This window comes from Chroococcidiopsis sp. CCNUC1, from assembly GCF_023546805.1.
Taxonomy (GTDB): domain Bacteria; phylum Cyanobacteriota; class Cyanobacteriia; order Cyanobacteriales; family Chroococcidiopsidaceae; genus Chroococcidiopsis; species Chroococcidiopsis thermalis.
Genome location: NZ_CP097480.1, coordinates 115,343 through 173,013, shown reverse-complemented (window position 1 = coordinate 173,013; position 57,671 = coordinate 115,343). Strand labels below are relative to the sequence as shown.

At 44.3% G+C, this 57,671-nt stretch carries 52 protein-coding genes and 1 pseudogene (2 of these 53 running past the window's edge); 26 read left to right on the top strand and 27 right to left on the bottom strand.

What is annotated here, in order from left to right:
- Together M5J74_RS00780 and M5J74_RS00775 are read left to right on the top strand one after the other, a co-directional pair.
- On the top strand, positions 1-216 hold the 3' portion of the coding sequence (locus M5J74_RS00780) for a hypothetical protein (RefSeq protein WP_250014969.1). The gene continues 39 nt to the left of window position 1, outside the view; only the last 216 of its 255 coding nucleotides appear in the window; its start codon lies off the left edge, out of view; its stop codon occupies positions 214-216.
- Positions 217-309: 93 nt separating this feature from the next.
- Positions 310-1,206 carry a tetratricopeptide repeat protein gene (locus M5J74_RS00775; protein WP_250014968.1) on the top strand — a complete coding sequence of 299 codons (897 nt, stop codon included), beginning with the start codon at positions 310-312 and terminating at the stop codon, positions 1,204-1,206.
- Positions 1,207-1,253: 47 nt separating this feature from the next.
- Here the strand turns inward: M5J74_RS00775 and M5J74_RS00770 are convergent, their stop codons facing one another.
- From M5J74_RS00770 to M5J74_RS00755, 4 genes are all read right to left on the bottom strand, one after another.
- A complete protein-coding gene (locus tag M5J74_RS00770) occupies positions 1,254-1,922 on the bottom strand; it encodes a glycine zipper domain-containing protein (protein ID WP_015152246.1) in 669 nt (222 codons plus the stop codon).
- Positions 1,923-2,083: 161 nt separating this feature from the next.
- Positions 2,084-2,470 (bottom strand): hypothetical protein, encoded by a 387-nt coding sequence (locus M5J74_RS00765; RefSeq protein WP_015152245.1) that lies wholly within the window; start codon positions 2,468-2,470, stop codon positions 2,084-2,086.
- Positions 2,467-3,357 (bottom strand): TIGR02587 family membrane protein, encoded by an 891-nt coding sequence (locus tag M5J74_RS00760; RefSeq protein ID WP_015152244.1) that lies wholly within the window; start codon positions 3,355-3,357, stop codon positions 2,467-2,469. The genes M5J74_RS00765 and M5J74_RS00760 overlap by 4 nt, the downstream gene beginning before the upstream one ends.
- Positions 3,358-3,529: 172 nt before the next feature.
- The gene (locus tag M5J74_RS00755; RefSeq protein ID WP_250014966.1) at positions 3,530-5,815 is read right to left on the bottom strand and encodes a transglycosylase domain-containing protein; all 2,286 of its coding nucleotides are present in this window, start codon (positions 5,813-5,815) and stop codon (positions 3,530-3,532) included.
- 458 nt (positions 5,816-6,273) lie between these two features.
- Here M5J74_RS00755 and M5J74_RS00750 point away from each other — a divergent pair, with 458 nt between their 5' ends.
- A complete protein-coding gene (locus tag M5J74_RS00750; RefSeq protein ID WP_250014957.1) occupies positions 6,274-6,810 on the top strand; it encodes a hypothetical protein in 537 nt (178 codons plus the stop codon).
- Positions 6,811-6,904: 94 nt separating this feature from the next.
- Here M5J74_RS00750 and lspA read toward each other — a convergent pair whose 3' ends face one another.
- Together lspA and M5J74_RS00740 are read right to left on the bottom strand one after the other, a co-directional pair.
- Entirely contained in the window at positions 6,905-7,390 is a 486-nt protein-coding gene (gene lspA, locus M5J74_RS00745; protein ID WP_015152241.1) for a signal peptidase II, read from the bottom strand.
- Positions 7,391-7,448: 58 nt separating this feature from the next.
- On the bottom strand, positions 7,449-8,036 hold the full coding sequence (locus M5J74_RS00740; protein WP_015152240.1) for a biotin transporter BioY: 588 nt from the start codon (positions 8,034-8,036) through the stop codon (positions 7,449-7,451).
- Positions 8,037-8,449: 413 nt separating this feature from the next.
- On the opposite strand from M5J74_RS00740, the gene M5J74_RS00735 reads away from it, so the two are divergent.
- Positions 8,450-9,532 carry a PstS family phosphate ABC transporter substrate-binding protein gene (locus M5J74_RS00735; RefSeq protein ID WP_015152239.1) on the top strand — a complete coding sequence of 361 codons (1,083 nt, stop codon included), beginning with the start codon at positions 8,450-8,452 and terminating at the stop codon, positions 9,530-9,532.
- Here the strand turns inward: M5J74_RS00735 and M5J74_RS32435 are convergent.
- Positions 9,516-9,644 (bottom strand): hypothetical protein, encoded by a 129-nt coding sequence (locus tag M5J74_RS32435; protein WP_256498649.1) that lies wholly within the window; start codon positions 9,642-9,644, stop codon positions 9,516-9,518. The two genes, M5J74_RS00735 and M5J74_RS32435, sit on opposite strands and share 17 nt — an antisense overlap.
- Positions 9,645-9,686: 42 nt before the next feature.
- Between M5J74_RS32435 and pstC the strand changes: the two genes are divergently transcribed.
- The 6 genes from pstC (at position 9,687) to tilS (ending at position 16,869) form a co-directional block, all read left to right on the top strand.
- A complete protein-coding gene (gene pstC, locus M5J74_RS00730; RefSeq protein WP_015152238.1) occupies positions 9,687-10,619 on the top strand; it encodes a phosphate ABC transporter permease subunit PstC in 933 nt (310 codons plus the stop codon).
- A complete protein-coding gene (gene pstA, locus M5J74_RS00725) occupies positions 10,616-11,551 on the top strand; it encodes a phosphate ABC transporter permease PstA (protein ID WP_015152237.1) in 936 nt (311 codons plus the stop codon). The genes pstC and pstA overlap by 4 nt, the downstream gene beginning before the upstream one ends.
- A 62-nt stretch (positions 11,552-11,613) precedes the next feature.
- Positions 11,614-12,417: a phosphate ABC transporter ATP-binding protein PstB gene (gene pstB, locus M5J74_RS00720; RefSeq protein WP_015152236.1), complete on the top strand. Its 804-nt coding sequence runs from the start codon at positions 11,614-11,616 to the stop codon at positions 12,415-12,417.
- Between the two features lie 328 nt (positions 12,418-12,745).
- Complete coding sequence (locus M5J74_RS00715; RefSeq protein WP_015152235.1) at positions 12,746-14,428, top strand: DUF3352 domain-containing protein; 1,683 nt, start codon at positions 12,746-12,748, stop codon at positions 14,426-14,428.
- A 125-nt stretch (positions 14,429-14,553) separates the two neighbouring features.
- Positions 14,554-15,672 carry a c-type cytochrome biogenesis protein CcsB gene (gene ccsB, locus M5J74_RS00710; protein WP_015152234.1) on the top strand — a complete coding sequence of 373 codons (1,119 nt, stop codon included), beginning with the start codon at positions 14,554-14,556 and terminating at the stop codon, positions 15,670-15,672.
- A 24-nt stretch (positions 15,673-15,696) separates the two neighbouring features.
- Entirely contained in the window at positions 15,697-16,869 is a 1,173-nt protein-coding gene (gene tilS, locus M5J74_RS00705) for a tRNA lysidine(34) synthetase TilS (RefSeq protein WP_371934101.1), read from the top strand.
- 91 nt (positions 16,870-16,960) lie between these two features.
- Here the strand turns inward: tilS and hmpF are convergent, their stop codons facing one another.
- Positions 16,961-18,547 (bottom strand): pilus motility taxis protein HmpF, encoded by a 1,587-nt coding sequence (hmpF, locus tag M5J74_RS00700; RefSeq protein WP_250014947.1) that lies wholly within the window; start codon positions 18,545-18,547, stop codon positions 16,961-16,963.
- 366 nt (positions 18,548-18,913) lie between these two features.
- On the opposite strand from hmpF, the gene M5J74_RS00695 reads away from it, so the two are divergent.
- From M5J74_RS00695 to M5J74_RS00675, 5 genes are all read left to right on the top strand, one after another.
- The gene (locus M5J74_RS00695) at positions 18,914-20,125 is read left to right on the top strand and encodes a response regulator (RefSeq protein WP_106169205.1); all 1,212 of its coding nucleotides are present in this window, start codon (positions 18,914-18,916) and stop codon (positions 20,123-20,125) included.
- Between the two features lie 620 nt (positions 20,126-20,745).
- Entirely contained in the window at positions 20,746-21,120 is a 375-nt protein-coding gene (locus M5J74_RS00690) for a response regulator transcription factor (protein WP_041462305.1), read from the top strand.
- 5 nt (positions 21,121-21,125) lie between these two features.
- On the top strand, positions 21,126-21,656 hold the full coding sequence (locus M5J74_RS00685) for a chemotaxis protein CheW (protein WP_015152229.1): 531 nt from the start codon (positions 21,126-21,128) through the stop codon (positions 21,654-21,656).
- A 24-nt stretch (positions 21,657-21,680) separates the two neighbouring features.
- A complete protein-coding gene (locus M5J74_RS00680) occupies positions 21,681-24,017 on the top strand; it encodes a methyl-accepting chemotaxis protein (protein WP_250014945.1) in 2,337 nt (778 codons plus the stop codon).
- A 360-nt stretch (positions 24,018-24,377) separates the two neighbouring features.
- Positions 24,378-30,305, top strand: a complete 5,928-nt coding sequence (locus tag M5J74_RS00675) for a response regulator (protein ID WP_250014943.1) — start codon at positions 24,378-24,380, stop codon at positions 30,303-30,305.
- Between the two features lie 157 nt (positions 30,306-30,462).
- Here the strand turns inward: M5J74_RS00675 and M5J74_RS00670 are convergent, their stop codons facing one another.
- The 5 genes from M5J74_RS00670 to M5J74_RS32425 form a co-directional block, all read right to left on the bottom strand.
- Positions 30,463-31,821, bottom strand: coding sequence for an FAD-dependent oxidoreductase (locus M5J74_RS00670; protein WP_250014941.1), 1,359 nt, complete (start codon positions 31,819-31,821; stop codon positions 30,463-30,465).
- Positions 31,822-31,928: 107 nt separating this feature from the next.
- Positions 31,929-32,291 carry an FAD-dependent oxidoreductase gene (locus tag M5J74_RS00665; protein WP_051033145.1) on the bottom strand — a complete coding sequence of 121 codons (363 nt, stop codon included), beginning with the start codon at positions 32,289-32,291 and terminating at the stop codon, positions 31,929-31,931.
- A 17-nt stretch (positions 32,292-32,308) separates the two neighbouring features.
- Positions 32,309-32,479, bottom strand: a complete 171-nt coding sequence (locus M5J74_RS00660) for a hypothetical protein (RefSeq protein WP_158631761.1) — start codon at positions 32,477-32,479, stop codon at positions 32,309-32,311.
- 39 nt (positions 32,480-32,518) lie between these two features.
- Positions 32,519-32,641: a hypothetical protein gene (locus M5J74_RS32430; protein ID WP_256498648.1), complete on the bottom strand. Its 123-nt coding sequence runs from the start codon at positions 32,639-32,641 to the stop codon at positions 32,519-32,521.
- A 6-nt stretch (positions 32,642-32,647) separates the two neighbouring features.
- On the bottom strand, positions 32,648-32,779 hold the full coding sequence (locus M5J74_RS32425) for a hypothetical protein (RefSeq protein ID WP_256498647.1): 132 nt from the start codon (positions 32,777-32,779) through the stop codon (positions 32,648-32,650).
- A gap of 253 nt (positions 32,780-33,032) precedes the next feature.
- On the opposite strand from M5J74_RS32425, the gene M5J74_RS00655 reads away from it, so the two are divergent.
- The 4 genes from M5J74_RS00655 (at position 33,033) to M5J74_RS00640 (ending at position 37,011) form a co-directional block, all read left to right on the top strand.
- A complete protein-coding gene (locus tag M5J74_RS00655; protein WP_250014939.1) occupies positions 33,033-34,817 on the top strand; it encodes an ABC transporter ATP-binding protein in 1,785 nt (594 codons plus the stop codon).
- Positions 34,818-34,886: 69 nt separating this feature from the next.
- The gene (locus M5J74_RS00650; protein ID WP_250014938.1) at positions 34,887-35,447 is read left to right on the top strand and encodes a GNAT family N-acetyltransferase; all 561 of its coding nucleotides are present in this window, start codon (positions 34,887-34,889) and stop codon (positions 35,445-35,447) included.
- 165 nt (positions 35,448-35,612) lie between these two features.
- Entirely contained in the window at positions 35,613-36,686 is a 1,074-nt protein-coding gene (locus M5J74_RS00645; RefSeq protein WP_015152223.1) for a fatty acid desaturase, read from the top strand.
- A 187-nt stretch (positions 36,687-36,873) separates the two neighbouring features.
- Complete coding sequence (locus M5J74_RS00640) at positions 36,874-37,011, top strand: photosystem II reaction center protein K (protein ID WP_039714828.1); 138 nt, start codon at positions 36,874-36,876, stop codon at positions 37,009-37,011.
- Positions 37,012-37,138: 127 nt separating this feature from the next.
- On the opposite strand, the gene M5J74_RS00635 is transcribed toward M5J74_RS00640, so the two are convergent.
- Together M5J74_RS00635 and M5J74_RS00630 are read right to left on the bottom strand one after the other, a co-directional pair.
- Complete coding sequence (locus tag M5J74_RS00635; protein WP_250014936.1) at positions 37,139-37,702, bottom strand: glutathione S-transferase family protein; 564 nt, start codon at positions 37,700-37,702, stop codon at positions 37,139-37,141.
- A gap of 37 nt (positions 37,703-37,739) precedes the next feature.
- On the bottom strand, positions 37,740-38,204 hold the full coding sequence (locus M5J74_RS00630; protein ID WP_250014934.1) for a hypothetical protein: 465 nt from the start codon (positions 38,202-38,204) through the stop codon (positions 37,740-37,742).
- Positions 38,205-38,242: 38 nt separating this feature from the next.
- Here M5J74_RS00630 and M5J74_RS00625 point away from each other — a divergent pair, with 38 nt between their 5' ends.
- Together M5J74_RS00625 and M5J74_RS00620 are read left to right on the top strand one after the other, a co-directional pair.
- A complete protein-coding gene (locus tag M5J74_RS00625) occupies positions 38,243-38,470 on the top strand; it encodes a hypothetical protein (RefSeq protein WP_250014933.1) in 228 nt (75 codons plus the stop codon).
- Between the two features lie 239 nt (positions 38,471-38,709).
- Positions 38,710-39,438: a tetratricopeptide repeat protein gene (locus M5J74_RS00620; protein WP_015152219.1), complete on the top strand. Its 729-nt coding sequence runs from the start codon at positions 38,710-38,712 to the stop codon at positions 39,436-39,438.
- Positions 39,439-39,474: 36 nt separating this feature from the next.
- On the opposite strand, the gene M5J74_RS00615 is transcribed toward M5J74_RS00620, so the two are convergent.
- On the bottom strand, positions 39,475-39,861 hold the full coding sequence (locus tag M5J74_RS00615; RefSeq protein ID WP_250014931.1) for a hypothetical protein: 387 nt from the start codon (positions 39,859-39,861) through the stop codon (positions 39,475-39,477).
- A 462-nt stretch (positions 39,862-40,323) separates the two neighbouring features.
- A complete protein-coding gene (psaM, locus tag M5J74_RS00610) occupies positions 40,324-40,419 on the bottom strand; it encodes a photosystem I reaction center subunit XII (protein ID WP_015152217.1) in 96 nt (31 codons plus the stop codon).
- A gap of 167 nt (positions 40,420-40,586) precedes the next feature.
- On the opposite strand from psaM, the gene M5J74_RS00605 reads away from it, so the two are divergent.
- Both M5J74_RS00605 and M5J74_RS00600 read left to right on the top strand, forming a co-directional pair.
- Positions 40,587-41,927, top strand: a complete 1,341-nt coding sequence (locus M5J74_RS00605) for an FGGY-family carbohydrate kinase (protein WP_250014929.1) — start codon at positions 40,587-40,589, stop codon at positions 41,925-41,927.
- A 69-nt stretch (positions 41,928-41,996) separates the two neighbouring features.
- Positions 41,997-42,653, top strand: a complete 657-nt coding sequence (locus M5J74_RS00600) for a DUF938 domain-containing protein (RefSeq protein WP_250014920.1) — start codon at positions 41,997-41,999, stop codon at positions 42,651-42,653.
- 114 nt (positions 42,654-42,767) lie between these two features.
- Here M5J74_RS00600 and M5J74_RS00595 read toward each other — a convergent pair whose 3' ends face one another.
- From M5J74_RS00595 to M5J74_RS33190, 10 genes and pseudogenes are all read right to left on the bottom strand, one after another.
- On the bottom strand, positions 42,768-43,802 hold the full coding sequence (locus tag M5J74_RS00595; protein WP_106168672.1) for a glycosyltransferase family 2 protein: 1,035 nt from the start codon (positions 43,800-43,802) through the stop codon (positions 42,768-42,770).
- A gap of 19 nt (positions 43,803-43,821) precedes the next feature.
- Positions 43,822-45,114 carry a glycosyltransferase gene (locus tag M5J74_RS00590; RefSeq protein WP_106218839.1) on the bottom strand — a complete coding sequence of 431 codons (1,293 nt, stop codon included), beginning with the start codon at positions 45,112-45,114 and terminating at the stop codon, positions 43,822-43,824.
- Between the two features lie 34 nt (positions 45,115-45,148).
- Positions 45,149-46,441, bottom strand: a complete 1,293-nt coding sequence (locus M5J74_RS00585) for a glycosyltransferase (protein WP_106218838.1) — start codon at positions 46,439-46,441, stop codon at positions 45,149-45,151.
- A gap of 64 nt (positions 46,442-46,505) precedes the next feature.
- Positions 46,506-47,561 (bottom strand): histidine phosphatase family protein, encoded by a 1,056-nt coding sequence (locus tag M5J74_RS00580; protein WP_250014910.1) that lies wholly within the window; start codon positions 47,559-47,561, stop codon positions 46,506-46,508.
- The gene (locus M5J74_RS00575) at positions 47,450-47,938 is read right to left on the bottom strand and encodes a histidine phosphatase family protein (protein ID WP_250014908.1); all 489 of its coding nucleotides are present in this window, start codon (positions 47,936-47,938) and stop codon (positions 47,450-47,452) included. The genes M5J74_RS00580 and M5J74_RS00575 overlap by 112 nt, the downstream gene beginning before the upstream one ends.
- Entirely contained in the window at positions 47,922-49,775 is a 1,854-nt protein-coding gene (locus M5J74_RS00570) for an ABC transporter ATP-binding protein (protein ID WP_250014906.1), read from the bottom strand. The genes M5J74_RS00575 and M5J74_RS00570 overlap by 17 nt, the downstream gene beginning before the upstream one ends.
- A gap of 87 nt (positions 49,776-49,862) precedes the next feature.
- Positions 49,863-51,059, bottom strand: a complete 1,197-nt coding sequence (locus M5J74_RS00565) for a glycosyltransferase family protein (RefSeq protein WP_250014905.1) — start codon at positions 51,057-51,059, stop codon at positions 49,863-49,865.
- A 32-nt stretch (positions 51,060-51,091) separates the two neighbouring features.
- Entirely contained in the window at positions 51,092-52,351 is a 1,260-nt protein-coding gene (locus M5J74_RS00560; RefSeq protein ID WP_015152208.1) for a glycosyltransferase family protein, read from the bottom strand.
- A gap of 467 nt (positions 52,352-52,818) precedes the next feature.
- Positions 52,819-53,202, bottom strand: coding sequence for a response regulator transcription factor (locus tag M5J74_RS00555; protein WP_015152207.1), 384 nt, complete (start codon positions 53,200-53,202; stop codon positions 52,819-52,821).
- A gap of 420 nt (positions 53,203-53,622) precedes the next feature.
- Positions 53,623-55,196: pseudogene (locus M5J74_RS33190) on the bottom strand (ATP-binding protein).
- Between the two features lie 249 nt (positions 55,197-55,445).
- On the opposite strand from M5J74_RS33190, the gene M5J74_RS32420 reads away from it, so the two are divergent.
- From M5J74_RS32420 to M5J74_RS33070, 3 genes are all read left to right on the top strand, one after another.
- A complete protein-coding gene (locus M5J74_RS32420) occupies positions 55,446-55,577 on the top strand; it encodes a hypothetical protein (protein ID WP_256498646.1) in 132 nt (43 codons plus the stop codon).
- A gap of 53 nt (positions 55,578-55,630) precedes the next feature.
- The gene (locus M5J74_RS00540; protein WP_106218561.1) at positions 55,631-56,680 is read left to right on the top strand and encodes an NAD-dependent epimerase; all 1,050 of its coding nucleotides are present in this window, start codon (positions 55,631-55,633) and stop codon (positions 56,678-56,680) included.
- A gap of 842 nt (positions 56,681-57,522) precedes the next feature.
- On the top strand, positions 57,523-57,671 hold the start of the coding sequence (locus M5J74_RS33070; RefSeq protein WP_199755474.1) for a GAF domain-containing protein. The gene runs 1,018 nt beyond the window's last position; only the first 149 of its 1,167 coding nucleotides appear in the window; its start codon is at positions 57,523-57,525; its stop codon lies off the right edge, out of view.

Genomic DNA, 57,671 nt, shown 5'->3' with positions numbered 1-57,671 from the left:
GAGGCTGAGGAGGCTGAGGAGGCTGAGGGAGAGAAGAGAGAGTCGCGGAGCGCAAGGTTGCGCTCGGGAGCTGAGGGAGTGAAAAGAGCTGAGGAGCAGAGGGGCAAGAACTGTCAACCGTTAACCATCGACTGTCAACTGTTCACCAATTACCAACTACCAACTACCCATTACCAACTACCCTACACCTCACACCCTTTCTTTACTGACAACTGATAACTGACAACTGATAACTGACAACTGGTCACTGTCACTACTATGGTTTAAGCTAGCTGAAAGTTATGTTGCAAGATAATTGAGGCGTGTACCGTGCCAAGTCGTAAATCCTGGCTGTCTTTACTGGTGATTTTGGGTTTAGGGAGTGTAGCTCCCCCTGCACTGGGGCAGGCACTCGTTCCACATACGCTACAACTCGATTCAGCTCAGTTGGAGCGACAGGGATTGAGTTTGGCGCAGGAGGCTGCTCAGTTAGCGCAGTTTCAACAGTTTGACATGGCTGTACCGAGGGCGCGACTGGCGACTCAGTTAGCTCCTAAAAACTATATGGCTTGGTTTCTCTTAGGGGGTTTGTACTTACAGACAAACAAATATAACGAGTCGATCGCAGCCCTGAATAAAGCGCAGGCGTTAGCCCCCCAAAACCCTTCCGTGTTGTTTGCAATGGGTTCGGCACACTTTCAAAAAGGCAATTACAAAGCAGCGATCGATAGTTTGCAAGCTGGTTTGAAACTCAAACCAAACGATAAAGAAGCATTATTTGATTTAGGTAATTCTTATTACAAAGTCGGGCAATTACCAGATGCGATCGCTCAATATGACAAAGCGATCGCCTTAGATAAAAAGTTTTGGCCCGCCATCAATAATATTGGACTAATTCAATACGAACAAGGCAATATAGACGAGGCAATGGAGCAATGGCAAGCAGCTTTAGCTGTTGACAAGCAAGCCGCAGAACCCCAACTGGCAATGGCAGTTGCTTTATATAGTCAAGGCGAACAAACAAGAGGATTGCAATTAGGAACAGCAGCCCTCAAAATTGACAGTCGTTATGGTGACTTAGAATTTCTCAGACAGAATTTGTGGGGCGATCGCTTGTTAGCTGATACGAAAAAACTGTTAGCTAATCCTAAAATTCAAGCCACAATTGAGGAACGCCAAGAGCAACAGCAGCAAGAAACTTCTCCGATTCAGATTTCTCCGCAGTAATTGCTGTTGTAGAGACGTTTCACGAAACGTCTCTACAATTCTTCTGTTTAATAGCGATCGACCGTCAAACTAGAATCCAAAATCAGATCTAAGTCGGTGTCAGGGTTAATGACAACTACATCAGCTTTTTTACGTCCTAGCACTGCTCCACCCGCAGCACCGACTCCCGTACCGATTAATACCTCTCCGGTAGAAATACGGCGATTGCCTGTCAGTCCACCTAAAGCTGCGCCAGCGGCAGCTCCCACGACTGCACCTTTGAGAATCGATCCCGTACTTACTCCCCTACGCAATTGGGTAGTTTCAATCACATCGGAGGAAGCATCAATTGATTGCCGTCTGCCATCATCAATAATTAGATTTCTGGCAATAAATTGAGAACCACCATCAGCAGGAACGAGTTCGCCTTCAATTAGACTTCCGGCAGGAACTAATACTGTGCCGTTGCGGTTAGTAATGTTGGCAGCTACCGTAAGAGTTAAGCGCATCCTCTCTTTCGGACTGATAACGATCTTTTCGGCTTCATCATAGCGCACGGGAATTCTTGCCCCAGCCCGAATAGTCGTGCGATCGCTAATCCTACTACTTCCTGGCGACGATGGGAACACCTGAGCCGTTGCTGGAGCTGTCATTACCATTGGTAGGGTAGCACTAGTACCAATAGTTAAAGCCATAAGAAAAGCTGTCCCTGTCTGCCAGGGTTTAAAAGTAAGCATATACTTATTCCTCTCCGCTATATATTGCTAAACCTGTTAAATCACAAGACTTGCGGAAGAATCATAAGGTTCCAAAGTCAGTTATCAATTATCAGTTATCAGTTATCAGTTATCGGTTATCCGTAACTTTTGACTTTTAACTTTTGACTTTTGACTTTTACTTATGGTTTTTCAAATCCCAGTACCCGTGCTTCAATTTGTTCTACGGTGCGAGGATCGGTTTGAAATGTTACCCAGCCTCGACGAGTTGAATGACGAGGAAGGAAAGCAATTTCAAATTCGGCAGTTTCTTCTTCTCTACCATCACTGTTGAGCGTCACTTCAATTTGTACGGTTTCTGCTGTTTCATCGCCGCGATTTGTAGCAGTGACGGGAACGATAAAGCGATCGCTTTGCGGTTGAGGTTGACCGAGTTGTAGTTCGATATTTGGTGGAGTTTCACCTAGAGTTGCACCGTCATAAACTATGTAACCCAGCGTAAATAATACGAGAATGAGACTAATACCAAAAACAATCCACTCTAACCAATTTTTTTCTAGTTTTTTCATTGCAATAATAGCCTCCCAGCAGAAGCCCCCAAAGTAGAAGCGACTCCTAAAACAACGGTTTGAGCTAGACAAATGAAGAGAGTCGTATCGTCAAAGCGTCCGAAAAACCAGAGGATAGCCGCAGCTGCAAATAGAGCGATCGCGTAAGTGATAACCGCACCAAATAAAATATTTTTAATTCCCCTGATCTGGCTGAAGCGCTGGGAACCAGTAAAGTCACTATAAAATAGAATTAGCACGGCAAATAAGATTGAGAGTAAGGCAAGTCCTAGCAGTCGTGCTGTAGAAACCTCAATTGCAATAACAATAATTTCTTCTGTAGGAGCGAGATTGGCAGCAAATAATACTGCTCCACATAAGGCGATCGCAATTTGTCCGCCAAAGTCGCCTTCACCATCTGCCAAGAAGGGTACGGGACTAGAACTAGGTTGGGAATCTTCTCCTTTCATTCCCGTATCGCTTTCTTGCTTGCCTCCTCCTCCTAATTGGGCTGTACCGATAGATACACCAATAGCAACAGTCATAGCTTCTACAACGATTTTCCCACCAATCTCTGTCAGATTCATATCGGTATTAATTTGTCCTAACAGCCACAGCATGACGGCAGCAACAACCAATCCTATACCCATTTCCTCCACGGAATCGATCGCGACTTCTAACGCACCAGCAGATCTGCGCAAACCTGCATAGCGGTTGTATGCCAAGAGCAGCGTAAAAGTAGCCAGCACGTAAATTAACAAGCGTACGGGATGGACGATAAAGCCAGCCCACCAAACTTCCATCGTGTACAACAGGGGCAAACTAAACAACAGTCCCCCAGTAATGCCTCTGAGGTATTCTTGTAGCGACTTAGCAAGCGATCGCTCTAGTTTTAGCCGACGATTCATACTTATCGGGCTAATCAGCCTTTTTGGTGTTCTACAGCACAATTCTCTCAGTTATTTAGATACTTCATGAGAGCTGAAAGTTAGATTTTTGGCCGAGAATTATATTTGTAGGAGCGCACAGCCGTGCGCCTCTATTGCTGTCCGCCCCAGATGTGCGCCCTCAAGAACGTTATTACTGCACCACTTCTCGCATATAACTGCCCCACAAACGCGCCGCCTGCACGCCATAACCAGACACAGGCGCATTATTATCGTTACCCAGCCATACCCCCGTAACGAGTTTTTCTCTGGTCAGAAACCCAATAAACCAAAGGTCAAAGTTTTGATTTCTGGCTGCTAAACCACTCGTACCTGTTTTCCCAGCCTCCTCTCCTATTCCGATATTTGCTGCCGTACCAGTGCCGCGTTCTACGACTCCGCGTAGCATGGAAGTTACCGTCTGGGCTACTCCTGGGCTAAGTATCCGCCGATTTGTGGTTTGGGTGCGATTGTAAGCGTAAATCTCGCGACAGGTTTTCAAGTCTTGGCGATCGCCACAGTCGCTACTATCTAATATCCTCATAATCAGATGGGGACGGTTCCACACGCCATCATTCGCGATCGCCCCATATGCTCCAGTCATTTCTAGCAAATTAGTTTCGCTTTGCCCTAAGACTAAGCCTGGGACTGGTTGCAAGGGTGACTGAATTCCCAATCTTTGCGCCATGCGCATGATGCTATCTAGTCCGACATCTTGAGCAACTCGCAGGGCAATCGGGTTTTCCGATAGGGCTAACCCCGTCGCTACATCTAGCTCGTCACTACCGCGAACGCAGCCGCGAAATCGCTGTCCTTGCCAAGATACAGGCGCACAAGAATAATTTTTCTCTGGGGAAATCCCTTTTTCGATCGCCGCAGCATAGGTAAACAGTTTAAAAGCCGAACCGGGTTGGCGCTGAGCTTGAGTCACTCGGTTGAACTGACTGGTTTTGTAATCAGTGCCTCCTACCATCGCTAGCACCGCACCAGTACTAGCATCGAGGGTGACCACTGCCCCTTGGGAATAGCCGATATTTGCTCCAGCTTGCCGTACCGAGTTGCGTAAAGCTTCTTCTGCTTTGGCTTGCATATCTGGATCGAGCTGGGTTTCGACGATATAATTGCCTTCTGCTGCTAACTCTTTGCCCAAAATTGCTTGCAGTTCTTGAAAGATGGCATTGTAAAAGTATGGCGCAATTGTATTGGCTTGGGCTTCACAGACGCGAGAACTCACTTCAATTTGCGATCGCCGCGCCCGATTTGCTTCTTCTGTCGTCACCATTCCTTGCGCCAACATCCGACTAATAACGCGGTTGCGGTATTCAATTGCTTTTTGGTTGCTGCGCACGTCACCGCAAAAATTAAATCCGTTGGGAGAGGGTAAAATTCCCACTAAAGTCGCAGCTTCCGAAAGATTGAGTTCCTTGGCTGATTTATCGAAATAGAATCGCGCTGCATCTTCAAAGCCGTATGTATCCGCTCCCAGAAAGACGCGGTTGAGATACATGAGTAGAATAAAATCTTTGCTATAAAACGTTTCCAGCTTCAGTGCCACCACTGCCTCGCGCAACTTCCGTCCTAACGAGTCCTCTGCACCTACGTAACTGCGAAATATACTCCGCGATACCTGTTGGGTGACAGTACTTGCCCCTTGCTCGAATTCTCGACTACCGACGTTGACGACCGTAGCGCGTAAAATTCCAATAGGGTCAACGCCAAAATGCCAGTAATAGCGGCTGTCTTCTGAAGCGATGATCGCTTTGGGCAGATAAGTCGAAAAGTCCTGCAAGCTTTTCAAATCTGTATGTGCCGTACTGCGAGGTTGACGCAGCATCGTTTCTCCATCGCGGGCAAAAACGATCGTTGGACCCCCAGTTGCAGCAGGTAAAGGAGTGACAGAAAACTTCGTCCACTCGTACCCTACAATGAGCGCCAGCAATGCTGTCACGCCACCAATCCCACCTGCCACCCATTGCAGCGTGCGGACGTACTGAGGTGGAGGATTATGAAATTTCATCCGCACGGCAGCGGCAAGTTCTGGAGGACCGAGAGTGAAAACGTCACCGTGATGAAGTTCGATCGCGGCAACGCGGCGCTTACCCCAGTAAATGCCATTCGTAGAATTTTCATCTCGCAGGACGAAGGGCGATCGCCTCTTGCTAGTATCTCTAGCTAAGGACAGATGAATCTGGCTGACAACAGGGTTGCGAACGACAATATCGCAAGATTTAGCACTGCGTCCGATCAAATAGCGATCGCCTAGTAGAGGATAAGTCTCTGCTTTGTCTGTCCCCGCATCCTGTATCCACAATTCGGCAACTCTGGCGTTTGGCTTTAGGGCAAGCCCTGGAATCTGCACTTTAGCTTGAAGCGTTTTGACTACCTGAGTTGCTCGACTGAGCAATGTTTGCGGTTTTCGCGGTGGCTGGGGAGGGGTCATGTTCTACTCAGGCAGCAGGAATTAATTTTTTTAGCGTTGGCAGAAATTCTATCTATTATGCCAAATCTAGCGATTGTCATCGATCGTCGAGCGCGAGCAAGTCTCTGGTGAATTGTAGCTGGTAGTTCAATTGCGAGCGGCGATCGCTAGTGACTGCTCGTTACTTGCTGTCTTCGATCTTTCTCAATAACACAACGACTGCTACGGATTACGATCGCGATCGCTTCTGCTACCATTCTACTTAGCAAGTAAAAAATCTCTGACTTTCTACGCAGACTTACTCTAGCGCATTTATAGTGCTTCTAAATATGTATATCTGCTTGGCAAACAAGTTTTGATTGAGTCGGTTTCCTTTGAAAATTTATTATATATCTTGACTTTTCATAGAAAATATGGTAGCATTTAACGAAATTTGTTTTTGACTTAATCAGAAATATTTAATCTGAGGTGTGAGTGGGATGAAGATCAAGTTTTTATCACTATTAGGTGCGGCATTTGCACTAACTCTATCGAGCCACGCCGCATTTGCTCAAGAAGCCGCTAAAGAACCCCCAGAGATTAAGCTTTCGGAAGAAGGGAAGAAAATCCTCTGCGAAAAGTTTCCGTTGAATTCTCGTTGTCCTGGTGGTCAGCCTTTAACTGGTGGTGCGCCTACTGGTACTGAAGCAGCTCCCGATGCTACTACTCCCGAGGCTGCGCCAGCTCCCGACGCTACTACTCCCGAGACTGCCCCAGCTCCCGACGCTACTACTCCCGAGACTGCCCCAGCTCCCGACGGCACTATGCCTACCGATCCTGGTACTGCCCCAGCTCCCGATGGCACCATGCCTACCACTCCCGAGACTGCCCCAGCTCCCGATGGCACTATGCCCACCGATCCTGGTACTGCCCCAGCTCCCGATGGCACTATGCCCACCGATCCTGGTACTGCCCCAGCTCCCGATGGTTCTTCACCTACTACACCTGGAACTGAGCCAGCTCCTACAACTCCCTAGTTTGAGTTGGTAAAAGCAGGCATTTGTTAGCAATCTTAATGCTTTGATATTTAGTATGTAGAGACGTTACATGTAATGTCTCTACATTTTTTGTTTATCGCAATCTCTTAAGAGTAGAGACTTTCGGCAAACTTGCAATTAGGATGCAGACAATACCCAAATTGATCGACACATCTGCCAGGTTAAAAACAGGAAATCCAATTAGCCGAAAATCTAAGAAATCTACCACATAACCCGCAAAAAAGCGATCGATCCCGTTGCCTAACGCTCCTCCCAAAATGAAACCATAGCCCCATTGTTCCAGAGGTTTCATTGGTGGACCAAAATAAGCCCATACTATTAGCAGCACACTCACTATCAACGATAGCCAACGCAACCAACCCACTTCACCAGCAAACAAACTGAAGGCAGCACCAGTGTTTGTCACATAGGTGAAATGAAACACATTAGACCAAATTGGGTAAGTTTCGCCCAAGTCAAAACTTTGTACCACCCAGAACTTAGTTAACTGGTCTAAGATAAAACTGGCGATCGCTGCCATCCAGAAACGGCGATTTTTCATAATTTGGTCATTGGTCATTGGTCATCGATCATTAGTTATCAGTCACGGCAAATGACAAATGACGAATAACAAATGACTAATAAAACATTATCAGTCTCCAGCCATAAGCGATAATAGAGACAGCACAAACTACAGCTAGTTGTCCTGGGAGAGGATACCAAGAATACTGAAGTATAGGTTGAATTATAGATTGAGCTTGCGTGCTTGCCCAGTGGAAAATTTGGCTAGGCAACAAATATGCTAAACCGCAGAGGTGAATTATCAGCAAGCCACCTAGACAGCTACCAGCAAGACTCTCTAGTTTCATCGCATCTTGCCGAAACGCCAGTAAGCCACAAAACCAAGCTCCAGGAATAAAACCCAATACGTATCCAAAATTCAGTTCTCGCCAGTAGCCAAAACCGCCACCTTGAGCAAATATTGGCAACCAAACCAAGCCGAGCAATAAATAAGCAATTTGGGATAATGCTGCCGCACTTTTGCCACCCAAACAACCTACGAGTAGGACAGCACCAATTTGACAGGTGACACCTAGAGAGATTGTCTGTATCCCGCGCTCGTGCCAACTTACCGGCGCACTAGTTATATATGCTTCTACAAAAGTGCCACCAATAGTAAGAAGCAAACCAATCAAGGACCAAAGAAATTGGTTAGGAACAGCCACTAGCGATAAAAGCCAATAATAGAGATTTAGTTGACGCTTTTGTCTGAATGCAGCGCGATCGCAATTTCTGGCGTTGCACTGGCTATATTATCACGTTCATCTAGGCGATTGGTGGAACTCAAAGTTCTATTAAGCTGTCATCTAAATTATCTTTTCCCTTGTGTTGCAGCGCTCCGCAGTTTCAAGGTGCGATCGATGCTATGATAATGGCAATATTTGATACAAATCTGGAAGTGACAAACTCGGATACAAACCTGGCATTTCAGCACTAGCAAAAGGTGATAATCTACCTAAAGGAATATTTATAGTTACCATTAACCTTCACTTAACTGCCGAGTAATAACATATCTATAGTAAAAGCTCTATACTCCTCTAGGAGTATCCGTGCAAAGATTCCAGAAACAACAAATAGTATGCTTTCTCGCAATATTCGTGTAGCATCCCTTGCTTCGGCTGTGGTTTTAGTCTTGGGAGTAACTGCTTGTGGCAGTGGTAACCAGACTGCAAGTAACGCACCTGCCTCTCCTCAAGGAGAAGGTGCAAGTCCAGCAGCAAATACTACTACTGGCTCTAATTTATCTGGGACAGTCAAGGTAGACGGCTCCAGCACCGTGTTTCCCATTTCCGAAGCAATGGCAGAGGAATTTCAAAAAGCAAATCCTGGCGTTCAAGTCACGGTAGCTCAGTCTGGTACTGGTGGCGGATTCAAGAAATTCTGCAACAACGAAACAGATATTTCCAATGCTTCCCGTCCGATTAAAGCAGAAGAAGTAGAACTGTGTAAAAAAGGTAACGTTGAATATATTGAGTTACCAGTAGCCTACGATGGTATATCGGTCGTAGTAAACCCGCAAAACAAGTTTGCCCAATGCTTGACGATCGCTGAACTCAAAAAAATGTGGGAACCAGCAGCTCAAGGTAAAGTCACAACTTGGAATCAAATTCGCCCTGAGTTCCCTAACCAAAAACTAGGGCTTTATGGTCCTGGAACTGATTCTGGTACTTACGATTTCTTTACTAACGCTGTTGTGGGCAAAGAAGGTGAAAGCCGAGGAGACTACACTGCATCTGAGGATGACAATACCTTAGTACAGGGTGTGAGCGCCGATCCTGGTGGGCTTGGCTTCTTTGGTTACGCTTACTACGAGAATAATAAAGATAAGTTGGCATTGGCGAGCATTGACAATGGCAAAGGTTGTATTCAGCCAAGCGCAGAAACAATAGGTAACGGCACTTATCAGCCGCTATCTCGCCCAGAATTCATTTACGTGAAAAAATCTGCGGCAACCCGTCCTGAAGTCCAAGCATTTGTTAATTTCCACTTCGCACCAGAAAATCAAGAACTGGTGTCAGAAGTCGGATACGTACCGCTACCAAACGATTTAGTTGGTGAAGTACAAGCACGCTTTAAAGAAGGTAAGGTAGGCTCGATTTTTGAGGGCAAAGGGTCGCAGACAGGTGTTACCCTTGCAGATTTACTCAAACAACAGAAATAATAACCGCGATCGCAATTTGCCAATAAATCGAGACATGGGTGATAGGGAAAATTCGCAATTCACAATCGATCGCATCCTGTCTCCTGTCTCCTTCTCCTTGATAACTGGTCACTGGTCACTGGTCACTGATAACTGATAATGAGGTATTTCCTGTATGTCTGCCACGTCAACGCCTGACGGGTCGAGCCTATGGCGACCAAAGCGGGCAGCAAGTAAACGAGTAGAAGCATTAGTGAAAGGCATATTTGCCACGTTTGCTTTTGTCTCAGTCGCCACCACAATCGGTATTGTCTTAACGCTAATTTTTGAAACTGTATCGTTTTTCAGCGAAGTACCGATTTGGCAATTTTTAACCGATCGCGCTTGGACACCATTGTTTGCCAACAAGCAATTTGGCATTATGGTACTGATTAGCGCTACTTTACTAACTTCTGCGATCGCGATCGCCGTTGCCTTACCGATAGGCTTATTAGCTGCTATCTGCTTGAGCGAATATGCTCCCGCGAGAATGCGCCGCTGGCTCAAACCAGCATTGGAAATTTTGGCGGGGGTTCCCACTGTCGTGTTCGGTTACTTTGCCCTGCTGACAGTCACGCCATTTCTACAAAAACTCATCCCTGGCTTACAGGGATTCAACGCCTTGAGTGCTGGATTAGTACTTGGTGTTTCAATTATTCCCCTAGTAGCTTCTTTAAGTGAAGATGCCATCTATGCCGTGCCTCGAAGTTTACGCGATGGCGCTTATGCTTTGGGAGCCACCAAACGGGAAACCATTGTTTCTGTAGTTCTCCCAGCTGCCCTTTCTGGAATTGTCGCTTCTTTCATCTTGGCAATTTCTCGCGCGATCGGCGAAACCATGATTGTCACCATCGCCGCCGGACAAAACCCCAGCCTTGGCATTAACCCCCTAGTACCAATCCAGACGATGACAGCCTACATCGTTCAAGTGAGTAAAGGCGATACCCCAGCAGGATCTCTAGCATATAAAACTATTTTTGCTGTGGGCATGACTCTGTTCCTCATCACCCTGGCTTTAAATATCTTTAGTTACTGGTTCGTTCGCCGCTTTCGGGAGAAATACGAATGACTACACCTGCACCCCAACCCATCGACAAAAGCGGCTTTGGCACGACGGGCAAATTCAATGTTTCGTTGTCCAAACGCTATAACTTTGACAAAATCTTTTCTACAGCCGCTTGGGTTGCCACCCTATTTGGCTTGGTCGTTCTTGCCGTTTTACTTGTAGACATCCTGATTGACGGACTCGGACGGATCGATTGGGCTTTTCTCACGAGTTTCTCCTCGCGTCGCGCTGCTGCTGCGGGAATATTAGCTCCCCTTGTCGGTAGTATTTGGCTATTAGTCGTCACGGCTTTAGTTTCCTTTCCCTTGGGAGTAGGAGCGGGCATTTACTTAGAAGAATATGCCAAAGATAATTGGTTCACGCGGTTAATTGAGATCAATATCGCTAACCTAGCCGCAGTTCCATCCATTATTTATGGCTTATTGGGATTGCAAATTTTTGTCCGGTGGCTGCAACCAATTACTAACGGACGCAGCGTTCTTGCGGGTGCTTTAACTCTCAGTTTGTTAATCTTACCCATCATCATCATTACCACGCGAGAAGCACTACGGGCAGTTCCAGATAGCTTGCGCCAAGCAGGTTTTGCTTTAGGTGCAACGAGATGGCAAGTGATCCGCGAACACATTTTTCCGATCGCTTTACCAGGTATCCTAACCGGAACAATCTTGGCACTATCTCGCGCTATTGGCGAAACTGCACCTCTGATCGTCATTGGAGCTGTCAGTTATATTGCCTTCTTGCCAGAGTTATCTCCCAAAGGATTGCAAAGTTCTTTTACAGCACTACCAATTCAAATTTTTGATTGGGTTTCTCGCCCTCAAACGCAATTTCACACTAATGCTGCTGCTGGCATCATCATATTGATGGTCGTGCTGTTAATTATGAATGCTTCAGCAATTTATTTACGCAACAAATTCCAACGAAATCGTCCCTAAGTCTCAAGTTAGAATTGGCTTAGACGAGGCGATCGCCATATCAACTGTCACTAGCTCTCTATATGCTATTCAACACCACAGTCACGGCAACCGATACAGTTTTACAAACTGATAATCTATCTGTTTTTTACGGTAATTTCAAAGCAGTGCGAGATGTCAATCTCAATATCTATAAAAACAAAATTACCGCTTTTATCGGACCTTCTGGGTGTGGTAAAAGTACAGTATTGAGGTGCTTCAATCGCTTGAACGATCTGATTCCAGGGGCGCATATTGAAGGTAGAATCACATTTCAAGAAACAGATATTTACGATCGCCGCGTCGATCCAGTAGAACTGCGCCGTCGCATTGGGATGGTATTCCAAAGACCAAACCCCTTCCCCAAGTCAATTTATGAAAACATTGCCTTTGGAGCCAGAATTAACGGTTATCAAGGCGATATGGATGAATTAGTCGAGCGAGCAATCCGTCAAGCTGCTTTGTGGGATGAAGTCAAAGATAAACTCAAACAAAGCGGTCTTTCTCTCTCTGGCGGACAGCAGCAAAGGTTGTGTATTGCCCGTGCTTTGGCGATTGAACCAGAAGTTATCTTAATGGACGAACCCTGTTCTGCTCTCGACCCAATTTCGACATTACGGGTAGAAGAATTGCTGATGGAACTCAAAGAGAAATACACGATTATTATCGTTACCCACAACATGCAACAAGCATCGCGGGTGTCGGACATGACTGCCTTTTACAATGCTCAAGCCACAGAAAAAGGTGGCAAGATGGGTTATTTGGTAGAATACAATCCCACTGAAGTAATTTTCCAATCTCCCGAACAACAAGCTACGCAAGAATACGTTAGCGGTAGATTTGGTTAAACCAATGAGTAATGGGTAGTTGGTAGTTGGTGGTTGTCTTGTCACTCTAACTTCTAACTTTCCCATCACTACGAGCAAATTTCCTCGCTATACTGCTCGATTGAGTATCCTTGACAAAATTGCTTACGATTGCTAGCAGTTTGAAGATTTTTAGATTTAATTGGGACTTAAATTAAAGCATATTGTTTTCTTTATGTGTTGGCGATCGCGTAGGGGCAATGTAGGCACAGAAAAAAATAAACTAGAATAGTGCTTCTCTAGGCTATTTTGAGGGCAAAATCGTTACAGATCTTCGCTCGCCGAGACATCCTCTGTCTTCATTAATCCCATGCCTGAAAAACGTAAACCTTCCCTTCTATTGACTTTGGGAGCTGCTGGCTTATTAATTGGTGGGGGAGCAACTGCTTACTGGGTATTCCTCCAAAGCCAAGGGCAATTAGAAAACCTGCCTGTGGGTTCTAATATTATCCCCCAAGATGCTTTGGTGGCTCTATCTATTTCTACAAATACCCAGCAGTGGCAGCAACTCCAACAGTTTGGTACGCCCCAAATTCAAGCCCAGCTCAAGACAAATTTAGCCCAGTTGGGCGATCGCCTCCTCACAGCAAACGGCTACAACTACCAGCGAGACATCCAGCCTTGGGTTGGTAAAGAAGTTAGCATTGCCTTTCTACCACCCTCCATACCAGCGACATCAAACTCATCTTTGCCACTGAATAGCGATCGCCAGCAGTCTCTAGTTATGGTGTTGCCCATTGCCGACCAAATTGCAGCAAAGCGGATTTTAGAGCAACCCAAACCGTCTGCACAAGGTAAAACTCGCCAGCGAAACTATAAAGGCGTTGAGATTAGAGAAACTCAAGGAGCTAAAGCGCAATATTATTCAGCCGCCGTCCTAGATGGGCGTTATTTAATCGTCACAGATCGTCCGCAAGCGACGGATAGAGCGATCGACACTTATAAAGGTGCGGCTGCTTCCCTAAAGCAAACAGCAGGTTACACCACTGCTTTTGAGCAGATCGCTACCAAACAGCGTTTTGCTCAACTGTACGTCAACGTACCCGTAGCTGCGAGAATTGCTGCTGCAAATCCCAGCCGCTCGTTTTCACCCCAAGGATTAGCTCAGTTGCAAAATAACCAAGGTGTAGCTGCTACTATTAATCTGGAATCAGAAGGAATTCGCCTCAAAAGTATTTCCTGGCGCAAACCCGACAGCCAACAAGTATTCGCTGTAGAAAACAATGCGGGCAAAATGCAAAGCCGCCTACCGGCAGAAACATTAATGATGCTCTCAAGCGGCAATTTACAGCGGTTATGGCAAGAATACGCCCGAGAAGTACAATCCAATCCCCAAGCACCTATCCGTCCCCCAGAACTGCGTAAAGGTGTAACCTCAGTTACAGGACTGGATTTAGACCAAGATTTACTCAGTTGGATGGATGGTGAGTTTGCCGTATCTATGGTTCCTGCGGCTCCCAAAGCAGGTGCGCCAGATAATTTTGCCCTTTCTTTAGTATTTTTAGTCCAAACCAAAAACCGCAATAAAGCCGAACAAGCTCTATTTCAACTCGAACGGGTGATGCGGAGTAAATATCAATTTCAAGTACAAGAAACCAAAATCAAAGATCGTACCGTGACAAATTGGATTGCACCTTACGGCACAGTGGCGACTCGCGGTTGGCTGGATGGAGATGTTGCTTTCTTCGCTCTCGGCGCACCTGTAGCAGAACGGCTGATTCCTCAGCCTCAAAGCAGTTTAGCAAGTGCCGCACAATTTCAACAGACAGTTCCTTCAGCTCTGAATGCCACGAACGGTCAGTTTTTTCTCGATGTGGAACCAACAGTCAAAGCCTTGCCCCTACCGCAGCTGTTTTCCGGTCAACAAATATTCTTCGACGCTACCCGTTCCATCGGTGTTACCTCTGCTATCAGCAGCGATCGCAGTATCCGCTACGATGTCTTTGTTGCCCTGAAGAAGATCGGGAATAGGGAGTCGGGAAAAGAGAGCTGAGGGAGACAAGGAAGACAAGGGAGAGCAATTCTAGCCACTAGCCACTCTCCACTGATAACTGTTCCCCAGTAGGATCGAAATAAGACTCTCGATGCTTGACAAAAAAATATAGGAGAATGCTGATTATGAATTTGGTTTTACTCCAGAATTGGCTGGACAATGCCTCGTTTGCCGTCCTATTTCTGACAATGTTAGTCTATTGGGTTGGAGCGGCTTTTCCAGGGCTGCGCTTTCTCCCAACTTTAGGTACGGCGGGAATGGCGATCGCCAATTTATGTATTGCTACTCTGTTGGGAGCAAGATGGCTAGAAGCTGGGTACTTTCCGATTAGCAATCTGTATGAATCTTTATTTTTCCTTGCCTGGGGAGTAACTGCGGTTCATCTGATCGCGGAAAGTAGCAGCCGTAGCCGTCTGGTCGGAGTTTTCACCGCTCCTGTTGCTATGGGTATCGCTGCTTTTGCAGCTTTGACTTTACCATCAGATATGCAGACCTCTGCTCCCCTCGTACCTGCCCTCAAGTCTAATTGGTTAATGATGCACGTTAGCGTCATGATGCTGAGTTATGCTGCTTTACTTGTGGGTTCTCTGCTAGCGATCGCCTTTTTAGTTGTCTCTGGTGGCAAGGAAATTGAATTACATGGTAGCTCTGTTGGCACTGGAGGTTATCGACAAAACGGCTATCGCCTCCAGCGCAATACCGATTTAACTCAACTCTCTCCAGCAGTTGCTGCCGATGCTTCTAATCCTTTAGTGCTAGAAACTAATGGAAACGGTAAAACTGCTGTTCTCAATGTTGTGATATCCTCTACTCCCGGCTCCGGTACGGGCGGGTTTAACAAAATTTTTGGCTCCTCGTCTCAAGGTAGCTCCGACAAACCCGCACCTACAACTGCCGACTCCCTCACACTCTCTCCCCAACGCCTCAGCCTTGCCGAAACCTTAGACAACATTAGCTATCGCACCATTGGACTCGGCTTTCCCTTACTAACAATCGGTATCATTGCTGGTGCAGTTTGGGCTAACGAGGCTTGGGGTTCTTACTGGAGTTGGGACCCGAAAGAGACATGGGCGTTGATTGCTTGGTTAGTATTTGCTGCCTATCTTCACGCCCGTATTACCCGTGGTTGGCAAGGTCGTCGCCCAGCCATTCTAGCTGCAACTGGCTTCGTTATCGTTTGGGTTTGCTATCTGGGTGTAAATCTTTTAGGTAAAGGTTTGCATTCTTACGGTTGGTTTTTTTAAGTGACAGACAACAAACCAACTAAGATGAGTCGTGCTAACTGGACTCCGCTTCACGCCCGCCTACATCGTACTCTGCGATCGCGTCATCTCCTAGAGAAGCATCAGCGATTGCTCGTAGCTGTATCTGGCGGGCAAGATTCCTTATGCCTCGTTCAGTTACTTTTAGATTTACAACCCAAGTGGGAATGGCAATTAGGCATCGCTCACTGCGATCACCGATGGCGTTCTGACTCTCAGGCTAACGCTGACTTTGTGGCGCGACTAGCTCAACGTTGGAAAGTCCCATTTTATTGTCATACAGCCGAGCAGCCTCTACTCAATGAAGCAGCCGCACGACAATGGCGCTATCAAGCTCTAGCGGCGATCGCCCAAACGCATAATTACCCGTATATCGCTACGGGACACACAGCCAGCGATCGCGCCGAAACCTTACTATACAACTTAATTCGCGGCAGTGGCGCAGATGGCTTGCAAGCTCTAACTTGGCAACGCCCTCTTCATGTAGGGACACAAAGCTATGCGCCCCTACTGGTGCGTCCCCTGTTAGAAGTTACGCGAACTGAAACCGCTCAATTTTGCCAAGAGCGGCAACTTCAGGTATGGGAAGATACAACTAACCTGGATCTTAAATATGCCCGTAACCGCATCCGACAAGAATTGTTGCCCTACATCCAAACCCACTTCAACTCGCAAGTAGAGCTAACCCTAGCTCAAACTGCAGAGCTTTTACAAGCAGAAGTCGAATATCTCGAACGAGCAGCCGATGAGTTGCGACAGCTTGCTGTCGATTGGGAAGACAAAGGGATAAGGGGACAGGGGGACAAGGAAGCAAGGGAGCAGAGGGGCACAGAGGCAGAGGGGCAGAGGAACAATCCAAAATCCAAAATCCAAAATCTAAAATTTCCCGACTCCCGAACGCCAGTTTGCTCAACGGGGGACACCCCCGCACGCAACTGGCTCCTCCCGACTCCCGACTCCCTCATAAAAATCGACCGCCGCATTTTACAAACAGCCCACATCGCTCTACAACGGCGCGTGATGCGGCAGATTTTGCAGCAAACTTTACGTTGCTCCCCCAACTTCGAGCAGATTGAAAAACTCATGGCTTTGATTGCTGCTCCAAATGGAACGCAAACAGATCCTTTTCCTGGCGGGGCGATCGCCACAGTAGACAAAGATTGGATTTGGTTAAAGTAAATTAAACATAGTGCAGCATGGCAGGAATCAGCTACCAGAAAGCCACAATATAAAATGCTTATGACGTTAAGATTTTGGCTTTTGACTTTTTTTATGAGTTTCTCGTAATTTTGGCGCGAATTTGAGCGATCGCTGCTTGTGGTGGTTCGCTAGCTTCTATGCTCAGTATGCCCGCCACTCCTTGTAATTTCTGTCGCAGTCCATCCAAACTATCTTGTACTGGTCTGAGGATTTCTTCATAAAGATTTATCCTACCGCTACAATCGGCAGCAAGCGATCGCAAAGATAGCAACTCTTGCTGCCAGGTCTGTAATTCCTGCCACCGTCTTTCTTGTTCCTGCACCTGCTGGTCGAGCATTCCCTGCTCTAAGTCAAATCCAGAGCGCATCTGCTCGATTTCCTTTTCTAGCTGTTGCAGTATTAGGGATTGCTGTTGTTTTTGCAACTGAACTTGACTTAATAGCGGATCTAAATCTAATTTGTAATCTTCTTCTCGATTGCCAACTGGAATTCCCCGCCGTCTCCACAAAACAGTTTGGTGTTGTCGTAAAGTTTCTTTGCGATCTTGTAAATTTTGGCGTTGACCCATCAAGGTTTGCAGCAAAAATTCATAACTGTCTTGTTCGTCTTTTAGTTCTGCTTCTATATTCGCCCGTTCCCCGTCGCTGGCAGCTCGGCTCAAGCGCCCCTTAATTTCGTCAATTGCCTGTTGATTAGCTCTTAGTTCCTCTTCTTGCTCGTGAACGAACCGACAAGCATTCTCCCAATCTCGCCGCAAATCTTGTAGCACTTGTTGCAGTTGATCTAAAGGCATTTGTTCCAATGCGGCAGAATCAACTTGCTGGCTAAAGAGAAAATCATCTACCGGTTGGATCAAACGATTCAGTTGCTGATGTAAATCTTCTTGATGTCGTTGATGTGCGTTGAGGGTTTGAGCGTATTCTTGCTTGGCTTGCAGCACCATCGCTTGCGCTTGTAGTTTGACTTTTCGCTGTTCTAGAGATTTTTGTGATTCCCACCACTGCTGTTGACCTTGCTGTAACCTCTGAGTTTGGCTATCGACTTCTAACTGCTGCTGGTCGATCCCTTGCTTTTGCTGTTCTAGTTTCTGCCAATGTGGAATCAAGGTTGCTTGCTGGGTCTCTACCAATTCTAGAACCAAGCTTAGTTCTTGCCTTACTGCTGTAGTCGGTGGTAAGCCTTGAGATAAGCGTTCGAGCAATTCTTCAACTTGGCTAACAGTTGTTTCGTCCAATCCTGCCGACTGGCTGCTCTGTAATCGCCTATATTCCTCCTCAATGTGTTCCAACTCTTCCAAGCGTACTTCCATTTCTTCGTGGCGGCGGGACATCTCATCTCTTTGAAAGGTGAGAGATTCCTTCCACTGCTCGATTTCTTCTTCCTGAAGCTTCGCTTTTTCGATTTGTCGGGAGAACCCACTTAAGATGCTAACTAAAGGTCGCCCTGCTTCTTGAATGCGTTGTACTTGTCGATTGGCATTTAAGTCAGCTAGTATCAGCGCTCCAGCATTGAGATTGTTTGCTTCCTCAGCTGCAACAATCTCTTCTCCCTGTACAGAAGACCAACTCTGGTCGGCTCTTTGAAATGCCAGCAGCTTGATTTCTGTCTTCAGACCCATAAAAGCTTTTTGCTTTTGTACTTCTGCTAAATACAGCACACCAGTCGTCCTCTTGTTTTACCAATGCCTCAGCTGCGAACCGATCTTGCTTGTAATGTTTGACTCACTTTGGTTAAATCTCCATTGTGGTCAAAACCCCATTTTGGTTAAAGCTAATATCAGCAGGCGCAGAAATCTCCGACTCTATTTTGGACTGAGTACAGTCAATGTCACTTCCGAGTTATTGCTTAACTTCTTCACTTCTTCTTTGTTAAATTGTGTTACAAAATTGGCTACTAGCGATTAGTCGTCATTTGTCATCTGTCATTAGTCAGAGTCAATGTTAGCCAACTGATGACTGATGACTATAAAAGGGAAGAATTAATGAAGGGGTATACGCGATTACATAGGAGCTTCATCAGCTAAATGCAGGGTAACTTAAGTGAAATTGATATTCGCAGTATTTTACAACTCATTGAATTAGGACAGCAAACGGGGGAATTGTTTGTTGAAGCCTACAGTCCTTCTAGTAACGTGAATCACGCAGATCCGAACTTTGCTTTGCGTTACAGGAGTTCGTACCCGCGATCGCAGTGTTGGTTTATCTTTTTTCTCAACGGTCAAATCGTCTATGCCACAGATGGCGATCGCAGTTTATCTCGTCTACGCGATTATCTACGACACTATCGAATCGAGATCGACCTAGAGCAAATTACAACTTCCACGTTCGCAGCTAATACCACCCTAGAGTATGCCTATCTTTGGACATTGCTAGAAGATCGCGTTCTCACCCCGGCTCAAGCTCGTAACATCATCCACGGCATTGTGCATGAAACCCTGTTCGATCTACTAAGTTTGCATCAAGGTTTGTTTATTTTCAAGCGAGGAGCTGCCCTATCACCGCACTTGACGATTTTAGCCAGTACTTCTTTAGCAACCAAGATCGTACAGCAGGTACAGGCATGGAAGCAGTTATATCCTCAGATTCAATCTCCCGATCGCTGTTTGACGATCGCCAATCTCAAAGGATTACGTCAAGGCTTGCCAGCAGCAACCGCCAATCGACTAGAGACTTGGATAGATGGTAAAACTTCTCTCCGCCAACTAGCACGCTATCTCAATCGAGATATTTTAACGGTAGGCAAGGCGGTTTATCCTTGCGTGAAACACGGTTGGATACAAATTCACACGCCAAAAATAACTGGGATAACAACTGATAATCCTCATTTGTCTTCTGGTATCAAAACGCTAACAATCACATGCATCGACGATGCGATCGCTATTTGCCAAACTGTAGAAACTATCCTACAGCAGCAAGGATTTACAGTCATGAGCTGTAGCGATCCGCTTCAGGCATTTAGTCTGCTGTTTCACCAGCCACCAGATTTAATTCTGTGCGATATTGTCATGCCCACACTAGATGGCTACGAGCTATGTGCCATGCTGCGCTGCTCCAATGCCTTTCGGCAAACGCCGATTGTCATGCTAACAGGTAAGGATGGATTTATCGATCGCGTCAAAGCTAGAACGGTAGGCGCAACCGACTATCTCACTAAACCTTTCACCGATAGCGAGTTATTGATGCTAGTAGAAAAATCCCTGCCTAAGAAAGGTGTGAAGACAACTCACAAGTCATAAACTAGAATTAACTACTCATCAATTGCTAGTCCGGTCACTGGTCACTGGTCATTGGTCATTGGTCATTGGTTGTTAGTTATTACCACTCTGCTCCCTAATAACTGATAACTGTTCGCCTCTGTAGATTCACCGATTGCGGTAAGTTTTTAACTTAAATAGGATTAAGTTCTCAGTGGATTTGCGCTTGGATAAACGATTGAGGTAGAGCTAAGTTGATGCTGTAGTTTAGTAATCTAAGATTCTCTTAAAACACTAACTATCCAAATAATTTGTATTGCACTTAAAAGAATGACTTTTATCGCGTGTGTGGACACCATAAACACTGTGAAGTATCGCATAAGGAACTTATGCGATTTCGATATAAGCTCATGCGAGAGTTCGATCTAAAAATCAGTTATCTTTGAGTTTGCTTACAATTGTTTGAGCCATTAACTTAAATTTTGCGAGTTCATGCAAGACACGATTGAAGTTGATTTTACACATATTTATACTAAATTTTGGCATGTTCGTAGCTCGATTAGTAAAGAACTTAGCTTACTGAATTGATGCATAATTTTTAGTTAACCACGGTGGTCGTGCCCACAGGCGGGACGTTGAAGCCAGGAGGCAAATTAACAGTTATGAGTACAGTGCTGGTCGTGGAAGATAGTCCTACTCAAAGAGAGATTATTATCGATCTTCTTCAGGGGAGTGGGTTGACGGTGATGATAGCCACTGATGGTATGGAGGCTTTACAGCATATGCAAGAAGCTTCTTGTCCCGATTTAGTGGTGTTAGATATTGTCATGCCTAGAATGAATGGTTACGAGGTTTGTCGCAAGCTGAAAACCGATCCAAAAACTCAAAATGTCCCAGTGGTAATGTGTTCCTCCAAAGGCGAGGAATTCGATCGCTACTGGGGAATGAAACAGGGTGCAGACGCTTACATTGTCAAACCATTTCAACCAAAAGAATTACTGGCAACAGTTAAACAATTACTGCGAGGGCAAGGGTGAGTGGCATGGTAGATCTGGACTTGTCAATGGGTGCTGACCAAGTTCAAGTTGCGTCAGAATTTCAGCAATTAGAGATTCGGGAAGGAGAACTACACCTACGCTTTTTTGTCACACCCACTCAAGAGCTGGCATTGCCAGCAATTATTGTTCGGGAGGTCATCTCAGCTCCTCTCGATCGCATTACACCAATTCCCAATATATCCAGCTTACTCTTGGGCACGATCAACTTACGCGGACGAGTGATCTGGGTAGCTGACCTCAGCCAAATTTTGGGAGAATCAACAGCCTTAAACACAGAGCGACCAGAAATTCCGGTAATTGCCGTAGAAGAGCAAGAAATACTCTTAGGGTTGGCAGTCGATCGCATTGTCGGGATGGAATGGCTGAGTGCGGAAAAAGTACAGCAGCCTACTCAAGTTGCAAACAGTATGGCTCCCTTTGTCCGTGGTGAGTGGATTTTAGATGAAGATACCCATCAGCGTCTTCGACTGCTAGATCACAAGGCAATTATATCGAGCGAACTTTGGGCAGCATGAAATCAAGGCAAGCAGAGGCAGCAAATGACATCAAGTACTAATCACGAGCAGCAATATCAACAAGCTCAAACAGCCTATATTCAAGGTAACTATGAGGAGGCGGCTACTTTTGTCGATCGATTGATCGAAGACTTTCCTGCCGATCCTAATAGTCGCCTCCTACGAGGTCACATTTACTGCGTTCTTCGGCAGTACGAAATTGCTAGAGAACAATATCAAACTGTATTACAACTGACACAAGATCCAGAATTGATTGATTGTGCGAAAAACGGCTTGGAGTCAGTTAAACAGTACGAAAGTTCAGAGCAGTATAGTAATGGCAGGATGCCAGCGTCAGAAATTGAAAATACTTTCTTATTGGGAGCTGACGCTGCCGAACCGCCGGACTACTATGCTACAGAGCAGTCGTCATATTCAGATTCTCCAAAGTCTTTTTCGCATCAATTTGATAGTCCGTTTTCCCAATCGCATCTTGACAGTACAAATGTTACCAGCAGTAGCAATTCTTCTATGCCTTTTGGCAATCCTTTTGTCTGGAATCAGCCAGAAAGTAATCTATCAGAAGATAGCAATTTAGAGTCGAGCCTACCAGATTTGAGCCGGCACGAGCTTTCTCATCCTCACAATTCAGACTTGTCTCACTTTCAAATCGAGCGCGAGTTTTCCGAGCGCTACGATCTTGACACCGAAAACAACAATGTTAGTCGCTCCGAGCGCAATTCAATCGAGGAGTTTGAACTTCCAGAGTCGGCTTCTGAATTGCTAGATTCTGGATTGTTATCTTCTCCTCTATCAGGAAGTGCCTCATCCTTATCGTCTGCGGACAGTCACGGCGAATTGAGCGATCGCGCCAGCAACAAGGCAGAAGTAGCTCAATTGGCATCGTCCATGCCCAATTTGCAAGCAGATGATACAGGCGATCGTCAATTATCTGCCAACAGTGGCGGCTTGGTAGGACAGTTCGAGCAAGCTCCTCTGGCGAAAAAGCAATGGCTTACGGCAAGCACTGTTGGTATTACCTCTGCTCTAGTCGTCACTGCTGCTGGCTTTGGCGGATCGATGCTGCTCAAAGGTGAAAACCAGCGTGCAGTCCAAGGTACGGGTATAGCTATGGCTCTGGTTGCTGGAGCTACAAGTTTTGCTAGCTCGCGCTTCATGGGACGACTGACGCTCAAACAAATTCAACACACCACAATGGATCTGCGCGGACAATTTAATACCGTGCGGACGGGCAATCTCGATGCTAGAGCTACAGTTTATTCTCAAGATGAGTTTGGACTGTTAGCTTCTGAGTTTAACGATATGCTACAAGGCATTGCTCAAATTACTACAGAAACGCAGCGCAAAGCACAAGAACAAGAACAGGCTAAAGAAGAATTACAACGGCAGGTGATCCGGCTACTAGACGACGTAGAAGGTGCGGCAAGGGGAGACTTAACTGTACAGGCTGAAGTCACTGCTGACGTTTTAGGAGCGGTTGCCGACTCGTTTAACTTAACAATTCAAAATCTGCGAGAGATCGTCGGACAAGTAAAACTAGCAGCTCGACAGGTCAGTCAAGGATCTGCCGACAACGAAACATTTGCCCGGGCGCTGTCCCAAGACGCTTTGCGTCAAGCTGAAGAGCTAGCAGTTACGCTTAATTCTGTACAAGTGCTAACAGACGCAATTCAACGTGTAGCAGAATCGGCGAGAGAGGCTGAATCTGTAGCGCGTTCTGCTTCCGACACCGCTCAAAAAGGCGGTGAGGCAGTAGAAAGAACAGTAGCAGGTATTTTAGAAATTCGGCAGACGGTAGCGGAAACCACTCGCAAGGTAAAGCGGCTGGCAGAATCCTCGCAAGAAATTTCTAAGATTGTGGCACTGATCTCTCAAATCGCTTCGCGGACGAATATGTTGGCACTTAACGCCAGTATTGAAGCAGCAAGAGCTGGAGAAGCAGGTCGAGGCTTCGCCATTGTTGCGGATGAGGTACGTCAGCTAGCAGATAGAGTTGCCAAGGCGTTGAAAGAAATCGAACAGATCGTGAGGCAAATTCAAAGCGAGACGGGTTCGGTAATGACAGCGATGGAAGAGGGAACTCAACAGGTTATTCAAGGAACGAAACTAGCCGAGCAAGCTAAGCGATCGCTGGAAGACATCGTGCAAGTATCCAATCGTATTGATGCTTTGGTTGGTTCGATCACTGCTGACACCGTACAACAAACAGAAACCTCTCGCGCCGTGGCAGCTGTGGTACAGTCAGTAGAGTTAACAGCACAAGAAACCTCTCAGGAAGCTCAGCGAGTTTCTGGCTCTCTGCAAAACCTCGTGCAGGTAGCAGGAGAACTACAGACTTCAGTAGAACGCTTCCGAGTGTAGCTATGGTGTTTTGAATGGTAGCAAAGGGCGATTCCATTTTGAATTTGGAATTTTGGAATGTAACAACCTAGATTCCTTAAAGTAATTCCAAAATCAAAAACTTTCAGTTAAATAGTACGAATAATGTTCTTAACTGAGCGTTTATAACTCTATTTTCGCCCAATTCTACTGAGTTTTGAGTGTAACACGAGTAGGAATGAAATTGTCTATTACTATTTTTTCACTTATTGTCAAGTATTGATTTATGGCTGCAACCTCAACTCAATACTATCCTCCGATCTCAAAACTCAAAATAATTTCTTAACTCAAAACTAATTCTCTTACCTGAAAACTTAGAACTCAAAACTCAAAAGAATTATTATGCTGCCGGAACAACAACAGCGGATTTTGGGCTATTTTCTCGAAGAAGCCAGCGACCATCTAAATACGATCGAGCAAGGCTTGTTAAATTTGCAAAGTACGCTTGCAGATTCGGAAATGGTGAATGAAATCTTTCGAGCTGCTCACTCAATTAAAGGAGGAGCAGCAATGCTGGGTCTGAATAGCATCCAGCGTACAGCTCACCGCTTGGAAGACTTTTTCAAAATTTTGAAAGAGTGTCCGTCGATTCAAATCGAGCAAACTCTAGAATCATTATTTTTGCAAGTTTTCGATAATTTAAAGGCACTTTTGGAGCAACTCCAAAATGGCTCTAACTTAAGCGATGGTGAAGCCAGCCGGTTAATGGCAGAAGTCGAACCGGTGTTTGCTGCTCTGGAACATCAACTGTCTGTACTGGTGGGACAAGCTGGTGGTAGTATGCATCCAGATGAATTATCCATGCCTGCGGTTACTGCGGATGCACAAGCAGCGATCGCTGCTTGTGCATCCGCTTTTGAGTACAGCGTCCCAGAAACACTCAGAGAGTTGTTACAACTATTTAAGCAGCCGGAGACATCTCAAACGCGCCAAGAACTTCAGGCGTGCTGTACCCGACTCGCTGAGATGGGAGTGGAATATGACTTATCTGGCTGGTTGACGTTGTGCGAAACAGCAGCAGGGGCGATCGCCAATACCGACAACTCCTATCGTACTCTTGCTCCAGTCATTATTCGCGAACTCAAACAAGCACAGGAACTCATTCTCGCTCACCGTGCAGATGAAATTACCATCTGCGAACAATTGCAATCGTTGTCGATTAATACTTTCTTGCTGGATTGGGAAGAAAACAATAGCAATAGTTTTGAGTTAAACGAGAATCAGTTTACTGAAAGTTCTCTCGTTTTAGGAGCGGATATCTTCACACCTCCTGCAATTGTTGATAATGAAGTCAAAACAGCATTCTCTACAGAAGAACAACTGGACAACTTGTCAGATGATGACGCTCTTAGCAGCTTATTTACTCCCAAGTCAGACAGCAATAATCAACTTTGGCAAGAAACAACCGATTTGTTAAATGTCATCAACGATCGCTCGGATGATATCTCGCTTCAAGATATTGAATCGCAAGCTTCTATTTCTTCTGAAGAAACTTTAGCACTCAATAATTTGTTTACTGAAGCCCAAGATATTTCTCTAAATTCAATTGACGAAGAACCTGCTTTTTTGAATTTGTTTAGTGCTACGACAGTAGGTTTAGATGACCTTACATCTCTGGAAGCAACGAACCCTACAGATAATTCAGAAAACGTCAATCTAAATCAGTTGTGGACAGAGGAAACTCAGAGCTTACCGCAGCTCGAAACATCATGCTCCGAAGCTGTTGTCGATAGTTCGGTAGAAGCGATCGCCGATACAGAAATACAGCTTGAATTAGGCAATGAATTCGCTATATCAGATGACTTGATTGCTTTTGTGCCACAAGTAGAATCTGAGTTGACTGAATCAGAGTTTGATTTATCCGCGATCGCATATCCCGCAAGTGTAACACCAATATTTACAACCGATGCTGATAATGATGTTACAGAATCATTGACCGAATGGAACAGTGAGATTGAACCAGTAGAATTAAATTGCGATTTAATTCCTGAAATAGATGAGAATTTAGGCTTAGAAACTGACAACATTGCTCCAGAGATCGATGAAGGATGGGATGATAGTAATGTAGGACAGTTAGAACTTGGCTTTTCTCCTATGGAGTTGAGCGGTAATTTTAGTTTTGAGACTGAATCCAGCTTAGAACCAATAACGTCAATAACCGATGATAGCAATCCAAACTTCATGGCAGGATGGGATACTAGCAGCGAAGCCCCAGAAATAGGTTTTGACTCTACACTAATGGAATTAAGTGACGATCTTGAATTGACAACCAATTCTAGTCTGGAGCTAGGTGAGAGTTGCGGTTTAGAAGTCGATTCCAGTCTGGAACTAGGTAGTGATTTTGATTTAGCAACCAATTCCAGTCTGGAACTAGGTGAGAGTCTTGGTTTAGAAGCTGAGCCTAGTCTGGAATTAGGTGAGAGTCTTGGTTTAGAAGCTGAGCCTGTTCTGGAATTAGGTGAGAGTCTTGGTTTAGAAGCTGAGCCTAGTCTGGAATTAGGTGAGAGTCTTGGTTTAGAAGCTGAGCCTAGTCTGGAATTAGGTGAGAGTCTTGGTTTAGAAGCTGAGCCTAGTCTGGAATTAGGTGAGAGTCTTGGTTTAGAAGCTGAGCCTAGTCTGGAATTAGGTGAGAGCCTTGGTTTGGGAACGGAAGCTGATTCCCAGTGGAGTGATAGTAGCGCCACATCGATGTCGGAATGGGATACTGAGACTGAAGCATCTGAATTAGGCTTTGATAGTACTGCTGATTTGTTTACTTCTCCCACTTCAGAAGAGATAGCAGTAACAAACTTTGATTCTTCTTTCATGCTGGAAGAATCAACAGATGAGAGGCTTACAGAAGATACAGCATCGATCGCACAATGGGAAGCTAGTAGCGAAACTCTAGAACTAGGCTTCGACTCTGCCACAATAGAATTAGACAACACTCTCAACTTAGAATTAGAGTCCGATCTCGATTTACTCACCAACGAATCACTAACAACAGACGATTTCAGTGGTGCCGAGCTGATGACAGGGTGGGATACTAGCAGTGAAGCCCTAGCAATGGGAGTTGATTCCACTATTATCGAGTTGAGCGACAGTATCAGTTTTAACGCATCTAACTCAGAGTTATTTGCACAATCAGCATCAATGCCTGTTGATGACGAAAGTACCACTCCTGGTAAGACATTCGATGTCGAAGAAGATGAAGAAAATATCACTCCTAGTACAACATGGAATGTTGGGGAAAATGAACTAGGTATAGATTTTGATACCCATCAAATTGAAAGCGAAGCTCTTCCCAGCTTTGAACTCGAACCAAGTTTGGAGTTAGGCAATAACTTCAGCTTAGTAACCGAAGCTTCCACGGAAGATGGAGAATCGATCGCACAATGGGATACTGGTAGCGAAACCATAGAGATGGGCTTTGACTCTGCCACGGTAGAAGAATTAGATAATTCCTTCAATCTAGAATTAGAACCTAGCAGCGATTTACTCACCGACGCATCAGTCAATCTAGAATTAGAGCCTAGCAGTGATTTACTCACCGACGCATCACTGGCAGCGACAGACGATTTCAGCAGTGCCGAACTGATGGTAGGTTGGGATGCTGGCAGCGAAATAGAAACATCTTTCGATGATGAGGGTTCTATTACAAGCGCCGCCTGGGATGCTGGGGAAGCAGAACTTAGTTTGGATTACGATCTTACTCAAACTGAGAACGAAGATCTTCCCAGCTTTGAACTCGAACCCAGTTTGGAGTTAGGCGACAACTTCAATTTAATGGCTGAAATAGCTGAAAGTGATGCCGAGCTATTTTCTACCTCCACGGCGGCTATCATCGATGAGAATATTACAGAGTTGATGTCCGTAGTGGAATCTATCTGCCAAGATACAACTGAAAATGAGGACTTGCTAGGAGAAGCCCAAGCAGATTTTTTAGCTGACTCGCAGTTGGAAACAGATGACGATTTTCCCGAACTGAATGCATTATTGCATGAGGAAGAATCGGTCGCAAATGCGATCGCCACGGCAGAAGCTTTATTAGATTTAAGCTCATCTCCCATCGTACCTGCGATCGAGACACCTACTACAACACCAAGCAGTGAGGAGGACTTTGGCGATTTGGACTTACTCTTGCAGGAAACTCCCAAAGTCGCGGCAGCTACTATCACAACACCAAGCGGTGGTGACTTTGGCGATTTGGAACAGCTATTACAGAAGACTCCGGCGAAAACTACCAATGTAGTTGCACCTCAACCAGCCCCAGCAGCACCTCAACCAGCCGCTGCGTCCCCTAGCCCTCGCCGTCCCGCCTTCGAGCAGATGATGCGCGTGCCAGTCAAGCAACTAGATAGTATTGGTAATATGGTTGGGGAGCTAGTTGTATACCGGAATAGCTTAGAGCAAGATCAAGAAAGGCTGCGACAGTTCCTCGACAACTTGCTGCACCAAGTACAGCAGTTGGGTGATGTGGGTACGAGGATGCAGGAACTATACGAGCGATCGCTCTTAGAAGCATCCCTACTCAATAGTCGTCAGGGAGGAAAATTAATTTCAGTTCCAGATGGCAATTCTGCCTCAGTAGAGGAACGGCACGCCACTGGAGTCAACTTTGACGCACTAGAAATGGATCGCTTTACAGGCTTCCATACCTTAGCGCAGGAAATGATCGAGTTGATCGTCAGGGTACGCGAGGCTTCTTCAGATATTGAATTTGTCACGGGTGAAACCGAGCAAGTAGCGCGCAACTTCCGCCAAGTGACAACCCACTTGCAAGAAGGTATCACGCGATCGCGAATGGTTCCCTTCAGTCAAATTGCCGAACGGTTGCCTAGAGCCGTGCGTGATATTGCTCTCAAATACGGTAAGCAGGCAGAACTACAAGTAGAAGGCAACGAGACTTTGATTGACAAGGGACTCTTGGAGCAACTCTACGACCCCATGACCCACTTAGTCAACAATGCGATTACTCACGGGATTGAAACCCCAGATGAGCGAACTACTAAAGGCAAAGCTGCGGCTGGCAAAATTACAATTCGCGCTTTTCACCAAGGCAATCAGACCGTAATTACCGTCAGCGATAATGGAGCTGGGATCGATCCAGAAAAAGTGAAGGCAAAAGCGATCGCCAATGGGCTAATTACTCCAGCAGAAGCAGACAGCATGGATCGTTTGGATGTCTTTAACCTGATCTTTCAACCAGGTTTTAGCACCAAAGAGCAAGTAGACCAATTTGCCGGACGCGGTATTGGGATGGATGTAGTGTTGACTAGCCTCAAACAAATGCGAGGTACAATTCACACTGATTCCACTCTAGGCAAGGGAACAACCTTTACAATTCGTCTACCTCTAACACTGAGTATTTGTAAAGCACTTTGTTGCGTGAGCGATAAGGCTCGAATTGCATTCCCAATGGACGGTGTGGAACAGATGATAGACATTCCCGTGAATGATATCGTCGCTAACGCAGAAGGACAGACCTGCATTCCTTGGCGCGATTCCTTGTTGCCATTCCGACCCTTAAAAGAATTGCTCAGTTTCACTCGCCAATTAGGGAGAGGTAGCATTTATGGCAGCAGTCGCGACGACAATGCAGTTTCGATTGTGATTCTCCGTTCTGCCGACACATTCTTCGCGCTCCAAGTTGACCAGGTGTTAGGCGAACAAGAAATTGTAATTAAACAGTTTGAAGCACCTGCACCCAAGCCAGCAGGAATTGCTGGTGCTACAATTTTGGGGGACGGTCGGATCGTGCCGATCGCAGATGTATTGGAGTTAATCGATCTATCTGTAGGACGGATTCAGAAAGATGGTAGAGGTACTGTTTGGTCGCCCAGACATATTCCTGCACCGCCAATACCAGCAGCGCCAGTTAAAACAGAACCATTAGTACTAATTATTGATGATTCGATTACAGTCCGCGAGCTGTTGTCGATGACATTTACCAATGCTGGCTATCGTGTCGAACAAGCGCGTGACGGTCAGGAAGCTTGGGACAAGCTCCGCGATGGTTTACCTTGCGATTTAGTTTTCTGCGATATCGAGATGCCAAGGATGGATGGCTTAGAGTTGCTATCGCGGATGCAAAAAGAGGAAAGATTAAGTCAACTACCAATTGCCATGTTGACATCGCGGGGTTCCGACCGTCACCGCCAAATGGCACTCCAGTTAGGAGCTAGCGGCTACTTCACTAAACCATATTTAGAAGAAGCATTGCTTGATGGCGCTCAGAGAATGCTCAAAGGTGAGGTATTAATTGCTGTTAGTAGTGCTAGTAGTATGTAGGCAATTAAGCTAGTTTCAGTTTGCTAGAAGAGATGTGCTACGGCATATCTCTTTATTTATGTGTAGCAAAATAGAGATAACGAATTTATATTCTCTCCTTCAGCTTCCTCAGCTCCCTCAGCTCTCTTGCCTCCCTGCTTCCTGCTTTCTGGTATCCTTACTCATCTCCTAAATCTTTCCAGAATTGTTGCTTATTAAATGTGTATTGCGCTCCTAAAAAAGCGACAATCTTTTCAGTATCGTATTCGGCATTTTGCAAGCAAGTAGAAGCCCCTGGAGAGGGAGTTATATTAAATATAATATTTTCTCCGACTATTTTGGCTTCCCCCATTTCAAGATGCTTAGTTTTTGTATTAACAATTTGGGGTCTGATTCCTCCATAACCTTCAGCAAATTGTAATTCGTTCAGTTGTAAAGAAGGAACAATCTTACGTGCTTCTTTTAAAAATAATCTTTTACCGACTAACGGTATATCGTAAATTAAATTCCTCAAAATATAATTGAAAATGGTTTTATCTGACAGTATAGTTAAAAAACTTATAATAGCATTGATACTGAATCCTGCTGTTTTAAGATAGTCTAAAACAGTAGCATATTTGCGATTCTCTAATAGTAAAGTGACTTTGGCGGTGGGACCAAATCTAGTCAGGCTTTGGTCGTGAACTTCCGGATCTCCATGAATAGCAGCAAAGGGAATTTTTTTCATTTGTACGGTGTAGACTTTGCCATTTAAAACACCTGGTGAAAAATAAAAGTTTCCAGCTACGTTCAAAAGGGCATAATCTTTTCCATAACCTAGAGTTTTGGCAAATAAAAGACTATATGCTCCAGTGGCAAAAGCAACACTTTTCGCTGAAAATGTTCCTCGGTCAGTTTGTATATGGTATAAATTTTTCTCTCTTTTTAGAGACTTAACTTTTGTTGACATCATGATGTCAATTGGTTTTTGAGTTTCAATCGAGTTTTGCAAAAACGAGCGAGATAATGCCTGGAAATCTATTGTATAACCAGCTTCAGAATATAAAGCTATAATTTCTTCGTCGGGCTTTCTATCTTTAATAAGATTAGGTTCGATCGCCTCTATTTCCGGCTTTTGAATTAATTTTAATTGCGGAAATAACGATTGAAATTCTCTGTATCTATCTCGCAGTTCTTGAACTTGCTCTGCTCCAATACCTAAGACTAATTTATGGTACTTGCTATAGCTTTTTTGGCTGGTGTCGTTCCTTAAAAGATAGTTTTTGACTAAGGTTGCGGCTCGATTCACTTTTTGAGCTTTTTCTAGAGTATAGTTAGTTTCTATATCGCCAAAATGAAGCGTTTGGCTATTCATTGTTTTATGAGAATTGCATAAGCCAACTTCTGATTCTTTTTCTACTAAGAGAATCCGCTCTACATTAGTGTACTTACTTAAGCTATACAGCAAAGCAGTTCCAGAAATGCCAGCTCCAATGATAGCTACTTCATAAGGAATATTTCCAGATTGCACTGTTTGTTTGTCTCGATCTAATAACATTTCTCAGCCGTTGCGATCGCTCGTCATAATAGTTATTCTTTCATGTTAATTCATGGAGATATATTTTACACTCTACCAAAATGCTGCTATTTGTCATTGGTCATTAGTCATTTGTTAAATAGCTTAATTAAAGGATTAACAGCAGTTCCTGTCGTCCAGATAATCGTAGCTACTGGTAATTCTAGGGTGCGATCGCCGTGTTTGTATTCTACCCGTTGCGGATGCACGGCACTAATTTCAGCTTCTAACAACAATTCCACGGGTACGACATGCTGTTGTAAGGCTCGATTGGCAGAGGAGCGCAACTTATCCCGATCGCCTTTTAAAATCTCTTTACCGCGTTGAAGAATGACTACCCGGATTTCTTGTTTGTTACCACTAATTTGAGCATACCAATCGGGTAATAAGTCTGCTAAGGTAGCAGCTAGCTCTACTCCAGAACGACCATCACCCAAAACAGCAAACGTCAATAGAGTGCGGCGTTGTTCTATATCTTCTGTTTGAGTTGCTCTTTAGAGCAATCGCGTAGATGTCTCCCTAACGCGATCGCATCTTCTCCAGTGCGGAACGAAAAAGAATGCTCGCTTGCTCCTTCTACGCCAAAAGAACCCGTAGTGCTACCTAAACCTAAAACTAGATAATTGTATGTATAACCCAATTTAGACTCTAGATGGACTTGGCGATTTGGTAGATCGATCTATGCGATCGTGTCGCGAATAAAAGCAACTCCACTGTTATGCAACAGCTCGTCATATCTAGCCCACACCGAATCCGATTTTATTTCCCCACTCAAAAACTCATAGAGTAAGGGTTTAAACATGAAACTTCACTCGCGATCGATCGTCACGATGGGTAGAGAGCAATGCTGATGGCTTAAATGTAGAGCAGTAAATAAACCAGTAAATAAACCAGTAAAACCACCACCGAGGATGAGAATAGAACTTTTGGTTTCAAGCATCAGTAGGAATCTTACATGAGTGCAAAATAGATTTAAAAACTAAGCATTAACTCGACTACGACTAACTTTTTGTTAAAAAAATAACTTTTTTTATAGCTAACTGTAGTTCAAATAGTTACAAACCAGATATTATCGGTGACCAGTGACCAGTGATTAGTTAATTCTCACTTACAACTTACCATTACCCATGACCAATTCAAAATCCACAATCTAAAATTAATTCACCAATAACTGATAACTGATAACTGATAATATGAGCCAAGCTCTACTTGATATCGAGAATCTCAAAGTTGCCTATCCACATCAACAAGATAGGGAGTCCCTGCAATGGGCTGTTAACGGCGTATCTTTGACGCTGCAACGGGGCGATCGCCTGGGTCTGGTGGGAGAATCGGGTTGCGGTAAATCGACTCTAGGACGGGCTGTAATGCGCCTGTTACCACCAGCCAGCCGCGTAAATGGCAAGGTGATGTTTGAGGAGCGATCGGTGCTAGATCTCACACCTACCCAGATGCGGCAATTTCGCGGAGAAGCAGTAGCATTGGTATTTCAAGATCCGATGACACGGCTCGATCCACTGATGACGATTGGCAAGCACTGCATGGAAACTTTGAAGGCGCATCAACCCCACCTGTCAGAACGAGAATTACGGGATAAAGCGATCGCCACTCTCGCCGCCGTGAAAATTCCCGAAAATCGCGCTCATCAATATCCACATGAATTTAGCGGAGGAATGCGGCAACGGGTAGCGATCGCCCTAGCTTTAATGCTCGATCCCAAACTAATTATTGCCGACGAACCAACAACGAGTTTAGATGTAACCGTAGCGGCGCAAATCTTAAAAGAACTGATGCGTCTATGTCGCGAGCGGGACATGGCTTTGTTATTGATTTCTCACGATCTGGCGCTGGTGGGAGAATACTGCGATCGCATTGGCGTAATGCACGATGGAGAATTAGTCGAAACTGGTTCTTCCCAAACAGTATTTCAGCAACCGCAACACGAATACACGCGATCGCTCTTGCAGGCGGCTTTGCATATTCATGGGGAGCAGGGAGTAGGGAGCAGGGAGCAGGGAGCAGGGGGACTAGGGGGACAAGGAGGACAAGGGGGACAAGGGGGACAAGGAAGCAATTCCAGCCACTCAGCAACTACCAACTACCAACTACCAACTACCAACTACCAACTACCAACTACCAACTACCAACTACCAACTACCAATCACCAATTACCAATTCTCAAAATCACGGATTTAAAACAGCATTACAGCTTAGAACGCAATTTTATCGAGCGGTTGTTTAAAGCTGAAGACCAGACAATTAAGGCTGTAGATGGAATAAATTTGGAACTTTTCCCTGGGGAAATTTTGGGATTAGTTGGGGAATCGGGCTGTGGTAAGAGTACTTTATCTAGGACAATATTACAGCTAGTTCGCCCTACATCGGGAAAAGTAGAGTGGCAAGGCACGGATTTAACTACTTTGTCGCGACAAGATCTGCGTCTTTCTCGACGACAAATGCAAATGATCTTTCAAGATCCCCATGCTTGTCTTAATCCAACAATGACCGTGGGGCAGAATATTGCCGAGCCTTTGTTCATTCATCAAATAGCTAATCCTGCAAAAGCAAAAGAGCAGGTCATGGCAATGCTGAAGCGCGTCGGACTAACTCCATTAGAGAATTACTACAGCCGCTATCCTAGCGAACTATCTGGCGGACAACAGCAGCGAGTCGCGATCGCCCGTGCGTTGATTACTCGTCCGCGACTGATAATTTGTGACGAACCTGTCAGTATGCTTGATGCTAGCATCCAAGCTCAGGTACTCGATTTAATGCTGGAATTAAAGCGAGAGTTCGATTTAACTTATTTGTTTATTACCCATGACTTGTGGGTAGCTCGATTTTTATGCGATCGCATTGCTGTGATGAATAGCGGTCAGATTGTCGAAATCGATACGACTCAAGCTATCTTTAACAATCCTCAGCATCCTTATACCCAAACGCTGTTGGCAGCTGCACCGTTATTAGGGAGTCAGTAGGGGCGGGTTTGGAAACCCGTCCGTACGGGAGTAGGGAGTGGGGAATGTAAGAGCTGTGCGATCGAGTGGATGAGGGGTGAAGAGGTGATGAGAACGATTCGCGATGCAGTGGTTGCCGATTTGTCAGAAATTGTCGCAATTTATAATGCTGCAATTCCCGACCGATTAGCAACAGCCGATCTAGAACCCGTATCTGTAGAAAGCCGCACGGATTGGTTTTTCGCCCATTCTCCAGCAGAGCGTCCGATTTGGGTATTAGAAATAGATGCAGCTATAGCTGGCTGGCTGAGTTTTCAATCTTTTTATGGACGACCAGCTTATAAAGCAACTGCGGAGGTGAGTATATATGTTGCTCCTAGCTATCGTCGCTGTGGCGTGGGACGACAATTGTTATCTTATGCGATCGAGCAAAGCCCCAGCTTGGAGTTAAAAACTCTATTAGGCTTCATTTTTGCCCATAACCATCCCAGCATAGAACTATTTGATGCGTTTGGCTTTCAGCGTTGGGGTTATTTACCCCAGGTCGCCAATCTTGACGGTGTAGAGCGCGATTTGGTCATAATGGGAAAGCAAATTCAGTTATCAGTGAAGCAAGAGAGCAGGGAGCAGGGACGAGCTGGGAGCAGTTAATTTCGACTGTCTGACTTGCGAATGCGCGATTTCATCTATATAAATGCCCCTTTTTCTAGGATACTTAAGGTTGATATAATTCCGAAGCAGTTCGATCGCAAAACTATCAGCACGCTATCAACTTAGTGGTGTGTTAGCAATTGGTATCGTTTATTACAGGTGTTCATGACTACACTGATTCCACAGCCTCAACAACCAACATATGGTTCCTTCAATCCTGAAACACGTCTCAAAGATATCCTCAAAACCATACCTAAAGAGTGCTTTCAACGAGATCGCCTGCAAGCATGGTCGCAGGTATTCATTAATATTTTTATGGTTGTGGTGGGTTATGTAGGTTTAGCGATCGCGCCTTGGTATTTGTTACCCTTTGTTTGGATTTTTACCGGTACAGCGTTGACCGGTTTTTTTGTGATTGCCCACGATTGCGGACATCGTTCGTTTGCTAAACGTCGTTGGGTTAATGATTTAGTAGGGCATACGCTACTATTACCGTTAATTTACCCTTTCCATAGCTGGCGCATCTTACACAATCACCACCACTTACACACTAATAAAATCGGTGAAGACAACGCATGGCAACCCTTTCAACCAGAATTTTATGCTAGTTTAGGGTCCCTTGGACAATGGGGCTATCGACTGATGCGGGGTGAATTCTGGTGGATGGCTTCTACCTTACACTGGGGAGCATTACACTTTAACTGGACTCGATTTGAAGGGAAACAGCGCGAACAGGTCAGGTTTTCGGCAATGTTAGTCATTGTTTTTGCCGCGATCGCATTTCCGCTACTTTTTGCTACTACTGGTTTCTGGGGAGTTATCAAATTTTGGTTTATCCCTTGGTTGGTTTATCATTTTTGGATGAGTACTTTTACTCTGGTACACCATACAGCTGTAGATATTCCTTTCTATCATCCTCATGAATGGAACGCGGCGCGATCGCAGTTGTCAGGAACTATTCATTGTAATTATCCCCAATGGGTAGAATTTCTCTGCCACGATATCAGCGTCCATATTCCCCACCACATTTCGACTGCAATTCCTTCCTACAAACTGTGGCAAGCTTATCGCAGCTTACAACAAAACTGGGGTGATTATTTACACCCAGAATCCAACTTTTCTTGGTCTCTAATGCAGGAAATTACGTCTCAATGTCATATTTACGACCCTGACAATTGCTACCAGTCTTGTCAGGAATTTCGTTTAGGGAACAGGAAATCAGGACAAGTCAAAAGCTAGAAGTCAGAAGTCAGAAGCTAGGAATGAGCGATCGTTGGTGAGTGGCTAGTGGCTAGTGATTAGTGGTTAGACTCAACTCTTGTCACCAGCCACCAGTCACTAGTCACCGATAACTGACAACTGATAACTGATTCATGTTAAGATGCATGTCAATTCTGAAAGCTGTGTTGAGAAGGAAAATTTAAGTATGGAAGCCGCATTATTGTTAGCAAAACTACCGGAAGCATATTCCATCCTAGATCCTCTAGTTGACGTTCTGCCCTTGATTCCTCTATTTTTCTTGCTGCTAGCTTTTGTTTGGCAAGCGGCTGTTGGCTTTAGATAAGCTAGGGCTAAACGCAGAGCTAACTCTTAATACGTGGAAGCAGGATAGGCATCGTCTACCCTGCTATTTTTTTCAGATGAATTGTTCAACAAATTTTAATGAGACAGACTTTGAAGGCTACTTTTCTTCACCCACCACGGCGAGAGCCAATTGACTTTTGAAATGCCGGACGTTCGGCGAGTCTTTTGACATAGCCAACAACTGCTGGGTATCCGCTCAGATCTAGCTTTAACATGATTGGAATGTAACTTAAGAGAGAGCCGACCGCGACATCAGCTGCACTAAACTGTTGACCGAGCAAATAAGATTGCTGCTCTAGAATTTGATTAAGAGTAGTCATCAGACGCGGCATTTCGCGATCGCGGTTTGCTTCCACAAAAATTCCTGGTCCCAGTGTGGCATTAGCAAATAAAATCCATTGGCTCAGCTGAGCGCGTTCTTCTAAGGATAGCTCGGCTTTTTCGTATTTGTCGGCAAGATAGGCGAGAATTGCTCCAGATTCCCACAGTTGGACATCTCCGTCTACAATTGCTGGAACTTTACCAAAAGGATTGATGGCAAGATATTCTGGTTGGAGATGCTCTCCTGCTTTCATATCCAGCATGACAAATTCGTAGGGAACTTCTAGTTCTTCCAGATACCATTGAACGATCGCGGCACGGCTAAAAGCACCACCATAAAGCTTGAGCATATTTTAAAGATTCAAATGCTGTTACAAAACTCGACAATCACAGAACTTGATGGGTGTAGGCGTGCTGCTTTACATTGTCGTCTTTACTAACAACTCGTTTCGTATTTAGTACGCGCTTGCGTTCTGTGGAATAATTAAAATCTTCGCGAGTTGTGCCGAGAGGAATGAGAGCCTTAGCAACAGTTCGGCTCTTGTAAGTACGAGCAGCAGCGATCGCCCGTTGTCCGAAGTCGTCGCTAAATTGGGCTGAGGTGGGAAAACCAGCAGGGATCTGTAATTTGTCCCCAGCTAAAATCGTTCCCAGGGTTGTAGCGCTAACCAGTTTGTAAGATGTGGGAATACCTTTAGCGATCGCTTCTAAAGCAGCAGAGGGTATCGGCTCGATAATTTCTAGTTCGCGCACTTCTCCCTCTTCCTTCACAAAGCATGTCGCTAATCCGATCGCAACGTAGTCTTCCGAGGATAGCTCGGGCGCGTTGGCATACACAGTAGCAGTAGTCATAACAAAATTCTCTCACAAATCCAAATACAGCAGTCACCGTGCTTGCATTTTATCAACTTGTCGAACGTATTGAAGAAAAGGGAGCAGGGAAAAGAGAGCTGAGGGAGCTGAGGGAGCTGAGGAAGCTGAGGGAGCTGAGGAGCAGGAGGACAAGGGGGACAAGGGGGACAAGGGGGACAAGGGGGACAAGGGGGACAAGGAAGCAGGGGAGCAACTACCAACTATCAACTACCCATTACCCATTACCCATTACCACTCTCTACTGATAACTAATAACTGATGCCTAATTCCTAAATCTTCTGGAATTTATCTGCGGAAAGATGAATGATCCAGTATGAAGTGAGAATCATAGAATGTGAGCATCGACTTGGGCGCTACTAATGCTTGACATAAAAAAGTCTAGGCGAAGACACCTAAGTAAGTGCCACAAAGATACAGCAGATAGAGTCTAGATAATTATAAGTTTATTTTATAGAGCTTGTGGCTCAACAGCCCAGCAACCATCATGAGAAGCCAATCGTTAGAAGCAGAAAAAAAGAATCGAAAATGCCGTCATCAACGTAATAGTAGCGGCAAAATGGCTAACCAGTCGCCAATAGCCTCTCAAAACGGTAAACGGCAACCAGAACTAGCCTTATCCGATACCTACTTACGTGCATGTGCTGCGGAGAAATCGCAGCAGGGAAACTATGCCGACGCGATCGCGTTGTTGAGCCAACTGCTTTATCGCTGCCCTGGAAATGCGATTGACTACAACAATCGGGGATTAGTATACTTTCAAGCTGGTCAACTTCAACAGGCGATCGCTGACTACGATCGCGCACTAGAACTGAATCCCAATTTAGCAAAAGCTTATAACAATCGGGCTAATTATCACGCCGCCTGTGGAAACTTTCTCGCTGCATTGGCTGACTACGATCGCGCTCTAGATCTCAATCCTAGCTACGTGCGGGCGTTATTCAACCGAGGCATTACTCTGCGTGATTTGGAACGCTATGAAGAGGCAATTGAAAGTTTCGATCTGGCACTGTTACTAGGACAGCTAGAAGGACATATTTATGCCGAACGCGGTCGGACTTATCATTTGTGGGGTGATTGGAACTGCTGCATATCTGATTATCGCCGTGCTTTAGAGCTTCTACCACAGCACAACAGCTCCAATGCCGATCCTGCTATGCGTTTACGCACTCAGGTGGAAACTTGGTTAAACCAATTATTAACGATTGACAATTAGTGGTAATGCTAGCTGCTAATTGCCGGTCGCTAATTGCTATCTAGATTTGTCGAGGAAGTAGACTTGGCGCTGTCCTGGTTCGATTAAATTATTTTGCTCTTTCATCAAAGAATGGCTTTGACGGGGATCGAAGTAGCGGTTGAGGTCTTGACGCAAATGACCGACGCGCTGTTCTATCTGCTTGACTTCGGTATTAATTGCATTTGATTTTTGCTGCTGCGACCATAGATAGGGTGCTAACTGTACCAAACCGTACAGCGTTATAGCAGAAATGGCACAGTTGGCAAATAATTTTGCCGTATTTTCTAAGACTAACGTGCGATTAGGATGGCGTTGCTGGCGCTGTACGGTCTTTCTACGGCGCTCCTGGCGATGAGTCTTTTGTGGCTGTAGAGGTGGTCTAGACGGTTGAATGGCGTTCATAATTGCTCAAAAGGGGCGATGAAACAACTAGTCTTATACAGTCTGTAGATTGTGCTGTTTGTTTATTTTGATACAAAGAATCCCCAAAACCTTACTCTCACTCTGCTCTGGCTCCCAACCGTAGTTTTACGCAAACGTAGCTATACTTTCGGTCGTCGCACAATTAAAACTCGTGAATATACGGTAAATCAGTAGAGAGGACGCTTGGATGTCAACAGTCGATCTTTGTAGAGTAACTGACTGGCGATCGCGAAACGGGGTTTTGCTAGTTGGTAGATGTTATGCAATCGAAGCTCGATTCAAACTGATTTAAATAATTTGAGATGGGGTTTTGAGTCGAGGAGCGATCCCCTGACTCAAAACTCAACTTGGAAGCAGTTGAACTATGAGTGTTTGTCAGGTGACAAACTAACCAGTAGTCTCTACTTCAAAATGAGATGGTTAACAAGTGTAGCTAAATTTCTACTTATACAGTTCGGTAGCTAACCGAAAAGCTAGTAGACCAGGTAGTAACGCTACTACGAGGGCAACGAAAACTTGAGTATCTGATATATTCATTAAAAAGCCTCCTAGTCACAAAGTATTCTTACCAGATAGTTTCATAATTTCAAATGAATTTCCTCATCAGGGGAATAGCTTGTTACAACTCTACACAAAATTCTGTTGAATGTTGAAAAGTTGGTAGTCATGATAACTATTCCCTGCTCCCTCCTCCCTAACAACTGATGATTTCCCTGGGAATAGATTTTGGCACTTCTGGCGCTAGAGCCGTGGCGATTGATGCCGCAGGTAAGACTCTGGCAGAAGCCAAGCATGTTTTTACAGGGTCAAAATTAGCAACTGCACCCGCTCAATGGGAGACGGGATTGTTTTGCTTACTAGAGCAACTGCCCTTAGAACTACGGCAGAAAATAGAAGCGATCGCGATTGACGGGACTTCTTCCACCGTCCTACTGTGTGATGCGACGGGCAATCCAATTGTTACGCCACTACTCTATAACGACGATCGCGGCATTGCCGTCATGGACGAGTTACGCGCGATCGCTCCTCCCCATCACGTTGCGATCGGCGCTACGTCCAGTTTGGCAAAGTTGTTGTGGTGGCAAAAAGCAAGGGAGAATTCGGAATTCGGAATTCGGAATTCGGAATTAATTAACCACGCACCACCCACCACGCACTACGGATTACTCAATGACCAATTCCTATCTCCCTCACAAGAGGCAATATATTTCTTACACCAAGCTGACTGGCTGAGTTTTCTATTGCACGGACAGCTAGGAGTGAGTGACTATCATAACGCTCTGAAGTTGGGATATGACGTGGAACGGTTATGTTATCCTGATTGGTTATTGAAATTGCCTGCACTGCCAAATTTGCCCCAGATACTCGCTCCTGGCACGCCTGTAGGAGAGGTGACGGCAGAGGTGCGATCGCGGTTGGGTTTGCCTCAAGGCTGCGTGGTACGTGCTGGGACGACAGATAGTATTGCTGCGTTTCTGGCTAGCGGGGCGAACTCCCCTGGAGAAGCAGTGACATCATTGGGTTCGACCTTGGTACTCAAATTACTCAGTCGGACGCGGGTGGAAGATGCTCGCTCTGGAGTTTACAGCCATCGACTAGGCGATTTGTGGTTGGCTGGTGGGGCTTCTAATACTGGTGGAGCTGTGTTGCGGCACTTTTTTACAGATGCAGAGTTAGAAACACTGAGCGGTGAGATCGATCCTAATTACGAAAGTCCCCTAGATTACTATCCTTTGCTCAAAGCAGGCGATCGCTTCCCAATTAACGATCCTCATTTGCCACCGCGACTAGAACCTCGTCCAGAAAATCCGGTTGAGTTTCTGCACGGATTATTGGAGAGTATGGCACGGATCGAAGCACGGGGATATCAATTATTGCAGCAGCTCGGCGCAACCTCCTTGAGATGCGTCTACACGGCTGGAGGTGGGGCGAAAAATGCGATTTGGAGTCAAATTCGCGCTAGACATTTAGGCGTGCCTGTGGCGCAGTCAGCGCAAGCAGAGGCGGCTTATGGTACGGCACTGTTGGCACAAATGTCATGCTGAAAGTCATGCTGAAAGTCATGCTGAAATAATTAATGTTAGCGATCGCCCCATAACCTGCACGAACAATTTATGAACGATTCAAGTAGCCGACGACAGTACGCTCCTGCTACCCAACGCAACCGCAAGCCGATTCTGGAAGTGCTGCTGCAAGTTTTGCCTTCTACAGGTACGGTGTTAGAGGTTTCCAGCGGTACGGGAGAACATGCAGTTTATTTTGCCCCTCACCTTCACCCGCGTAATTGGATTCCGTCCGATCCAAATCCCTTAGCACGAGAGAGCATTGCAGCATGGCGAGAATCTTGTCCGACAGATAATTTATATCCGCCGCTGGCGTTAGATGCTAGCGATCCGGTTTGGGTGGTAGAAAGGGACGAACTGCCAGAATCTTTACATGATATAGATTTTCAACGCGATCCGATTGTGGCGATCGCCAACATTAACATGATTCACATTGCCCCTTGGTCGGCTTGTCTGGGATTAATGGCAGGAGCAAGGCGAATTTTGCCACCAGGGGGTATTTTGTATTTGTATGGACCCTTCAAGCAGGGGGGTCGGCATACTGCGCCCAGCAATGCTAATTTTGATGAAAGTTTACAGGCGCAAAATCCAGAATGGGGCGTGCGCGATTTGGATGATGTTGTCGCAGTCGCACGCAGCGAAAATCTTTCCCTACTTAGAACCTATACCATGCCAGCTAATAATCTTTCAGTAATTTTTCAGGCGTGAGTTAGTGTTAGGGAGCAGGGAGCAATTTCAAGTCGCAAATCGCAAGTCGCAAGTCGCAATTAAGCCACGCAACTACCAACTACCAATTAGCAATTACCAATTACCCAATTTTATTCACGCTTTAGCCAACTCTGGCGTTGTTACTTTCTGAATTGGTGGTAGCTCCAGTTTGCGTTGTGGCAACATTTTGGCATAGCGATCGCTCAGATAACGGTTGAATTTCCGGTCGAGTTTTTTCATGGTTCGCTTCAACGGCTTATTCTCAAATCCAAAACTTACCTGACGCACGAAGGGTTTAATAATTGTGGCAATGCGTCTGACTCCCAATTTTTTATACTTGGTTTGGAAATAACCGTCTTCTGATAAATTCCACTTTTCGCGTAGGCGTTGTAAGCTGCCTAGAGTCCAAGCGTCACTCCAACGCAGCATATAAAAATGCAAATCCGTCCATTCTAGAGGTGGACCCGGTACGTATGTGACTAAGCTATCTGGTTCAAAATAAACTGTACCTCCCGCTTGCGCCACAGTCATACAAAAGTCGAGGTGTTCTTTGGTGTTGAGCATAGCTTCGTCAAGATAGCCAATGCGATCGAATATTTCTCTGCGGACTAAGGTGCAATGAAATTCTGCTAATTCAGTTTGAGTTCGTTTCAATTGAGGACGCAATTCTACCGCGTTATGTCCTTGTTTGTACATTTTTTCGCGTAGATGTCGTCTACCTTTCACGTCAGTAACAACACGACTTTCTCCACCCGCAAAGTGAACCCTTTGGTGGATAGGTTGTTTTTCGCACATTAAAGGACCAACTACAGTTGCTTCTGTTTCCTCAGCGCAATTAACTAAAGCTGTTAACCAGCCTGGAGAAACTATGACATCGTTATCAACAAAAACCAAATACTTAGTATCGACACGACTCAAACCAATATTACGTGCGTGATTGGGAGAAAGATAGTAATTCGTGCGAATAATGTCAAAACGTTTTTCTTGAGCTTGAGCTTCTAGATATCGTCGTACTTTGACTGGAGAATTTCCATCAACATAAATTAACTTGAAAGGAAAATCTGTGTGTGCGTAAATGCTTTCTAAAGATGCTTGAGTGCAGCTAAAGCGCTCGCGAGGTACGACAACGATTGTCACTATAGGTTTCATTACGATCGATTCCTCCGTATTAATGATTTGCTGTTAATAATAAACTTCGATCTGTCAAAGAGTGTTGGGGGAGTTTTGAATCTAATACTTGTTGATAAATTTCAATTAATTCATCGTTTAGCTTGTCCATATCATATTTTGCTTCTACCTGCGCTCGACCAGTTTTCCCCATACTTTGCCAAACTTCAGAATGTTCGATCAGAAATTCAAGTTTTGTGGCGATCGCTTCAACATCTCGTTCTGGAACTAAAAACCCAGATACGCCATCTTCCACTAATTCGGGAATGCCACCATGTCTAGTACTAATAACAGGTAAACCCATTGCCATTGCTTCTTTTAATGTATTGACTGGTGCATCTTGATTACCATCAGCTCCGGTCACGCTAGGAGCGAGAAAAATATGACAAGTATCGAGAATTTCTACAATTTCTTTCTGTTGCTTCCAGCCTAATAATTTGATAGCACGCTCGGCATTCAATCCAGTAATTAGTTGCTCTAATTCTGCTTTTAGTTCTCCATCGCCAATGATGTAGTATTCGATATTTGGATAAGTTTGAGCGACTTTAGCAACTGCGGCGATCGCATACTCAATTCCTTTCTTTTCTACCAAACGTCCAGTCGTCACAATTTTCACTTTGCCATCAGTAGGAAAAAATCGAGGTTTGTAAGCAAACTTACTACAATCAATTCCCGAACCGTGGACGTGAATTTTGTCTGAATCGCATCCTAAAGCAACTGCCTTATTTTTAAAAAATTCACAGTTAGCCAAGAAGAAATCTGTTTCTTGAAAGACTTCTTGATAAACGCGATCGCCCCACTTGGGTAAGAATTTACTAATATCTGCACCTCGAAATGTAGAGATTAATTTCCCTTCAATTAATCCGAGTTGACGAAACCACACGCCAAATACACCCAAAGTACTAAATTGACAGTGAATGATATCGTAGGATTTCTTATTAAGAAATGGGATAGCGCGATAAAGTAGCTTCAGCGATTTTGCTTGACTCAAATATCGAGAAGTATTCAATAATTGTAAACACACCAAAGGGTTTTTGTAGCAATTAATTGCTAGTAAACTCAACCCTTTCAGCCAACGCCATAGCTCATTTTCCGGTCGAGTGGGTGCGTAAAAAGTTCGTTCTAATAGTTGATATTGTTCGACTAAAGGATGCACTTTAGATAGATCTTTGGGAGCGCCATCCAAGGAATAAATATCAACTTCATGACCGCGCTGGATTGCGCCAACAATTTGATTTAGAATAAATGGCTCTGATAGAACAGGAAACCGAGCGACAAAAAATGCGATTTTCATATTTAGTAAAATTTTCTTTTGTAAAAATCTTTCTCTAAACCTGCATTAGTTTTTGAAGGTTCTGAATTGATTTTTTTCGATTTGATTTTTCATCTAACATTTGCTTGTAAATTGCCACTAACTCATCGTTCAATTTGTTCATATCGTATTTCGCTTCTACCTGCTCTCGACCAGCTTTCCCCATACTTTGCCAAACTTCAGGATGTTCGATCAGAAATTCGAGTTTTGTGGCGATCGCGTCAGCATCGCGCTCTGGAACCAAGAATCCAGATATGCCATTTTGAACTAATTCGGGAATGCCACCATGTCTAGTACTAATAACAGGCAAACCCATTGCCATTGCTTCTTTTAATGTATTGACTGGTGCATCCTGATTGCCGTCAGATGCCGTGACACTAGGAGCCATAAAAATATGGCAATCATTGAGAATTTCGATAATTTCTTTTTGCTGCTTCCAACCTAGTAATTTAACGACATGACTGACATTTAATTCGCTAATTAATTGCTCGAAGTAGGCTTTTAGGTCACCGTCACCAATAATATTGTATTCAAGATTCGAGTAGGTTTTGACTAACTTAGCAATGGCACGAATACCATATTCTATTCCTTTCTTTTCAACCAAGCGTCCTGTTGTGACAATTTTAATTTTTCCGTTAGTGGGAAAATAACGCGGCTTAAAAGTAAATTTACTACAATCCAATCCCGAACCATGAACGATAATTCTCGTTGGATCGCAGCCTAAACCGATCGCGCGATCGCGAAAGAATTCGCAATTTGCCAAGAAAAACTCACCTTCTCTAAAGAGCCTATTGTAGACATCAACACCGTTTTCTTGAACGTATTTACTAATATCAATGCCGCGAAATGTGGTAATTAACTTACCTTGAATAATATTAGCGTCGCGATAAGCAAGAGCAATTGGCGCTAGCGTACCGAATTGACAATGAATAATGTCATACGATCCATCTTGAAGTAACGCGACAGTTCTGTAAAAAGATTTTAACGTTGCGACTTCTGCATCATATTTACCAGGCTGAAAAAATTGTAATGTTTTCCAAGAACCTCGATTCAGATTCTTCAGAAATAAACCTAACCCTTTAATCAAACGAGGAAACAACTTCTCTGGCACTGTTGGCGGAAAATAAGTACGCTTCATTAACTGGTATTCTTCAACCACAGGATGTATCTTACCCGTATAGTTTTTAGGCAATCCATTAATTGGATGAATGCGGACATCATGACCGCGATCGATTAAGCCAGTAATTTGATTTAAAATAAAGGCTTCTGATAAAATTGGAAAGCGCCAAACAATGAATGCGATTTTCATAGTTGTGTTATCGGTCATTAGTCATTGGTCATTGGTCATTTGTGAATCAGGCATTTTAACCCGACTAAGAAAATATCTGTGTGGGTATTGCCCACCCTACATCTGATTTATGGCTCGAGTCGTTTTGAGTAGTTAGAATATTCATTGCTTGTAAAATTGGTGGATGGCGATCGCCCGGATATTGCAGACAACTTACCATTCCTTTTTTGACTGATATTCGTTCCGAAACATCCGAATTCATATTAAAAACATGACCAATTAAACGAGCGATCGTTTCTTCGCTTGCCATAACTAAACCAGTCGTCAACTGCTGGGAATTAGCGATACTTCTTCTACCAATGACTGCTTGCCAAGCTTCGGGAATATCTTCTCGCAATACCTCAAACTGTACTGTTTCTGGATGGTGTTGCAGAATTTGTTGCACCGTAATGTGGTAAGAGTCAAGTATGCTATTGAGGCTAAAGTCAATTCGCACTTGTTTGAGAAACCTAGCTATGTTTTGAGTTTGTGCTGCATTTGTCCCAGAAGGTACGAGCAACAGCCGTAAACCTTTACCCCCTTCTTGAGGCTTGGGTAAGTGTTCTCCTACATGAGTATTTAAATTCATTGCTTCCAATTGCCCTGACTCCAGAGAACCATCAGGAAAATTGAGAACGCTGATACCGCAATTAGACTGCTGAATGCAATGATAGCGATCGGGTGTAATTCCTAAAGCTGTACTTATTAAAGCGCGGTTGGTTCCGCCATGAGTCACTAGTAAAACAGTTTGTCCCCTATGGCGCGGTAATATTTCTTGCCAAAACTCTCGTACCCTTTGATATAAATCTAGGGCGGGAAAGAATTTGTCAAGTTGTTGGCTGTTAGTTGTTGGTTGTTGGTTGACAATCAACGCTGAGGCTACACTGCGTGAAGACAGTTGACAGTTGACAGTCAATGCTGGCGCTACACTGCTCCCTTGTCCCCCTTGTCTCCCTTGTCTCCCTTGTCCCCCTTGTCTCCCTTGTCCCCCTAATCCCCACTCCCTTCGGTCGTGGGGTTCCCGAGTTCCCCCTTGTCCCCTTGTCCCCCTTGTCTCCCTTGTCCCCCTTGTCTCTCCACACTTCCAGAGAATTCCATCCAAAACTCATGGGGGTGTTGTTTCCAAAGGCGATATTCCTGGGCGAAGTTTTCGCGCACGTATTGAAAAGCTAATCCTTGCCACGCCGGAAGATCGGTTTCGCGTAACTTGTTCGTTACCCTTAATTGGGTATGGGGGGAGGTGACTTTTATAATTTCTCGGGCAGTTTCTTGCGCCCGTTTTAAGGAACTGGAGTAGATGGCATCAAATACCACTCCTTTGAGAAAATCGCCAGTTAAACGCGCGTCGCTGCGCCCTACTTCAGTTAATACTGACTCGTCGCTGCTACCTTGATAGAGACCAAGGGCATTGTAAGTACTCTGCCCGTGGCGTACTAAGATAACGCGGGTTGCTCGATCTTCCTCATGCTTCGATCGCATAAGTATCTCCTGTTTGCTCGCTGTCAATAATGCTTTGCATCTGGTACAAGGTGGCATAATGTCCGCCCAGACGCATGAGTTCGCTATGCGTCCCCTGTTCTAAAATGCTGCCCCCTTCAAGGTAGAGGATGATATCTGCGTGTTGCACTGCCCTGAGATTGTGGGAGATTGTAAATGTCGTCTGCCCCTCCGTGAGTTTTTCTAAGGCTGCGTTGACGATTTGTTCGCTGGCACTGTCTAAACCTGTAGTTGGTTCGTCTAGAATCACAATTGGTGCTTGACGGATCGCCGCACGGGCGATCGCAATTCTTTGTCGTTGTCCGCCCGATAGCGTCCCACCCCGTTCGCCCAAAACTGTTTCGTAGCCCTGGGGCAGTTGCATGATAAATTCATGAGCATTGGCAAGACGGGCGGCTTGTTCTACTTCTTTGCGAGAAGATCCTAGTTTCCCATAGGCAATATTTTCTTGTACGCTAACTGCAAACAAAACGCTATCTTGCAAAACTACGCTAATTTGCTGCCGCAGCGAATCTAGGGTGTATTCGCGTAAATCTTGACTGTCAATTAAAATCCGACCGGAATCGGGGTCATACAGACGGAGAATTAAACTCAGAAGAGTCGATTTACCACTTCCAGAAGGACCCACCACCGCTACTTGTTGCCCTGGCTGAACGGCAAAGCTAATATTTTTTAATATTTCCTTACCTGTACTGTAGCCAAAAGAGACATTTTCAAACCGGATTGCCCCAAAGAAAGGATGTGCTTTTTTTGCCCCTGGTAAATCGCGCACGTTGGGTTCGTAGTCCAATAACTCCACCACCCTTTCACCAGAAGCCGTCGCTTTAGCAATCTGCCCGACTTGAGTGGAAAGTTTTCGCATTGGTTCAAAAGCATTTTTTAAATAAGTCATAAATACTAATAATTCGCCAGGAGTAAGCCCTTTATGCAAAACCACATGGGAACCACGCCATAAGACTGCGGCGATAATGACTGCCATTAGCACTTGCACCGTTCTTTCTAGTGCTGCTGAAAGTTTTAAAGATTCGATCGCCTCATCTAAACTTTTCTGATTCTGCGCTGCGAAAATGCTATGTAGCATCTCCTGTAAAGAGAGAACTTGTACGACTTTAATCGCGCCAATGGTTTCACCCGTCGTTGCTGCTAAAACACCTTCAGAATCGCGATGTTGTTTGGCGAAACTACGAATACGACCGATTGTTTTACTCGTGAGCAGGGTTAGGAGTGGGAATATTGCTGTTGCGACTAAGGCTAATTCCCAGTTCAGCCAATACATAATTGCCAACATTCCTAGTAAAGAGATAATGTTGGTCAATAAAGGTAGAGCAGTTTTGATCGTCACCAACCGCATTTTTTCAATATCAGCCGTGACCCGAGTAATTAAGTCGCCGCTTTTATGTTGTTGGTGAAAGGAAAGAGAGAGACGCTGCAAGCGATCGAAAACTCGACCGCGTACCTCAGACAATATCTCCACAACAGCCAAAGACATACCATAGGTACTCAAATATGCTGCCATACTACCCAGTCCAGTAATACCAACTATTGCTAGGGCTGATAAAGTCAACAGCATGACTGGATTGAATCCAAAGCTGTTAGGAATGTTCGTAGAGTTATTATGAGCAGGAATTAGAATATTATCAAAAACATATTTTAAGGGCCAAGGTTCTAGTAGCCGTAGACCAGTCTCTATTAATAAAGCGAAAAAAGCACCACCAATTGTGAATCTTTGTTTGCGGATATAGGGGGAAAACTTTCTCAAAATCCGCAGAAGACCTGGTATCACTCCTCTTAAATCTTTTTCTTTGGGGCGCTGACCCATTTAGTAGTTCTCCTTTAATTAGTGTTACTTGGTGCGTGGTGCGTGTAAGGAAGTAGAGCAGCAGAAGGTAGGTTAAACCAGTAGAAATTAAACAAGACTCAAAGCAGCAGTCTGAGAATTGAGAAACCTTTTTAGAAAGTTGGCTGTGTTATCAGCTCCTTGAAGATCGAAAATCCTTGAATTGTTTGATGTTTTTTTAGATAAGCAATCGCCGATTTTTTCAGATAAAACTAGAGGCGACAAGTCTTGAGGATGAATACTGTTGACAATTCCCAATTGTTCTAATTTTTGCGTTCTGTGTAATTGTTCTTTATCTACATGCTCGTGACCGATGGGAACTATAATGGCACGGACACCCGTACTCAGTATATTCATTGTGGTGTTGTAACCGCCAAGACTAACAGAAATATCTGCGGTCTGCATGTATTCAAGCAGTTGTGTGGTATAAGTTTCAATTTGAATATTGTCGCGATCGCCTGCCAATTTTTTTAACTGTTTTACCTTCTCTACTGGCATAAACGATCCAGTAAATATCTTCATAACATGTGGTAGTTTTCGACTCAATATCGCACTCGATTTAATCAGCGCTTCTAGCACTTCATAACCGATTCTACCACCACCTATACTTGCTACAATTTTGACAGTATCCAAACTAACTTCACTCCATAATTTCTCAAAAGGTGTAGAAGTAAATTTCGGCAGTTGAGTTACAAATCCTGTATGGATAACTTCAGCAAGAATTTCTTGATGTCTCGCAAAACTATCCGAAAAAGTTTGGAAGCGAGAATCGGCATGAAATAGTAGTAAATCGAAATATCGATTCATTAAATTGCAAATTGTTTCCTCTTCTTCAGGATCGCTTTCTTTCCCGATAACGTCGCGCAAGCTGGAAACAATTTTGGTTTTAGGACTTATTTTTTTTAGATGTTCGACTAAAGGAATTAGCTCGAAGAGTAGCTTGTGTCTACCAAAAGGAAAAAACTCTGTAATCAAACAATCAGGTTGAATGCGATCGCACTCTGCAATTAAGATATTTTTCCTAGCTGCTTTCACTTCCTCAACGGTAAATGGACTACTCCCAACTGTGAATTTTCCCTCTTCCAGCCATAGTGCAGGTAATCGAATAACTTCTACTTGTGTTGGTAGCTCAAAACCTGGAATTTGAGGACCACCAACAATAAAGTAAACTTGAAAATATTTTGCTAAGCTTTGCACAATTTCTGAGCTACGAACTAAATGTCCCATACCACTCAGATATTGACAGTAAAACATAATTTTTTTCATAACTAGCTCAGAATTGCTACAATAAAAACTATCTAGACCGCTGAGCGATCGCTCGCTAAAGTGGGTAAAGAAGTATATTTTTGATAAATTTGGTTCAATTGATGTTCGCAGACTTTTTGAGACATGAGTTGAAGTAAATAATCTTTCACTCGAACTAAACCATTCATATCTAAGTTAAAGTCTGGCTTTTTTCGTCCTTCTAACTGACTTAGAAGTAGATTCATTAAAGTGATGGAGCTAAAATCTCCCTTACCAGGTATGAGTGTCTTAATTAACCCTAAGCTTGCCATTCTCTCGGCTCTAATTGACTGTTCTTGAGACGGCTTACTACGCGGAATAATGACAGATGGCTTTCTAGCCGATAAAATTTCACAAACAGTATTGTATCCAGCCATAGATACCACAACATCTGCGGCATTTATATAGCTCATTAAATCATCTGTAAATTCTCCAACTCGAACTTGAGAGTTATTTTCTGCTGCTTGTTCGACGAGTTGCTTTTGCGCTTTAGGCATTTCAGGACCGCAAATTACCAAACTTTTAATGCGATACTTTGCTGGTAATAGTGCTAAGGCTGACAAATAATTATCTACTAACTCATAGCCATCCTCTCCACCTCCAGGAGTCACTAGAATTAAGCGTTCTCGCTGCGAAACTTTTAATTCTTGTCGAATGCAAGTTCGACTCTTTTGTCCCGGTTGACGGTGCAGATAGCCACAGTAGCGTACTTTCTCGACAATTTTAGGTGGAAATCTATATTCTCGTACCGTGTCAAAAACTTCTGGCGTTCCAACTATTTGTACTTGATGGTAAAACTTGTCTATTGCCGTATAGAAATCGCTTTTTTGCCACTCTGCAATTGTTTTTTCAGGACAGTCAAGAATATCTCGTAATAACAGTACTAATTTAGTCTCTGGTAATGTTGTTTTTAGATAATTGAGCGTACCCCGTAATTCATTTTTGAGTCCATAAGGTTTCTTATCTACTAAAAAGATGTCTGGTTGAAAAATAATTGTTGCTGACAAGATCAATTCCGATCGCAGCTTAACTATCTCTTCCACACCCATTCCTAAATATTTGACAGCAATTTCACCAGTTTCACCGCGATTTAGACAAGGTAACTTAATATAATCAAGTCCTTTTGGTAATCGAAAGCCCTGAAGCATGGGCGAACCAGAAAGTAATAAAATTGAAAGGTCAGGAATTTCGCTTAATAGGTGTTCGCAAATTGCTAACATTCTGCGAATATTGCCAAGTCCAAATGCGTCGTGGGAATAAACCAGCAGTCGCATGACTGATATCCTTTTTGTGTGGTTGGTTGTGAAAAATTGACTGGCGATCGCAGTTCGTCACTAATGATTTGTCTTCTATCTACATATATCTTTGCAGTCAGTGATGAATTGATAATGAATGTTTAATGAGAGATTTCTCATGAGAAATCTCTCATTTTCGCCATAAGTCTCTCTTTCACTCCACCTCATAGCGGTTTTCGATTGGGTAAAACACACGATCTGTAGGGGCGCTTTCTCTGTGCGCTCCTACAAATGTCACGCACGCAATCGAGAATTGCTATCATTCGTTTGCATACATAATTGTAGAGATGCAACTCATCTCTACAAAGCCATTCAGAAAACATCTCATACCAATTTACTCTTTGACTACGACAAAAAAGATCCCCCCTAGCTTGATAAGGTGGTTTGGGGGATCTCATGTAGTGCAAGGGGTGCAAATCTGTGCGCCCCTACAAATGCTAAAAATGTTATTTGAGTATTGTTGGTTTGCAAGCGATTTCCAACTGTGCCTGTATACATCCTAATAAGTCTTTGAAGAGGAAAGGCTTAGTAATGTAATCATTTGCACCAGCTTGCAAAGCAGCTGCCTTACATTGATTATCGTCACGAGCAGTCATAATGACAATTGGTAGCACTTCTCCCTTGCTACGTAATTCTTGCATGACCTGCCAACCATTTTTAATTGGTAAACCAAGGTCGAGTAACAATAGATCGGGTTGACTAGTTTGAGCCAATTCAATCGCCTGTTCTCCATCAGTTGCTACTAGAGTATCGAAACCACTTTTGCCCAGTCCTTTCTTAACAAAAGCAGCTAGACGAGCTTCGTCTTCCACAATCAAAATTTGGCTCATAACCTTGTGGTGTACCTATTTCAAGGTGGTCAATGAATAAAGTAAATGCTGAAGAAAACGATTTCGCTAATCTTGCATAGAAATCCTTGCAAATCTTAGCTAGCGATCGCCCTACTGCCACAACCTAAGCGCCTCATTGTTATATGATGACAGAACTATCTATACGGATAATAACAGACTAAAAATAAACGTCATAAAAGATAAATCTTTTATTGATAAATATTTTATTTATCTGTCTTCTGTTTGCTTAATCCTATCTTTTAGAAAAAGTAATAGAACAACCCAGCAAACTCTCAATCATTTCAGCAATTATTCTCTTGCCAATTATTTTGACAGTTAAAGATGAGATTGTGATGAAATTGAAATGAGAAACTTTTCATCTCTGAACTTGCCGATCGCCTTTCTACTTTGATTTAATCGTCAACCAACTCGTTCGGCATGACCTTTTTTCTCTGGCGATCGCTTCAGAGGTATGACAATCGTAAATCTAGCACCAGCACCAATATCACTTTTGAGTAAGATTCGTCCACCATGTGCCTCTACAATTGCTTGGACGATTGATAATCCCAACCCAGCGCCTTCAGATCGGCGGCGACTATTAGCAGCACGAGCAAAGCGTTCAAAAATCCTTTTTTGATCTATAAGTGCGATCCCTTCGCCCGTGTCACGTACCCAAAAACTAATTCTACTTTTACTAATTGCCGAGCCAATACCAATTATGTCATTCTCTTTTGTGTGCTGAATGGCGTTTTGAATTAAGTTCATCACTGCCTGAGTCAAACGCTGGCGATCGGCGATCGTCTGACCTTGAGCTGTACTGTCGAATTGCCAGTTACGCTGGGCTAGTGCTTGTGCTTTAGCAAATAATTCCTCTGTAAAAGATTGAAGCTCGACAGTTTCCCAGCGTAAAAAGTCCGGGCGTTCTGCTTTTGTTAGTAAAATCATGTCGTTGACAAATCGACTCATGCGATCTAGCTCATCTAGCACTAGCGCCCGAGTTTCCCCGATTTCTTCGGGGTTGTCGCCCATTAATTCTAAATGTCCGCGCACGATCGCGATTGGCGTTCGTAGTTCGTGTCCCGCATCGTTAATAAACTCTTGCTGGCTAGTAAAAGCGGCTTGCAATCTATCCATCATTTCATTAAAGGTAGTTGCTAACTCCGCCAGTTCTCCCTTTCCTTCTACGGAAATGCGTTGATTGAGATCGGACTCGCTGATTTTACGAGTTGTTTGGAGTATGAGGCGCAGAGGAGCCAAAACCCCCGAGAAGCAACCCAAGCTATTAGCAAAGCCAGAATTAGCACCACAGCACTGACTTGAACGATTGCTAACACGGCTTCTACAACTTCAGCTCGTTCGCCAGCGGTAGTATGAGCAACTACAAATACACCTGCAATTTCGCCGTCAATCCAAACAGGTTTGGCTGTGTAAAGAACGCTATCAATATTCGGTTCTGTAGGAAATTCCTTCTCACCTTGCTCTGATTGAGTCAGTCTTCCCCAGTATTGAATTAGCTTAGAATCAGCAGCAAGTACTTTGGGTCTAGCTCTCGGACTAGATTTACGAAATTCTCCATCCACGATCGCGATCAAGAAGGTGTCGTCTTCCGATAGCTGGCGACCGAGAAAAGCATCAAAAAATTCTTCTAACTCATCCTCTGTCGCGGGGGGTTTTGTCAAACGCATGTCTGCTTGTTTGAGCAAATTGACAGCAGCCGTCACTTCTTCATCTTCGCGATCGCTTGCTTCGGTTTCTGCATCAATTAATTGAGTAAATATTTCCATCTTCTCCGTCAGTTCCCGATTGACACGCTGGTTGACGCGCTCGTAAAGCACTTGGCGAAACGCAGGGATGGAAACTACAAAAATGAAACCAATTGTCAGCAGATACCATAAGAGAATACGGGTACGTGCTGCCCAAAAGAACCCTCTGGCAGCCGAGAAATTTGATTTAACCTTGGGAGAGGCTCTACTCTCGCTGCGTTTTTCTTGCATCGATCGAAATTTATGATAGTTCTAGAAAAACTTAATAGTTCTTAATATTTGGCATTAGTTTACATAATAACTGCTAAACATGACTTTTTTTCAGATTATCACCTCAGAACGCTAAAATCCCTCCATAAGGGGCTTGACAAACGTATAAACAAGAAGGAATATTCCAGAATCTCTAAGGAGTAAACTAACAAGACTTACTACAGTTAAAGCAGGCACTTGTAAAGAATTAATGCGTCGAAGAAAGAGATTATGCCAAATCCGAACCGTGAGACGCGATCGCTCCTCTATGATGAGAAATGGTCTGACTCCAACCCCAAACCGAACGGTTCAACTACCATTTGTACTGAGGTTTGGCTTGTCACTGGTAGCAAAAATATTTAGTGCGAGCGATCGCCTAAAATCTCGTCCACAATGCTAGCGAAGGATATGAAAACATGCACGTATTAGTGACTGGAGTTGCCGGATTTATCGGTTATCATTTAGCACAACGGTTGCTTCAAGAGGGGATAGGAGTCTATGGCATAGACAACCTCAACAACTACTACGATGTCAAACTCAAGCACGACCGCTTAGCGCAGCTTCAACCCCATCCCGGGTTTGCATTTCAAAAATTGGACTTAGCAGAACGCGATCGCCTTTTAGAATTGTTTCAATACAATAAATTCGATTATGTCGTCAATTTAGCAGCCCAAGCAGGGGTTCGTTATTCTCTACAAAATCCCTTTGCCTACTCTGATAGTAATCTTTCCGGGTTTGTTAACCTGCTGGAAGGCTGTCGTCACAGTCAGGTCAAACACTTAGTCTTTGCGTCTTCCAGTTCTGTTTACGGTGCAAATACCAAAATACCTTTCTCAGTTAGCGATCGCGTCGATCGCCCCGTGTCTCTCTACGCTGCTACCAAAAAAGCCAACGAACTGATCGCCCACGTCTACAGCCATCTCTACAATTTACCGACTACCGGATTGCGTTTTTTTACCGTTTACGGTCCTTGGGGAAGACCGGATATGGCTTATTTTAAATTTGTCCAGGCGATTGAAGCAGGCAAGCCAATTGAAGTCTACAACTATGGCAAGATGAAACGCGACTTCACCTATATTGATGATGTTGTAGAAGGCGTAATGCGAGTTATGCTGCGTCCACCTCAAATGTGTTCTCAACCAAACGGCAGTAGTGCAATACCTGAAAACCAAGCTCCATATAAAATTTACAACATTGGTAATAATAGTCCGGTAGAACTGAATGAGTTTATTCAGACAATTGAGACCGCTTTGGGAAAAACAGCTCGCACGCAAATGTTACCGATGCAACCCGGTGACGTTCCTTGTACTTACGCCGATGTAGACGATTTAATTCACGATGTAGGATTCAAACCTACTACACCTTTATCAGAAGGGATTCAACGCTTTGTTGACTGGTATAAACTTTACTACAAAGAGCAGGAAGCCGGGAGCAGAGAGCAGGGAGCCGGGAGCAGGGAACAGTGACCGTAGGGGTGGGTTTGGCGAATAGATTGACAGCCTGAGCAATACATCTTCGCTCGAAATTCGCCCTTCTCAGGTATCAGCAATCGGTGCTCGGCAACCAAAATAACTTGCGATGATTAAAAATAGTTTTGACACTCTCTGTTGTCTTTCACGCTATTACTTTCATTTCTTCTTTCAAACATCAGATATTTATTTCATAGAAACCTTTCTGAAGGAATAGTGTTTAACAAATTTATAGAGATTATTCTATAAGTATTATTATCTAAGCTATGGCTGCACTCATTCGTGAATGTTGTTTTTCTCAAGTTATATGTAAAATAAGAACGGTAAACCTAATATTAAGAAATAATAAGTATTAATACCCTAATCGCGAATTAGAAAAGACGCAGTTGTAAGTATTAATGTATTCCTAAAGTCATAGTTAGCTTGATACATATCTGACTCTCGCTCAGTTGCCGCGATCGCCAGTATCTAAAAAGGTAAGAGGAATCAGGAGCAAGCAGTTTAGCAGCTTTTAAAAGTCTTGCTAAAATAAAAAAAATATAGAATAACAGTAATATGTATAATTGTTACCAATATAAAATCAATAGACAAATTAGCTAATATATAGAACCTTAATAGTTCGACTAGAGAAAGTCGGGTTTTTCAGGAATCCAAAGTAAAAGTAAAGCAAAAAGCATAAGGTTGTTAATTATACCATAAATTAACTAACCGATATCAATGTACTTAACATTTTATTTCTAAAATCTAGGTCGATTTGGAGTTTCTCGATGAATCAACAAAGTTCCCGAAGGAAGTTGATACGCTTAAGAGAGCTAATAATTACCACTACAGTAGGCTCCTTGCCTAAGCTCGCTATGGGTACTGCTGCACGCCGAAAATTCTACCCGCTGATCTTGCGGCACATGGGTAAAAAAGTTTTTATTCAAGAGGGAGTAGAGTTTCTCAGTGCTGAAAAGATCGAGCTTGGTGACGAGGTTTATTTATTTGG

Excerpts from the sequence above, each read along its gene's own strand:
- M5J74_RS00770 (WP_015152246.1), bottom strand. The coding sequence starts at position 1,922 with ATGCTTACTTTTAAACCCTGGCAGACAGGGACAGCTTTTCTTATGGCT.
- M5J74_RS00765 (WP_015152245.1), bottom strand. The coding sequence starts at position 2,470 with ATGAAAAAACTAGAAAAAAATTGGTTAGAGTGGATTGTTTTTGGTATT.
- M5J74_RS00760 (WP_015152244.1), bottom strand. The coding sequence starts at position 3,357 with ATGAATCGTCGGCTAAAACTAGAGCGATCGCTTGCTAAGTCGCTACAA.
- M5J74_RS00755 (WP_250014966.1), bottom strand. The coding sequence starts at position 5,815 with ATGACCCCTCCCCAGCCACCGCGAAAACCGCAAACATTGCTCAGTCGA.
- M5J74_RS00750 (WP_250014957.1), top strand. The coding sequence starts at position 6,274 with ATGAAGATCAAGTTTTTATCACTATTAGGTGCGGCATTTGCACTAACT.
- lspA (WP_015152241.1), bottom strand. The coding sequence starts at position 7,390 with ATGACCAATGACCAAATTATGAAAAATCGCCGTTTCTGGATGGCAGCG.
- M5J74_RS00735 (WP_015152239.1), top strand. The coding sequence starts at position 8,450 with ATGCTTTCTCGCAATATTCGTGTAGCATCCCTTGCTTCGGCTGTGGTT.
- pstC (WP_015152238.1), top strand. The coding sequence starts at position 9,687 with ATGTCTGCCACGTCAACGCCTGACGGGTCGAGCCTATGGCGACCAAAG.
- pstA (WP_015152237.1), top strand. The coding sequence starts at position 10,616 with ATGACTACACCTGCACCCCAACCCATCGACAAAAGCGGCTTTGGCACG.
- pstB (WP_015152236.1), top strand. The coding sequence starts at position 11,614 with ATGCTATTCAACACCACAGTCACGGCAACCGATACAGTTTTACAAACT.
- M5J74_RS00715 (WP_015152235.1), top strand. The coding sequence starts at position 12,746 with ATGCCTGAAAAACGTAAACCTTCCCTTCTATTGACTTTGGGAGCTGCT.
- ccsB (WP_015152234.1), top strand. The coding sequence starts at position 14,554 with ATGAATTTGGTTTTACTCCAGAATTGGCTGGACAATGCCTCGTTTGCC.
- tilS (WP_371934101.1), top strand. The coding sequence starts at position 15,697 with ATGAGTCGTGCTAACTGGACTCCGCTTCACGCCCGCCTACATCGTACT.
- M5J74_RS00695 (WP_106169205.1), top strand. The coding sequence starts at position 18,914 with ATGCAGGGTAACTTAAGTGAAATTGATATTCGCAGTATTTTACAACTC.
- M5J74_RS00690 (WP_041462305.1), top strand. The coding sequence starts at position 20,746 with ATGAGTACAGTGCTGGTCGTGGAAGATAGTCCTACTCAAAGAGAGATT.
- M5J74_RS00685 (WP_015152229.1), top strand. The coding sequence starts at position 21,126 with ATGGTAGATCTGGACTTGTCAATGGGTGCTGACCAAGTTCAAGTTGCG.
- M5J74_RS00680 (WP_250014945.1), top strand. The coding sequence starts at position 21,681 with ATGACATCAAGTACTAATCACGAGCAGCAATATCAACAAGCTCAAACA.
- M5J74_RS00675 (WP_250014943.1), top strand. The coding sequence starts at position 24,378 with ATGCTGCCGGAACAACAACAGCGGATTTTGGGCTATTTTCTCGAAGAA.
- M5J74_RS00670 (WP_250014941.1), bottom strand. The coding sequence starts at position 31,821 with ATGTTATTAGATCGAGACAAACAAACAGTGCAATCTGGAAATATTCCT.
- M5J74_RS32430 (WP_256498648.1), bottom strand. The coding sequence starts at position 32,641 with ATGTTTAAACCCTTACTCTATGAGTTTTTGAGTGGGGAAATAAAATCG.
- M5J74_RS32425 (WP_256498647.1), bottom strand. The coding sequence starts at position 32,779 with ATGCTTGAAACCAAAAGTTCTATTCTCATCCTCGGTGGTGGTTTTACT.
- M5J74_RS00655 (WP_250014939.1), top strand. The coding sequence starts at position 33,033 with ATGAGCCAAGCTCTACTTGATATCGAGAATCTCAAAGTTGCCTATCCA.
- M5J74_RS00650 (WP_250014938.1), top strand. The coding sequence starts at position 34,887 with ATGAGGGGTGAAGAGGTGATGAGAACGATTCGCGATGCAGTGGTTGCC.
- M5J74_RS00645 (WP_015152223.1), top strand. The coding sequence starts at position 35,613 with ATGACTACACTGATTCCACAGCCTCAACAACCAACATATGGTTCCTTC.
- M5J74_RS00640 (WP_039714828.1), top strand. The coding sequence starts at position 36,874 with ATGGAAGCCGCATTATTGTTAGCAAAACTACCGGAAGCATATTCCATC.
- M5J74_RS00635 (WP_250014936.1), bottom strand. The coding sequence starts at position 37,702 with ATGCTCAAGCTTTATGGTGGTGCTTTTAGCCGTGCCGCGATCGTTCAA.
- M5J74_RS00630 (WP_250014934.1), bottom strand. The coding sequence starts at position 38,204 with ATGACTACTGCTACTGTGTATGCCAACGCGCCCGAGCTATCCTCGGAA.
- M5J74_RS00620 (WP_015152219.1), top strand. The coding sequence starts at position 38,710 with ATGAGAAGCCAATCGTTAGAAGCAGAAAAAAAGAATCGAAAATGCCGT.
- M5J74_RS00615 (WP_250014931.1), bottom strand. The coding sequence starts at position 39,861 with ATGAACGCCATTCAACCGTCTAGACCACCTCTACAGCCACAAAAGACT.
- psaM (WP_015152217.1), bottom strand. The coding sequence starts at position 40,419 with ATGAATATATCAGATACTCAAGTTTTCGTTGCCCTCGTAGTAGCGTTA.
- M5J74_RS00605 (WP_250014929.1), top strand. The coding sequence starts at position 40,587 with ATGATTTCCCTGGGAATAGATTTTGGCACTTCTGGCGCTAGAGCCGTG.
- M5J74_RS00600 (WP_250014920.1), top strand. The coding sequence starts at position 41,997 with ATGAACGATTCAAGTAGCCGACGACAGTACGCTCCTGCTACCCAACGC.
- M5J74_RS00595 (WP_106168672.1), bottom strand. The coding sequence starts at position 43,802 with ATGAAACCTATAGTGACAATCGTTGTCGTACCTCGCGAGCGCTTTAGC.
- M5J74_RS00590 (WP_106218839.1), bottom strand. The coding sequence starts at position 45,114 with ATGAAAATCGCATTTTTTGTCGCTCGGTTTCCTGTTCTATCAGAGCCA.
- M5J74_RS00585 (WP_106218838.1), bottom strand. The coding sequence starts at position 46,441 with ATGAAAATCGCATTCATTGTTTGGCGCTTTCCAATTTTATCAGAAGCC.
- M5J74_RS00575 (WP_250014908.1), bottom strand. The coding sequence starts at position 47,938 with ATGCGATCGAAGCATGAGGAAGATCGAGCAACCCGCGTTATCTTAGTA.
- M5J74_RS00570 (WP_250014906.1), bottom strand. The coding sequence starts at position 49,775 with ATGGGTCAGCGCCCCAAAGAAAAAGATTTAAGAGGAGTGATACCAGGT.
- M5J74_RS00565 (WP_250014905.1), bottom strand. The coding sequence starts at position 51,059 with ATGAAAAAAATTATGTTTTACTGTCAATATCTGAGTGGTATGGGACAT.
- M5J74_RS00560 (WP_015152208.1), bottom strand. The coding sequence starts at position 52,351 with ATGCGACTGCTGGTTTATTCCCACGACGCATTTGGACTTGGCAATATT.
- M5J74_RS00555 (WP_015152207.1), bottom strand. The coding sequence starts at position 53,202 with ATGAGCCAAATTTTGATTGTGGAAGACGAAGCTCGTCTAGCTGCTTTT.
- M5J74_RS32420 (WP_256498646.1), top strand. The coding sequence starts at position 55,446 with ATGCCAAATCCGAACCGTGAGACGCGATCGCTCCTCTATGATGAGAAA.
- M5J74_RS00540 (WP_106218561.1), top strand. The coding sequence starts at position 55,631 with ATGCACGTATTAGTGACTGGAGTTGCCGGATTTATCGGTTATCATTTA.